Raw genomic sequence first — 57,671 nt, 5'->3', positions numbered from 1 at the left:
AACGTGAAAATTGAGTTGCTGGATATGTCCAAAGAGGATCTGCGGCAGGACTTTGAAGACAGCCCGGAAATTATTCAGAGTGGACTGTATAAACATACCTACATCGATGAGTATGACACTCCCGGCGGAGAACCAATTGCAGCACTGATTTCTGCCTATGAGTTTGATGCATCCGCGCAGGACATCGCATTACTGCGTAATATTTCAAAAGTGTCCGCTGCTGCGCATATGCCGTTTATCGGCTCCGCTGGCCCGAAATTCTTCCTTAAAGACTCGATGGAGGAAGTCGCGGCGATTAAAGATATCGGCAACTACTTTGACCGCGCTGAGTACATCAAATGGAAATCTTTCCGCGATACTGATGACTCACGTTACATCGGACTGGTGATGCCGCGTGTACTGGGACGTCTGCCTTATGGCCCGGATACTGTACCGGTACGTAGCTTCAACTACGTGGAAGAAGTCAAAGGCCCGGATCACAACAAATACCTGTGGACCAACGCCTCCTTTGCTTTTGCCGCCAATATGGTGCGCAGTTTCATCAACAACGGATGGTGCGTACAGATCCGTGGCCCGCAGGCCGGTGGTGCGGTTCAGGATCTGCCAATCCATCTGTACGATCTCGGTACCGGTAATCAGGTGAAAATCCCGAGTGAGGTGATGATTCCGGAAACCCGCGAATTTGAATTCGCCAACCTGGGATTCATTCCTCTCAGCTACTACAAGAACCGCGATTACGCGTGTTTCTTCAGCGCAAACTCGACTCAGAAACCGGCGCTGTACGATACCGCAGATGCGACGGCAAACAGCCGCATCAATGCGCGCCTGCCCTATATCTTCCTGTTGTCACGTATTGCCCACTACCTGAAGTTGATCCAGCGAGAAAATATCGGTACCACCAAGGACCGTCGTCTGCTGGAGCTGGAACTCAACACCTGGGTACGTAGCCTGGTCACTGAGATGACCGATCCGGGTGACGAACTGCAGGCGTCACATCCACTGCGTGATGCCAAAGTTGTGGTTGAGGATATCGAAGATAACCCGGGCTTCTTCCGCGTGAAACTGTACGCCATCCCACACTTCCAGGTGGAAGGTATGGACGTCAACCTGTCACTGGTTTCCCAGATGCCGAAGGCGAAATCGTAACCTAAGGCAGGAAGCCGATGAAAACGGAACAACCGTTATGGGGCAGGGGCCAGATGGTCTCTCCCCAACACTTCCAGCAACAGGCCGCGTATGCGGCCTGGTCAGTGGAATGCATCGCCCGCCTGGGCCTGGCTCATTCCTGGGGAATGATTAATGCCACTTTTGAACCGGATGCGCTGAAGCTGGGTCGCCTGCAGGCACGTCATCTGCACATCCGTTTCCCGGACGGAACGCTTATCGATACAGACAATGCTGACGCCCTGCCTCCGGCGCTGTCGCTTGAGAGCGAATCGCATGACGTGGTGGTGGAGTTGGCACTCCCGCTGCTGCGGGCGAACGGCGGCAATTGCCTGAAACCCGATGAAGTGGCTGAGCGCCCGGTACGTTTTCGCCAGCGCTGGCGGGATATCCGCAACACTTTTGGGGAAGACACACGGCAGATCGCCGTAATGCAACCGGAACTGACGCTGAGGTTTGCTCATCAGAACAACAGCGATTACCTGACCTGTCCGGTCGCTCGTCTGCAGCAGGACTCTCAGGGGACCTGGGAACTTGATGAGACGTTTCTTCCTCCGTTGCTGACCATTCAGGGCAGCCGCTGGCTGGTGACACAACTGGAACAACTGATGATGCAACTGCGTGCTCGTCTGAGCCGCCTGATGGCCATGCGTCGTGAAAGTAACGAGCGGATGGCTGATTTTGCGGTGGCCGATGTGTCCCTGTTCTGGCTGCTCAATGCCCTGAACAGTGCAGAGCCTGTGCTGGGACAGTTTCAGCGCAATCCGCAAAGTCCGCCTGAACGTCTGTATCCGGAACTCGCTCGTCTGGCGGGTAGCTTGCTGACGTTCTCGCTGGAACATCAGGTGAGTGCCATTCCGGTCTGGCAGCATGAACAACTGAATACCGTTTTCCCGCCGCTGTTTGACTTACTGGGCGATCTGCTTGAAGCCAGTCTGCCGTCGCGGGTGGTTTCGCTTGAGCTGGACTATGACGCACGTCTCCACTTCTGGCAGGCCCGTCTGCATGACCCACGTCTGCGCGAAGGGGCTGATTACTACCTCTCCGTGCGCTCACCGATGCCGGTGGCGCAATTGCAGGAGCAGTTCCCGCGCCAGTGCAAAGTGGGCAGTCCAGATCACGTCCGGAGCATTGTTAACTCTTCCCGGGTGGGGGTTCCACTGATGCCGTTGCGCCATGTCCCGGCTGCCATTCCGTTGCGCCTGGAAAACCAGTATTTCAGCCTTGATGTCTCTCATCCTCTGGCCACAGAAATGCTCCAGAGCGGCACCTGTATGTTTTACGTTCCGGGGATGCTCGGCGAGCCTGAACTTGAACTCTTTGCGGTACTGAGAACATGAGTGAGCGTAAACGCGGCACCGCCGCGTCCATTGATATTGATGCCCTGTTACAGGACACCTGGCTGCAGGTGATCAGCCTGCGTCACGGCCCAAAATTCCAGGATGGGGAAGGGCGTAAGCTGTGGGAGCGTTGTATCGCCGATGTCGAGCGAGTGCAGAGTGAGCTAAAAGCGAGCGAACTCGATGAGATCAGTTGCCAGCATATTCTCACCGCGCAGTGTGCGCTGCTTGATGAAGCAGTCAAAGGTCGCGGTGTAGACGACGACGCCTGTGTGCAGTGGTATGACATTCCCCTGCAGGGACATTTTCTGGGCACGATGGATGCCGGTGACACTTTATGTGACCGGATGCGCGATGTGCTGCGCGAAACGGCACCCGAGCATGTCGTTGTGACCTGCTTCCAGCGAATAATGATGCTGGGATTCCTCGGCAGTTTCCGCTCATTAAATGATCCTGAGCGCCAGAAACTCGTCAGCGCACTCAATGAGCATGTCAGGCCCTTCAGCTATCCACAAAACCATCCTGTTCTGGCGGAAAGTCGTTCCGGGTCAGGGATAGGCGACTGGTTGTCGTCGTGGCCTGTGCGTATTGGCCTGAGTGTGATTGTGGTCGCGGCCTTGTGGTGGGGGCTGAGTCACTGGCTCGATCAGATGCTTCTGACGCTGTTGCCGGGAGCCGTGAAATGAGTCCTGCACAACAGCGTGGACTTGCGTTGTGGGCCGCTCTGCTAAGTACGGTGGTCAGCCTGAGCTTTCTGCCCGTTTCCCGGCTGGTTTCTGTTCTCGTTTTGCTGGCTGCTCTGGGGCTTATTGCCGCACTCTGGTACGTCGCGAGCCGTCGTGCTGAACACGATATTACGCTGCGCCTGGATGACCTCCCGGAAGCCACATACCACCAGCCTGTCGTACTGGTCTGTGGCGATCTGCCGCTGACCTGGCCGCATCTTTCACAGGTGCTGACTGTCACGCAGGGCTGCTGGATCCGTGTAGAGGATTTTCAGGATCTGGAGCAGGTTGCCCGCCAGGTACTTTGGCTGCGACCGGACTGGGGCCGACAGTTGTCGGTGATGGTCAGTGTCTGTCCGCAGAAACACGCTGACAGCGAAGCGTTGACCAGTCGTCTGCTGGCTCTGCGTTGGCAAATAAGCCAGTTGCGTAAGGAGACCGGGCATTCTGTGCCACTGGTTCTGAATGGTCAGGTCGGCAGTGCGATGACAAGTGACATGCTCTGGCAAGCGGCGATCCCTGGCGAAGGCGTGAGGGTCTGGCGTGAATCTACCGCGCCCTGTTCGATTGCCGCGTGGGTCACCACTGGCGGAGCACCTGCGATGCAACAGCAAGTGCTGATGAACAGCCTGATGAGCTGGTTTCATCAGCATGTCAAAGCGGTTTTTATGGATGAGAATCCTGATGTTCCAGCCATTGCGCCCACGGCGGTGCTGTGGGGGATGGGACCTATTCTTGCGGGTAGCCTGGCGTCTTCGGCGTGGACCGCGTGGTTGTCCCGTCACACCGCTATGCAGCATGTGGCTGGCTGGCAACCGGTAGGTACTGACAGTACGGTGATAGCGCCGTTTCCGGATTTCGTTCTGCCTTTGTTGCCAGAAGGACGGGGCTTAACCCCGCGGGGGCGAACCTGGCGCTGTGCGCTCGGGATCTTTACCCTGGCCGCCATCGCGGCGCTGCTCAGCAGCGGCTGGAACAATCGTCAATTGCTGCACCGCGTGAGCTTCGATATTGCTCGTTATTACCGTATCCCGATGGATGATTACGGTCTGAAAGCCGACGCCGTCGCGGTTCTGCGTGAGGATGCCGCACAACTGGATGACTGGACTCGTAATGGTGTACCGGCCCGGATGGGGCTGGGGTTGTATCAGGGTGAACGCCTGCGCCTTACGGTGCTGGATGCTATCCGCTCTTACGTTCCGCCGCCGCCGCCCAAACCTCAGCCGAAGCCAAAACCTGCACCGAAAATTGTGCGCCTCGACAGTATGTCGCTGTTCGACTCCGGCAAGTTCGTACTGAAGGCAGGCTCCACCAAAATGCTGATTAACTCCCTGGTGGGCATCAAAGCCAAACCGGGCTGGCTGATCGTCGTCGCCGGACACACTGACAATACCGGCAACCCACAACTGAACCAGACGCTTTCACAGAAACGTGCCGAAGCGGTACGCGACTGGATGCGTGACACCGGTGACGTGCCGGAAAGCTGTTTTGCGGTCCAGGGTTATGGCGCAAGCCGTCCTGTCGCAACTAATGACACGCCGGAAGGGCGCACGCTCAACCGCCGTGTCGAAATCAGTCTGGTCCCGCAGGCCAATGCCTGCCGGATACCAGGCAAACACCCGGCGCCATCGCAGGATGATGGCGCATCACAATTAAATGGAGAGTAATTCCATGGCAATTCCTGTTTATCTTTGGCTGAAGGACGACGGCGGCGCGGACATCAAAGGGTCTGTGGACGTTCAGGATCGTGAAGGCAGCATCGAAGTGGTGGCACAGGAGCATAACCTGTATATCCCGACCGACAACAATACCGGCAAGCTGACTGGCACCCGTATTCACACGCCGTTCTTGTTTACCAAGGAAATCGACTCCTCCAGCCCGTACCTGTACAAAGCGGTGACTACTGGCCAGACCCTGAAATCTGCGGAATTCAAGTGGTACAAGATCAACGACGCGGGCCAGGAAGTGGAGTACTTCAACACCAAACTTGAAAACGTGAAAGTGGTGAAAGTGAATCCGGTGATGCACGACATCAAGGATCCTTCTTACGAGAAGCACAACCACCTCGAAGCCATTGAGTTGCGTTACGAGAAAATCACCTGGACCTACAAAGACGGCAACATCATTCATTCCGATTCATGGAATGAGCGCGCCACCGCGTAAGTTACTCGTCATATTTCGCGCTGTAGCGGCGTTGGCGGTGTTCATGCACCCCGGTCACTTACTTATGTAAGCTCCCGGGGCTGCACTCGCTTGCCGCCTTGCTACGGCACGAACTATTTAGAGTAACAGCCTGACGGGCAGCCCATTCTGCCCGCTTTTTCTTCTTTGCTGAATGTCTGCAACGAGCGGGCTTTCAGCAAAGAAACCCACAATCTGCCTGCCTGACCGTATGCGCTTTGGTCCCCTTAACGGGAAACAGCGAGGGGCGGTAGCGTGTCCAGGAACCGACAAAGAGAGAGAGTCATGGAAAATCCAGCCATCCTGCTGCGACGTCTGAACCCTTACTGTGCCCGTGCGATGGAAGGGGCGGCTTCGCTCTGTCAGATCCGCGCCCATGCAGAAATTCTGCCGGAGCACTGGCTGCTGAAGCTGCTGGAGCAGGGCGAAGGCGACCTCACCGTACTGGCGCGCCGTTACGAATGGGATATGGATGCGCTATGGCAGGATTTGCTCGGCTGGCTGGAGAAACAGCCCCGTTCGGTACGTAGCCGCCCGCAACTCTCGGCAAGTATCCAGACACTGCTGCAGGAAGCCTGGCTGCTGGCATCACTGGCCGGGGAAGAGCACATTCGCAGCATCCATTTGTTGATGGCGCTGGTTGATAAACCCAAACTGGTTCGTTGCGATGGTCTGTGGCCGCTGCTGACGCTGGGGCAAAGCCAGATGGAACGTCTGCGTCCGCTGCTGGATGCACAATCAGACGAACGTCCGGACGTGCAGCTTGAAGCCGAACTGGCGCAGAGTCACGGCGGCGAGGTGGAATTTGCTGGTCGCCCGGTTGGGGCAGATCTGAAAGAAGGTGAACTCAATCCGGCCTTGCAGAACGCGCTGGACAAATTCACCCTCGATGTTACCGCCAAAGCGAAGGAAGGCAAAATCGATCCGGTGTTTGGCCGTGATACGGAAATTCGCCAGATGGTGGATATTCTCTCGCGTCGTCGTAAGAACAACCCGATCCTGGTCGGTGACCCGGGTGTCGGTAAAACCGCGCTGGTGGAAGGCCTGGCGCTGCGCATTGCCGAAGGGAATGTGCCGACATCGCTCAAACCGGTTATCCTGCGGACCCTCGACCTTGGTCTGTTGCAGGCGGGGGCCGGCGTGAAGGGGGAATTTGAACAGCGTCTTAAAAACGTCATCGATGCCGTACAGCAGTCACCGGTGCCTATTCTGCTGTTTATTGACGAAGCGCACACCATCATCGGGGCCGGTAATCAGGCTGGTGGCGCTGATGCAGCCAACCTGCTGAAACCGGCTCTGGCGCGTGGTGAGTTGCGTACTATTGCCGCCACCACCTGGAGCGAATACAAGCAGTACTTTGAGCGTGATGCGGCACTGGAGCGCCGCTTCCAGATGGTGAAAGTCGATGAGCCGGACGACGACACTGCGTGTCTGATGCTGCGTGGCCTGAAATCCCGCTATGCAGAACACCATAACGTACACATTACCGACGACGCGGTCCGAGCCGCCGTCACGCTGTCGCGTCGCTATCTGACGGGACGTCAGTTGCCGGACAAAGCGGTTGACCTGCTGGACACGGCAGCCGCTCGCGTGCGCATGAGCCTTGATACAGTCCCTGAAGCCATTGTGCGCCTGAAAGCCCGTCTGACGGCGCTGGAATTTGAAGAGCAGGCGCTGCTGGAGGATATTGCGGCCGGTTGCAACCGGCATGGCGATCGTCTGAGTGTTATAGAGCAGCAGCGTACGGAACTGGAAAACCGACTTCAGGAGCAGGAAAGCCGCTTCAGCAAAGAACAAACGCTGGCGCAACAGTTATTAGTCAGTCGTCAGGACATCAGCAATCAGGCTGAAATGCTTGCGCTTCAACAGCAACTGGAGCAGGAACAGCAGGGGGATGTGCTGGTGCAGGTGGATGTCGACACCCGCACGGTCGCCAACGTGATTGCGGACTGGACGGGCGTGCCATTGTCTTCCCTGATGAAAGACGAACAGGCTGAACTGTTGACGCTCGAAAATGAAATCGGCAGCCGCGTCGTAGGACAGGATCTTTCCCTCACTGCCATCGCTCAGCGTCTGCGTGCGGCCAAAACCGGCCTGACGTCTGAGAACGGCCCGCAGGGTGTATTCCTGCTGGTCGGCCCGAGCGGCGTCGGCAAAACTGAGACCGCACTGGCGCTCGCAGATGTGCTGTACGGCGGCGAAAAATCCCTTATTACCATCAACCTGTCGGAATACCAGGAGCCGCACACGGTTTCCCAGCTGAAGGGTTCGCCTCCGGGTTACGTCGGCTACGGGCAGGGCGGTATTCTGACCGAAGCGGTGCGTAAGCGCCCGTACAGCGTGGTGTTGCTCGATGAGGTGGAAAAAGCCCACCGCGACGTCATGAACCTGTTCTATCAGGTCTTCGACCGCGGCTTTATGCGCGACGGCGAAGGGCGTGAAATCGACTTCCGTAACACCGTTATCCTGATGACCTCCAACCTCGGCAGTGACCCTCTGATGCAGTTGCTGGATGAGCAACCGGGTGCGACTGAAAGCGATGTACAGGAACTGCTGCGTCCTGTTCTGCGCGACCACTTCCAGCCTGCCTTGTTGGCGCGTTTCCAGACAGTGATTTACCGACCGCTGAGTGAGACTGCGATGCGCACCATTGTCGAGATGAAACTCGGCCAGGTCAGTCAGCGTCTGAAGCGCCACTATGGCTTGAACACGCATATCGACGAGAATTTGTACGATGCGTTGACCGCTGCTTGCCTGTTGCCGGATACTGGGGCTCGTAATGTCGACAGCCTGCTTAACCAGCAGATTTTACCGGTGCTGAGCCAGCAGTTGCTGACCCACATGGCCGCAAAACAAAAACCGCAGTCATTACGCCTTACCTGGAGTGAAGAAGAGGGGATTGGGCTGGAGTTTGACCGCACACAAGGAGTGAGCGCATGAGCAGTAATCTCCCGATAAGATTCAGCCATAACCACCATCTGCTGTCAGTAAAAGGCTGTGAGTCAGAACCCGATGTACTGGCGTTTGAAGGCGATGAAGCCCTGAGCACGCCGTTCCGCTACCGTATTGAATTCACCAGTGCAGACCATGCCATCAGCAAAGAGATGATGCTGATGAAGGCCGGTTCACTGACGCTGCAGGCGCCGGTTGACCAGGGCTACGGTATTAAAATACAGCAGCCGGTGCGCGTCATTCAGGGGGTGGTGAGCGGCTTTGAACGTCTCAGCACCTCTAAAGATGAAACCCATTACGCCCTGACGCTTCAGCCGCGCCTGGCGCTGCTCGAACGTTCTCGCCAGAACGCCATTTACCAGGATATGTCGGTCCCGCAAATTGTGGAAAAAATTCTGCGTGAGCGCCACAACATGCGCGGCCAGGATTTCCTGTTCACACTGACCAGAGAGTACCCGCGCCGGGAACAGGTCATGCAGTACGGTGAGGACGACCTGCACTTTATCACCCGCCTGCTGGGTGAGGTCGGCATCTGGTTCCGCTTCACCACCGACACGCGCCTGAACATCGACGTGGTGGAGTTTTACGACAGCCAGCAGGGGTACGAGAAAGGCCTGACGCTGCCATCGGTCCCGCCGTCAGGCCAGCATTCAGAAGGCGTGGACTCGGTGTGGGGAATGGAGAGCCATCACCACGTGGTGCAAAAACAGGTCAGTACCCGCGACTACAACTACCGCCAGGCCACAGAAGACATGAACACGCAGGTCGATGCGACCCGCGGGGACACCACCACCTACGGTGATGCGTATCACTATGCTGACAACTACCTGACGCCGGGCAGCACATACGACCGCAATCCGTCCCCGGAGACCGGGGCGTTTTATGCCCGCATTCGTCATGAGCGTTACCTGAATGCCCAGACGCAGACCCGGGCTGTCACCAGTTGTCCGACGCTTTCCCCGGGGCAGGTACTGAAAGTCACCGGCGGTTTTGAGGTGGCAGAGGTGTTCAGTCAGGGTGTGGTCGTCACGGCGATGCACAGCCATGCGCGGCGAGACGAGGACTTCGGCGTCAGGTTTGACGGTATCCCGGACAGCTCGGATTTTGGTTTCCGTCCTGAACCTGGCACACGCCCGGTGATGGCCGGGACCTTACCGGCCCGCGTCACCAGTACCACCGAAAATGACACCTACGGGCATATTGATAAAGACGGTCGCTACCGCGTCAACATGCTGTTTGACCGCGACAACTGGGAGACCGGGTTTGAGAGCCTGTGGGTGCGTCAGTCCCGCCCGTATGCCGGAGACACCTACGGTCTGCACCTGCCGCTGCTGGCGGGCACCGAAGTGGCGATTGGCTTTGAGGACGGTAACCCGGACAGGCCGTACATTTCCGGCGTGCTGCACGACTCGGCTCACGGCGACCACGTCACCATCCGCAACTACAAACGTAACGTCCTGCGCACGCCGGCGAACAACAAAATCCGCCTTGATGATGAGCGCGGCAAAGAGCATATCAAAGTCAGCACGGAGTACGGCGGCAAGAGCCAGCTCAATCTTGGTCATTTAGTCGATGCCGAAAAACAACAGCGCGGTGAGGGTGCGGAACTCCGTACTGACGATTGGGTTGCTGTACGTGGTGGCAAAGGCTTATTGCTGACATCACAGGGGCAACCTAAAGCGATGGCTCAGCAACTCAGTATGGATGAGATTAAGCAGCAACTCTCGGATGCGCTGGCGCTGGTGGACTCACTGTCCGAATTGATGCAAACAGCAAAACTGGAACCACTGGACAAAAGCACTCAGCAGGGCTTTTTAAAACAGAGTGTCGACTCTCTACAACAACCCGTTATCGTTGCAGGCGCGCCGGGCGGGATTGCGCTTTCTACCCCACAACAAATTCAGCTTAGCGCTAACCAGAATCAGATATTAACGGCAGGTGGTAATACGGAGATCTCATCTCTCAAGCGTATGGCACTGGCAGCAAAACGTGGCATGACATTATTTGTGCACGAGCTGGGTATGAAGCTGGTGGCAGCAACAGGAAAAGTCGTTATTCAGGCACAAACCGATGCCGCTGAAATTACCGCTAAAAAAGGGATCACCATCACCAGTACGGATGATGAAATACTGATCACCGCGAAAAAGAAAATCACGCTGCAATGCGGTGGCTCATATATCACGCTGGATGCCGGAAAGATAGAAAATGGAACGGGCGGTGATTTCAAGGTAAAGAGCGCCAACTTTGATTATGCAGGGGCGGCAAAACTGAATGCAACCTATCCAGGGTTTACGGCCTGTGAAAATGCTGCAACGGATGCTGCTGTACAGGGCAGCGCAACTGTCCCAATGAGTTGAGAATTTAGCCATGATAACAAGACTTTTTCGGGATGAAGCTTTGACACTAACGGAACATCAATATTTGGTCATTGATCGGATGCGTGTGAGTAATGTCCTTGATACTTTACCGCTCATTGAATTGGTTACTCCGCTGACTACCGCTCAGGCTCATCTGTACCCATGGTTGCTATCACTAAACTCCTTGTCGTCAGCGGAATGGGACTGGGTGGAAAGCCGATTCCGGCAGTCGTATGAGACTGTACAACCTTCATACTTTCTGTTGCTTAAAAGTGATCAACCAGAAGCCGTCGTCAGACATCATCTGATGAATTCATTATTTATCAACGATCAGCAGCGTCAAAAGCATATTCTGCGATATTACGATCCGCGAGTGCTCTTTCATCTTAGCTGGATTATGGATGCATGGAGTTTGTCCAATTTATTAAATGCTCATGACCTCACTGACTGGACATTCTGTATTAACTGGCAATGGCACACGCTTTCTTTTAGTGAAAATACGGTTCCAGAACCAGCGATACAGGACAAGAATCAATGGTTTGCATGTATTCAGAAAATTGGACTGATTAATGATGTACTGGCACGTATTTCCCCTGCTGAAGATATGCTTCAGCGGCAGCAGCAAAGCCGGGATATTTTCCAGTTACTCACGGTCGGTGAAGGCTGGCTTAGCGATCCTACCGATCTGTGTAAATTTGCCTGTGATGGCATTCAGTATGGCAAAGACTTCTATTACTCCAAATTTATCACCGTCCTGTTAGAAGACAGCAGGAATACTCCGGGAATGTATCGGCAGATTACCCGAAGCTGGGATCAGGAAAAGTGGCAGCTTGTTATGGAAGAAACAGCAAAAAAGATCAATAAGGGATAATCATTATGAGCCAGAGCAAGGGTTGTAATTTCTGTCGTCGTAGCGGTCTTGCGCTATTGCCTGTTCGTGCGGGGGTTAAAGGCATCGAAGATAATGTTCCAGATTTTCCATCTTCGTTCACTGCTCCAACAGTGGCTGCTCAGGGGGAAACAGCTTACACAACCCGGCTTCTGCGTGAAGGATTTCTCTATATCTGGAATGAACAAGCAGGAAGCTGGATAAATTATTTCACCACCCAGGAAGGCTATTATTATCCCTTGCCTGAAGAAGGCAGTGTTCCCCCTGCGGTGGCTAGTGGGAAAACAAGGCCCTGCATTACTGAACCTGCTGAACTGGCCGCTGCATCATTGATCACTTTGCCACTTTTACCGCCACCCTATAAAAACGGCGTGTACTGGTTTGCCTGGAGCGAAGTGGAGTGGACGGAGGCTGTTCGCAAAAAGCACGAAGACGCCGGGTATCGAGCTCAGTACATGCAGCGTTTTGATCTGGATAGATGGGTTAACAGTGGCAGTGCGGAAAACGTAACGAATATTACCGGGCTATCGGGGACGGTTGCGGAATATTGCGCCAGCGCGGATCGATGTGACATCAAACAATGGACCCCTCTGTACTGGAAGAAAGCGCATGCGCTTGAGGGAACCAATATGATCATGGCGGCAGAGTCTTTATCACCGGGGAAAGGTGGGATCATTGTACTTGATGATCCGGTCGCGGTAACGCAGGAGATTTCCTCGTTATGCAACTGGCGGCTGGATAAAAATTTCAGTAACAACGCGAAGTATGTACGCGGCCTGGCGCTCTCCTCGGCCCTTTCAGGGCTCCATGATGCCATGTGTACCCAGTTCGAACGCGACCTGCTGGATCAGAATGAAAGAACAGAGAATCAGGTACGCTACGGATGGGAAACAACCGGTGGCATTATGATCCCGTCCCAACCGTCACAGGCAGACAGCCTGCATACACTCAATGATCAGGTATTAGCATCCACGGTGGCGGAGCGCTGGTCTCCTTACGAAAAATACATCGATCGCGCTAAACAGAATGCCTTTCTGGCGGGTTTTAAAAAAGCGCTGGAGGCGTATGATCATAGGGTCGTGTCGCCGATGGTGGTCATGTATCTGGGGTGGCTTAAAAGCCAGTGTTTGCTGGATTACCTGAATCACAATTTCGATCCGCGGGATACTGCAAGCGGCGGCGTGTTTATTCAGGCCGTACAGGACTGCGTGAGCGGCATGCAGGATAAAAAAGGGGCATCTGAGTATCTCTCTGAGCAGTTAGCACAACCGTCGATAACAGCAACCAACATATTGCTGCGTGCTACGGTAATGAATAACACGGCCTGGGCACAGCAAGTCAACAGTGCTCTGTCAGTCAGCCGTTACGACGATCTGCCCTGGGATAAACTTGCGGATGGCTTTAAAGATATTACAGGCCATATGAAGGAAGGGATTCACCTGGTGATGGAAACTTATCTCAGTACCATCAGCAGCGTCCTACTGGCTGTAACGCGTAAATCGGTTGATGGCATTCTGATGCCTGCGCTGATTGCGCTGGCCTCTTCTACTGGACATGCTCTGAAAACAGTGAGCCTGACCGGTGAACGAAAGTATTTTGTCAAAGCCGTTTTGGAACAACTGGCCGGGTTGACGGATCAGGAAGGCCGGGTTGCCAAAGATCGTTTGCGCCACTACGTTGACATCGAGATGCGGCGAATGAAAATTTCAGGGTCGGCGGTAGAAGGGCAGCAGCAAAGCCGTTTTATCGTGATGATCGATGCAGACGAAGCAAAACAGCTGGCCTCATCGCCGCTGGAGGGCCGGGCTCAGGCGGCAGCCAGAACAATTCACTCGGTTGAAGAAATCAATGAGTCGGTTTTTCCAAAATACTGGCGGGATAAGCTTTCCATCGCCAAAGGGATGTCCACCCACAGGCTGGCAAGCGATGCCACCACTTCAATCCCCTTTGCCGGATGCACGCTGTCGATGGCGCTGCAGTGGAATGCAGTTATTGGCAGCGGCTTACCTGAAGGCTTTGAAGGAGGGAGTAAATTTGTCGCCAATATCGTCTCCTCCATTGGTGCTTCGGCGGAAGTGCTGAATAATGTCTGGCGAAATTTCAGGTTGATTCGGTTACGGGGTATTGTCCGGATACAGTTTGGGACTGGGGTGGAACGATTTATTTCAACTGCATTACGTGGAGTGATGCGGATTGGTGCTGCTGCAGGGGTGGTTGCTGTATTATTTGATGCATGGCATGCGGTTGATGAACTATTAATAAAATCGAATGGTAGTTTGGGGATGGGCATTGCTTATCTGGCATCTACGACTGGTGGAACTTTCCTTTGGGTTGCCGCGATGGGATGGTTGACATTGGGTCCGCTGGGAATCATCGTTTGCCTGGCGCTCGTTTTTGGTGCGGCGATTTTTTTTGCATCAAAAGAGAAGGATAAAATACAAAAGTGGTTGGCGTCTATGTGGTGGCGCCAAATCCCGGTTGATGATAAAGACATTCCAGAAATCATGCCGGAGACAGCAGAAATGGATTCCTTTAATAAACTGATGCAACAGGGAGATGCTGCAGCATGATGAATTATACGGGGCTGTACACAGCCCATAAATTGAACCGCCCCTTAACGGATCAAGAAAAAAATGGCCGTTTTTATCAGGGAAAACGACGCAGAGTCAATACCATCAATGACGAAGCCTCTGTTATCAGGATGAACTCAACCAATCTGGAAACCGTCTGTAAATATTATTCTGGAACTGGTGTGTCTAGCTCATTGATATTTGTTTTGTCATTTTCAATTTTTGTTATGGTCGCGTATGGTTTTGGATATGCAACTATTGAAACCGTATATGGCAATAGGAATTTCCCATTGATAGGAGGTTTTATTGCGTTAGCATTCACTGCTGTGATCGAATTTTTTTTAATCCGTTTGTTAATTAAGGAATGGTTCAGAAAAACGCATTACCCGATTCGATTTAACCGAAGAAATCAGATGGTATATGTCTATAAAGTCAGCGGAGAAATACTCAGTGTACCCTGGAAGGGTATTTTCTTTACCCCGGCTAAGTCTCTGGGAAGAACCAGTGAATGGGGTATTGACGGGCATATTCTGGCAGAAGATGGGGAAACGGTGATTGACACCTTTAGCTTGGCGGTTTCTTTAACGGCAGGCAAAAAGTTGCTGGGTGAGTACTGGGAGTTTATCCGTTGCTATATGGAAGAAGATTGCGTACAGGAGCTTTCGGAGCTTGTCACGCTATGCCCTCCGGTAGAAAAAAAGAGGGAAGGGTATATTTTCGGGTTGCAGTATCTGATGAAAATGAACTCCCGTCTGGAATGGATCTTTCTGCCGGTGATGTTTCCACTGGATCTTCTCGCCAGCTTTTCTCGCTATATCGCCATGCGCACCAGTAAAATACCGCAGTGGCCTCAGGAGGTGCTGGATTCCTGCCAGTCTGAGCACGATGACCCCATTGATGTCAGCGCAGCGAACAACCCGAAACACCTGTGGCGCTATGTGCTGGCTAATGAAAAACGGGATGTCTATGAAGCACGCTATGCCCGCCAAAAGATGGCCTATGAGTGTATAAAAGCAAAGCTGGATTTACGCTACAGTAAATAGGATGAAGTTTTCCTGAATAATACAGGTAGGTGTGTGATATGGATTATGATGGATTAATGATAAGTTATATTAAGTATCGTTTTCCTGATATTGAACTCGTAGATGATGAGCGGAAGTATCAACTACTTCAGAATGAAGAAATAGACCTTCAGGGGCGGCGAGTAATGGATGATGTTGCTGTTGTTCATCTAAGTTCTAATTATGCTGAAATTGTCGATAAATATTATTCTGTTAAGAGTTTTCTTACTGTTCCAACCCTGATGTTTTTTTTTGCTTTTTTCCTGGGGGGGGGGGCTATTCTCTGACGATGTTTCAGGATCTTATGACCGGAAGAGCACGTGATACATTCTTTTGGAGCTTTGGGGTAATTATGGTGATTATTTCATTTCTACTTGCATGGGGAATGCTTAAATTGATGCGAGTCGAGTGTTTTCGCTGGACACATTACCCGGTACGTTTTGACCGTAAACATCAGCTAGTGCATGTATTCAGCGTTGATGGTGAGGTTTATAGCGTGCGCTGGAATGAGATTTTTTTACTACAGGATGCTATGTTCAGCGTAAATTTAAACGGAAATATTACGATATCCGGGGCCACGTATTAGCGGAAGACCGTAAAACTGTTCTGAAAACCTTCACCTGGCGGTATCCGCCAGCAGCAGAGAGCAGCTATATCCGCACTGGGAGTTTGTGCGTCGTTATATGGAAGAAGGTCCGCAGGCCGTGGCGGAAGTACTGAAGATAATGCCTCCGGTGGAAGGGCGACGCGAGGGCGTCTCTTTTGGTTACTGGTATCTGATGTTTAGCGCAACCTATGGTGCGCCAGTGTTTCTGGTGCCATTCCTGATGGTGCTGTATCTCGCCGCCTGGCCATTCCGGGTATTTGCCATGTACACCAGTAAAATTCCGCGCTGGACGGCAGAGGTAGAGTCAATGTGCCAGATAGACCCCGACGACCCCTGGGATATCAGCGCTGCACAAAATCCTTGCTCAATATGGCGCTGGATGCTGGGAATGGATAAGGCACACACTATGCTGGATAAGAAGCGGCAGAGTTTATCGATGGGCAAGTAACTCAAAGAGTTATCCTGGTGGGCGAAACACGTTGCCATCTTTTTAATGTAATTGTAGCGACTATTTTTATTATTTATTAGGGAGATGGTGCCATATACAAAATTGTATGCGCCTGATAAAAAATAATAATTTTTAACAGAATAGAGAAAGTGGAGGGTTATGCCAGGGAAAATGATGTAGGGGTTACGGAATCAATTATAAGGTCTCTATTGTTCGGGTTAATTATGTTTGTTTAGGATATGGGTAAATATTATCAAACTCTTGGTTGGCTATTTTAATACTGCTTGTATCGTTGTTAGGTGAAATAAAAATTAAGCACTAGTAATTTCTTTTTCGGGTTGGGTTTGTTGCAAATAATGAGAAAGGGGGAAGTGTGAAAGGTATTATTCGTATCGGAGATAAAACAACTCACGGAGGGCAGGTCTTATCCGGCTCTTCCGTGATGAAGTTTGAAGGAATTGGCATTGCGCGAAAAGGCGATCCTGTTAGCTGTCCGCGTGAGGGGCATAGTCCTTCTTACATCTCTGAAGGGCATCCAACGATGAAAGATAACGGTGTTGCAGTGGCATTTCATGGTTACAAATGCACGTGTGGCTGTACGCTAATTTCTTCTCTTGGCAATGCTACGACGAGTAAATAATGCCGATAGATCTCAATTGCACCCCTGAAAAGGCTATCCGACAGCCCGCACCTTCAGTAAAACGTTGGTTGATTGTTTTACTCGTACTGATCTCCATCAGCGGTCTACTGACTGCCTGGCTATGGCCTTCAGGAGTCTCGAGCCAAACCCCGTTATTCTGGCTTTGTTTTCCTGGTGCAGCGATGATTTCCTGGTTAGTTATTTTTGTCCTGCGCTGGGTTATTTATCTGGCTCCTGTGTTTAATGCTGATGGGTGGGATGATACCCGGCAGCAGGATATTGAGCAGGATATCTGGCGTGGGCAACGTAGTATGGTGATACATGCCCAGGTTGTTCATTTACCTCATGCGATTGCAACGGCATCAATATCAGCTCAATTGCTGATGACAGATGGAATATCTCTGCCGTTACAAGTGAACAATGCAACGCAAGCCATTATTCATCAGGCCAGATTTGATAGCATCACGCATCCGCTGGAACAGCGTTTAGAAAAACAACTTAAAGCGCTTTTGTTAAATGGACCGTTGCAGTCGGCTTTTCATCAATTACCGGCAAACAGTGAGCTGACGATTTTATTGCAGACCAATCTGGATATTGCCACTTTTCCTGAGCGTTTAGCACCGTTACAAAACCTGGTTGAGAAAAACATCGTCGCGCCTTTGCGTCTGGTTTTTGCGCAAGGTGATGGGCTTGGATTCATTGATAACTGGCTTGACAATAATGAAGACGAACAAGTGTTACTGGTGCTTGCGTTAAATCTGTCGACAAAAGAGATTGATGGTACAAGCGATGCTGCTGTAGCACTGCTACTACAAGGGAATGTTCATCAGCCATGGGAAGGTATTGCCTACCTCCATCGACCGGAACAGACCCATCAAGATCTTGGAATGGGCTACGCATTGCAACAGGCATTGTTATGGGGAAAATCCTGTGCGGAAGATATCCGCCAGATCTGGTTTTCTGGGATGGGAACCACGAATAAAGCAGAAAATATTTTTTCTCAGGCGGCAATACAATTCTCCTCAGCCGGTCAACACTGTGATATCGATCTTCGCACGGGAGATACTGAACATGTGTCTTCATGGCTGGCAATTGCTGTGGCGGCTGAAAATGCCCGGAGTTCGGGTAGCCCGCAGCTATTAATGAATGTATCGGAAAAACACCCTTTGCCGTGGTTTATCGTTATTAATCCGATCTTCAAATAATTCTTATCCTGACCAGTTTAATCCACAGTACTTTTCGTTTGTCTGATTTTGTTGTTACCCCGCCTTCCAGGAGTAAGTCGCAGTGAAGCGAATTAAAGAATTATTCAATAGTACCAAATTCCAGTTCTGGCTCATTTGCCTGGTGGTTCTCATGCTGGGATCGGGCATTTATCTGGTGCTAAAATTCCATCCTGATTGGATGTGGATAACACCAGATTCTGCCCATCAGAATATATTGGTGGTCACCGATATACTGATCACAGTGGGGATCCTGACATGGCTCCTGATTGTTCTTTTTTCCAGCCGGATCGCCGGAGGTCGGGAATATCTAAAGGCAAAAGCCCTGATATCGGCAAAAAACAGCGCTGTGTCACGGGGTGTCGAGAAAAAATCAGGCGGTGTTGATAAATACGGGATCCGTCAGTTTTGTTCCCATCTCCGCCGCCGCTACGGCCTTTTCTGGCGCCGCAAAGTTCGTCTCCTCTTAATCACCGGTGACGAAACCGCTATCGATCAACTGCTCCCCGGCCTGCAAAGCCAGCAGTGGCTTGAAGGCAACCGCACTGTTCTGATTTACGGCGGCAGTCTGACTGCTGAGCCCGCTAAGGAAAAATACGCCGCGCTGCGCAAACTGCGTCGTGGCCGCCCGCTGGATGGGATTGTCCGGGTCATTGCGGAAGGGCAGACGCTCACGCCGCAAATCAGCGACAGCGACCTACGGGGGCTGGAGAAAATCAGTGAACTGCTACGCTATTGCGCCCCGGTCTGGCTGTGGAAACTGTGCGACAGCGACTGGTCTCAGACGAAGCGCCCTGAGCAGGCTGTCGGGGCAAGCTTCCCGCTGCGTGCCAAAGAAGAGGATATTACCCGCCAGCTTGAGGGGATGCTGCCGGAGTTGCGGGCGCAGGGTGTCAGTCAGGTCATTGAGAATAACCGTCACGACTTTCTGTTACGTCTGGGTCAGCACCTGAAAGAGGGCGGTATCAGCCGCTGGGCTCAGCAACTGGTGCCATGGTTGTCAGCCTCCCAGCAACGTATTCCGCTGCGTGGCCTGATGTTCAGCCTGACGGGAAGTCCATCGCCTGAAAACGTCGTTGCTTACGCTGATGTTGAGAATAATATCCCTGGATCGCGGCGTCATGCTCTGACCCTGCCGGTGACCTGGGATGGCGTCGTTGATGACTGTACCCGCGTGCGCGGCCGCCGTGTCGGACTGCCCTGGGAGCAGACGCTCGCCTGGACGCTGATGACCATTATCGGTGTCTGGATGGTGGGGCTGATACTCTCCTTTGCCATGAACTATGGACAGATTTCATCTGTTGCGGGAAAAGCCCGCAACCTGGTGGAACATCCTTCCGTTTCTGATTTTCAGCTGACGGCATTACATGAACTGCGAAACGACGCGGGTCGTCTGCAACACCATGTTCAGGAGGGGGCCCCCTGGTATCAGCGCTTTGGTCTTGACCATAATCAGCAGCTACTTAATGCGATGCTCCCGTGGTATGGCGTCGCGAACAATCACCTGATCCGTGATCCGGCGAATATCTCCCTGATGCAGACGCTCACCGTGCTGGCAAATTCCGTCCCCAACAGTGACAGGCGTGCGCAACTGGCGAAACCGGGCTATGACCAGCTTAAGGCCTGGCTGATGATGGCCCGTCCTGATAAAGCCGACGGCGAGTTTTACGCGCAGACCATGAAAACCGTACAGCCGACGCACAGGGGCATTTCAACGGGCCTGTGGCAGAGCCTGTCGCCAGACCTGTGGGCGTTCTACATTTCCGAACTGCCCAATCAGCCACAGTGGAAAATCACACCGGATGCTTCTCTGGTCAGTCAGAGCCGTCAGGTGCTGTTGCAGCAGATTGGCCGACGCAATGCAGAAGGGACGCTGTATGAAAATATGCTCAAATCGGTACGGCGCAACTTTGCGGATGTCTCACTGGAAGACATGACCAATGGTACCGATGCCCGACGTCTGTTTACCACCGATGAGGTGGTTCCAGGGATGTTCACCCGTCAGGCATGGGAAGGCGGTATTGAGCAGGCCATTGAGAATGCGGCCAATACTCGCCGGGATGAAATAGACTGGGTGCTGAGTGACAACCACAAGGCAGTGTCTGCGGAGCTATCCCCGGAAGCGCTGAAAGCGCGTCTGACCCAGCGCTATTTCATTGATTTTGCCGGAAGCTGGCTCAACTTCCTCAACAGCCTGCGACTTAACCCGGCGCACAACATCGCCGATGTGACCGACCAGCTGACGCTGATGAGCGATGTGCGTCAGTCGCCGCTGATTGCCCTGATGAACACCATCGCCTGGCAGGGACAGGCCGGGCAACAGACGGAGGGCCTTTCTGACTCCATTATTAAGTCGGCGAAAGACCTGGTCGCCGGGAAGGATAAACCGGTGATTGACCAGTCGGCCACAGGCCCGCAGGGACCGCTGGATGACACCTTCGGACCTTTACTGACACTGATGGGAAAAAACAAAGCCAGCAATGTGATGTCTGCTGACAACACGCTGAGCCTGCAAACTTATCTGACCCGTATTACACGTGTACGTTTGCGTCTACAGCAGGTGGCGAGTGCATCTGATCCGCAGGAGATGATGCAGACGCTTGCGCAGACGGTTTTCCAGGGCAAGAGTGTGGACCTGACCGACACGCAACAGTACGGCAGCCTGGTGGCGGCAAGCCTCGGGGAAGAGTGGAGTGGTTTTGGCAACACGATGTTTGTTCAGCCGCTGACTCAGGCCTGGGAGACGGTGTTGCAACCGTCAGCCGCCAGTCTGAATGACCGCTGGAACCGCTCGGTGGTGGCGAACTGGCACATGGCCTTTGAGGGGCGTTTCCCGTTTGCGGCGAGCAAGAGTGACGCTTCCCTGCCGATGCTGGCCGAGTTTATCCGTAAAGACAGTGGTCGTATCGACCGGTTCCTGACCACCGAGCTCAATGGCGTACTGCACAAAGAGGGGAGTCAGTGGGTACCGGACACTGCACACAGCCAGGGGCTGATATTTAATCCGGCTTTTCTGCGGGCGGTGAATCAACTGAGTCAACTGTCGGACATTCTGTTTACTGACGGCAGCCAGGGGATAAGTTTTGAGCTACAGGCCCGCCCGGCAGCGCAGGTGGTGGAAACCCAGTTAACGATTGACGGACAGAAGCTGCATTACTTTAACCAGATGGCCGACTGGCAGTCTTTCCGCTGGCCGGGCGAAACCTGGAAGCCGGGAACGATGCTGACCTGGACGTCGACCAGCGCCGGTGCGCGGCTGTTCGGGGATTACGGCGGCACCTGGGGCTTTATTCGCTGGCTGGAGCAGGGTAAACGCCAGCAGCTTGATCGCAGCCAGTGGATGCTGAGCTTTACCGCGCCAGACGGAAGAACGCTGCAGTGGGTGCTGCGCTCACAACTCGGAAACGGACCGCTGGCACTGCTGACGTTGCGTAACTTCAGTCTGCCGGAGCAGATATTCAGTGTGGATGCCTCTGCGACCTCGCAGACTCTGGACAGAGCCGGGAATTTAGCTATGAAGGGAATGGAATAATGGCGACATTACAAAGCGTACTTTATGCCTGCGGTGCTGATGAGCAGACTTTGCTGACAAGTGCGCGGTCACACAGCACTCAGTGGGCGCGCTGGCTGGAGCCGATTAGCGACAATGAGCCAACCGGCGAAGATCCGGGCTATGACGACGATTTTCAGCGCATTCGCGAAGAGGTCAACAAACTTTCCGGTATTGATACGGGACTGATTTGCGAGTTGACGGAAAAGTTGCTGACCGGCACCTGCAAAGATCTGCGCGTTATCACCTTTTATGTCTGGGCGCGCCTGCATCAGGACGGTGAATCCGGTTTTGCACAGGGGATTGAACTTCTGGCGGCAATGCTTGAGCGGTTCGGTTCCAGGCTGCATCCACGTCGTGAAAGGAGCCGTAAAACTGCCCTGGAGTGGCTTGGCAGCAGTCGCGTGACTGACAGCCTGTCTTTATACCCGGAAGTGGACATGTCTGTTATGCAGCGCATTACAGGCGGGCTGCTTCTGGCGGAACAGTCTTTTCAACTGTTTGATGAAGATGCCCGTCCGGAGCTTGGGGGGTTGTATCAGGCTCTGGACAATCGTCTGGTACAGAACGGCGGTGCCAACAGTCTGGTGCCACAGACCAGTCGGGAAGAGGGTGCAATAACGGTGTCAGACTCTTCTGCGCCAGTGATGAATGCTGTCACGTCGGGACGTGATTTACTCGATCAGGCTAAGGTGCTGGCGAAATACCTGCGCTCCCTGCCGGGAGGGTGGCTGGCCGGACATCATCTGCTGAAAAGCGTTCGCTGGGATACGCTAACTGAACTTCCGCCGCTGGATGCCTCCGGGCGCACTCGTCTGGTCCCGCCTAAACCCGATAACAAGGCGCACCTCAAACGTCTGTATCTGCAGAAAAGCTGGTCTGAATTGCTGGAACATACGGACACGTTGCTGGCTCAGGGCGTCAATCACTTGTGGCTGGATGTGCAGTGGTATGCCTGGCAGGCGCTGGTGAAACTGGATAATGACAGCGTGCGTGCCGATATTCTCTGCCGTGACATTAAAGGTTTGCTGGCGCGTCTGCCGGGGCTGGAAGCACTCGCTTTCAGTGACGGCACACCTTTCGCTGATGAAGTCACCATGAACTGGATAAACGAAAGTGTGCTTGATGACATGTCAGGATGGAATGATAAGCCGGTATCAGCCGTATCCGCTGACAGTGATGATGTGCTGACGCTGGAGTCTGAAGTGCTGGCGAAAGCGGACAGTGAAGGTATTGAAGCTGCGCTTAACTGGCTTCTCGTCCAACCGGGATACACCTCTTCCCGGGATCGGTGGCTGATGCGACTGCTGATGGCTCGGGTAAGCGAACAGTACGGTAAAAACGAAATGGCGCTGCATCTGCTGCGCGAACTTGATAGCGATGCAAAGCAACTGACCCTCGAACAGTGGACGCCGGAACTAATGTTTGAAGTCAAAGCCCGCAGACTCAAGCTGCTGCGCGCTAAAGCCGGTCGCAGTGACGTGGATAAAACGCGCCTGCAGGTCGAAATGGATTTGCTGCTTTCCGGATTGGTTGCTTTAGATCCCGCCCGTGCAGTCGTTCTCTGCGCCTGATGATTCAATGAAAGATTATAAAAACTATGGAAGATTTAACCCTGCGTTATTACGACGCTGAAATGCGCTACCTGCTGGAAGCCGGCGAAGAATTTGCCCGTGCTCATCCTGAGCAGGCGGCAATGCTCAATCTTGATAAAGCGGGTGCGCGTGACCCGTACGTGGAACGTCTGTTTGAAGGCTTTGCCTTCCTGATGGGGCGTTTACGTGAAAAGCTCGACGATGACCTGCCGGAACTGACCGAAGGGCTGGTCAGTCTGTTGTGGCCGCACTACCTGCGCACCATTCCGTCTATGTCCGTGGTGGAGTTCAGCCCCGACTGGCGTGAAATGAAAGAGCAGATGCGTATCGTCAAAGGATTCGAAGTCCTTTCCCGGCCAATTGGGGAAAAAGGCACACGTTGCCGGTATACCACCACCAAAGAGATCGGCCTTCAGCCGTTGTCGCTGGAACATGCCCGTCTGTCGACCGATCCTGATGGACGCTCTGTTGTCACTTTGCGCTTTAACTGCAGCGAACTCGCGGACTGGAGCCGTATCGATCTCAGCCATATTCCTTTCTATCTCAATGCTGATGCGCCACTGGCCTGCGCCATGCATGAAGCGTTCACCATGAATGTGGCCAGAATATGGCTGCGCATGCCTGGTGATGTGGACAGAAGACCGCTGGCCGGGCATTTCACTGCACTCGGGTTTGGTGATGACGATACCCTCTGGCCGAAGGGCAACAGCAGTTTCAGCGGTTACCAGTTGCTGCTGGAATATTTTACCTTCCGCGAGAAATTCATGTTCACGGGCCTGCGTGGGCTGGAGACCGTGGCCTTTCCGACGGAGCTTTCCTGGTTTGAAATCGACGTGGTACTGGCGGAACGCTGGGAGCATGACTTCAGCTTTAGCGAAAAGCATCTGCGTCTGAACTGCGTGCCGGTAATTAATCTGTTCCCGCTGGAATCTGACCCGCTGACGCTCAATTCACTGCAGACGGAGTACATGCTGCGCCCGATGCGCGTACAGGATGGCCATACCGAGATTTACGCCGTGGATTCGGTGATGTCATCGAGCCAGCATACTTACGTGCCGTTCTCAAGCTTTCGCCACAAAGGTGGAATGATGCGCCATGAAGCGCCGGAATATTACTACCACACCCGTGTGCGCCGCGGCCCGTCCGGACTGCATAACACCTGGCTCATCCTCGGCGGTGAAGCGTTTGATAATCACACGGTGCCGGAAGATGAAAGCCTGTCGCTGACGCTTACCGGAACCAATGGCCAGCTACCTCGCAGAGCATTGCAAAGTACCGTGCTCGACACTGTGATGAAAACCACGTCGGCCAGTATTGCGGTACGCAACCTTTGTGCGCCAACGCTGCCCTGTTATCCACCCGCGCAGGACCGTTTTCACTGGCGCGTACTCAGCCATCTCGGAAGCGGATTTCTCTCGATGATGGATAACGCCGATGTACTGCGCGGCACGCTGGCGCTGTATGAGTGGACCGACAGCGAGATGAACCGCCGCCGTCTGGAAGCCATTATCGACGTGAAGCACAGCGAAACCGAGCGCTTTGAACAGGGCTACCTGGTACGCGGCGTGCAGATTGAAGTGACGCTGGACAGTCATGGTTTTGCCGGACGCGGCGATATCTGTCTGTTCGGCGAGATGCTGAGCCGCTTCTTTGCACTCTACACAGACATCTACCTGTTTAACCGCCTGATTATCATTCTGCAACCGACCGGAGAACGCCTGGAATGGGAAGAGAAACACAATCGCCGTATTCCCGGTTGACACCACGGCTGGAGGCAGACCTTCACCGCATTAACTTTTACCGCTTATGCCAGTTGCTGGAGAAACTCAATCCCGACAGGCCATTGATGGGCTCAACCAGCCATCCAACCGATGATCCGGTGCGCTTTGCGCCGCATCCGGGGATGGGCTTTCCGGTCAGTGAGCTGAAGGCGGTTGAGTATGATGAAGACGATGACAACAAACCGCCGGTCATCCGTACCACGTTTATGGGGATGTATGGTGTTGATTCCCCGTTGCCGACGGCCTATCTCGATGACATTACCCAGCGCCGGGAAGGGCATGAGGCGCTGCAGGGGTTTCTGGATATCTTCAGCCACCGCATCCTGACCCAGTTTTACCGCATCTGGCGTAAATACTCCTACCCGGCAGCCTTCGAACCCGGAGGTACCGACAGTATCTCACAGTCACTGCTGGGTCTGGTGGGGCTGGGGATCCCCGGCACGGCAAACCAAATTGCCACTCCGGTGTCACGCTTTCTGGCATTACTGGGTGTGTTGCGTCAGCCGGGTAAAACCCAGGAGGGGATGCAGTCGCTGATTAGCCTGCTTGCACCGGATACCACCGTGCAGGTCAGCCCCTACTGTCTTCGGCCGGTGGAAGTGAATCAGCCTCTGGGCTTTTACGGTAATGAGGATTTTCTACTGGACGGTAATACGCCCCTGGGTGACGAAGCGATGGATGCCAACAGCCAGTTGCTGATTGCCCTGTCCACGGATAATAAGCAGGAAGCGCAGGGCTGGAAGCCGGATGGTCTGCTGTATCAGGATTTTCTGGTGATGTTGCGGGTTTATCTGGGCTGGCGATTCAAGGCAAAAATTACCCTGACTACCCGTACCCGCCTGCTGGCTGTACCGCCGTTAGGTGAAGGGCCATTCTGGCTTGGGATGAATGGTGTGCTGGGTGTGGAAGACGATGAATGTCTGGACGATATCCCGCAAACCTTTACGACGGAACTGGGTTATTACACCGGGCTGGAGCCTGCGAAACCACAACAAGGAAACCGACGTGTTACGTATAAATTTAACTAAGACCACGTGCTGTCTACTGCCGCTGCTGGCATTCAGTCTGGCAGGCTGTGGGGTGACGCAGGGCGTCACCGATGGCACTAAATCGGCCTTCAATGCCATTTTTTACAAGAAGATTAAGGTACTACACCTGGATTTTACCGCTCGCGAAGCCCTGAACACCGATGCACGTGAGAACAACACGCTCTCCGAGTCGGTCGTGGTGCGAATTTATCAGCTCAAGGATAATAAAACCTTCGACAAGAGCGTGTACCAGCAACTGCTGAAAGACAGTGAAACGGCTCTCGGGGCTGATCTTTTGGCCACCCGCGATGTGGTGGTTAAACCAGGTGGAGATGTACTGCTCGATATGCCGATGGAAGAGGGGGCGAAATACGTCGCCGTGGTGGGATTGTTCCGCCATCCCGATATGGTGAAAAATACATGGAAGCTGATGATAGACCGTGAAGAACTCGATCCGGACAAGGCGCGGGTGATTGAGGCAGGGAATAACCATCTGACGTTGTTACCGATAAAGGATAAATAATGCCTCAGACTCACAAATCCCCTTCGCTGTATGAGATGCTCGCGGGTAATTTCTCCGGTGGTCTCGACCTTCACCAGGTCAGTGAAGAAAATCAGGTCATCCTGTCCGTACTGGACAACATGCAGCGCGTGCTTAACTGCCGCGCAGGGACGCTGGCACATCTGCCAGACTACGGCCTTCCGGACATGACCAAAATCCTGCAAGGGATGCCCGGTACGGCGCATGAGCTGATGGGGACTCTGTCGGCCGTATTACTCAAATATGAACCGCGCCTGAAAACAATAGCGGTTGTGCTGCTGGAACAGGAAATCCCTGGCGAACTGCGTTATGCCATTGACGCTGAACTCAAAGGTATTGGCCTGGTACGCTATGGCACGGAGTTTAAACCCGAAGGGCGGGTACTATTGAGACACCTCAAACAACAGCAGTACCTCGGCACGACTACCCGTGCGTAATCACTTTTGATCTCTTCGCTGTCGTTCTGCGTGACAAAAATCGGGCAATAAGCATACAGGTTAAATGGATATTTGGTCATGAATGACATTCACTCTCGTAAAGTTAAAACTGGCGGCGATCCGCGCCTGCTGGCGGATTATGCTGCTCTGCGTGATGAGCTTGCCAAACTCTCACACCCGGCGCGGCCTGATGTTGACTGGGGACGTGTTGAGCAACTGAGTCTGGCATTGTTTCGCCAGAACGGCGTCGAACTGCAAACGGCGTGCTGGTATACGCTGGCACGCACACGGATGGCGGGGCTGGTGGGGCTTAATGAAGGGTTGGCTGTTCTGGAAGCCTTGTTGATGCATCAATGGGGAACGCTCTGGCCGCAACCGGTCCATGCCAGGATGGAGATCCTCGCTGGATTCACCCAGCGCCTGCACTCAGTGTTGCGGACGCTGGAGCTGAATTATGTTGACCTGCCACAGGTTTACAGGGCGGAAGAGCACCTTGATGCTTTGTGTAAGCATTTGCAGCGTCTGGAGTTAAAAAACGCCAGTCAGATAGGGGAGCTATGCGCCTTTATGCATAATGCGGTGATACGCCTCGAAAATATTGATGCAGGCAGTGGTGACACGGGAGCTGTGACCATACCCGCGTCATCTGTTGGCTCAGTGAGTCCGGTATCTGCTGTTCCGTCTGAACCTCTGATTTACATTGTCCGTGAAGACCTCGCCACACCACGCATTGTGCCTGAATCTTCTGAGCCGGGAACGGGCTGTTCGTGGAAAAGTTTTGTGGGGGGAGTGCTGACCACGCTGGTGCTGGGTTCAGCAGGGCTGTGGGGCTGGCAGCAAATAAATCCGCCAACCAGCAGCCCGTTACCCATAGTGGCAAATGAGGCCGCCCTGACAGAGCTGGCGCAGCTATCACCACTGTGGCTGCAAAACTACGGCTTTGTGCTTGCTGCTACTGCTCAACCAACTGAAGCTGAAAAATTGAAAGTGCAATGGCAGCGTTACATCAGCAGTAACGCTTTGCCTGCATCATCGCTTTCTGGCTGGCATGAGGGCATGGGTGGTCTGCAGGTATTAACTCAGCGCCTGAATGCACTGGATGAGCGCAAAGGGAAATACCTGACCGGCTCAGAACTGAAATCGATGGTCTTTGCCATCACACAGAATTTTAGTCGGGCGGTGCCAGTTGAAGAACAACTGTACCAACTGAGTCTGATGGATGCTGGAGCACAATCGCCAGAAGCCTTGATGCTGCAAACGGATATGCATCTGCATCAGCTAATTAACCGTTACATGCTGATAAAACAACAGACAGTAAAGCCCTAAAAGAAGGGGTATGAGTGTCCAACGACCGCTGCGCGCGGGAGCTGTTTGTCGCCGGGGGTGCGATTTTTTGCTTTAGTATCAGTAATAATCGCCATCGCGTAGCGCACCATCTGCCGCCAGATAAAAGAGGGAGTTGGACCTCTCTTTGTAAGGGATTCTCTTGCCCGAGTTTTTTATCCGTTACCTGCCATCCAGATCACTCATGATCCAGGTATCCCACGTTGATATACACGTCATCCTTCACGCTTCCTCGGCGTTGACTACGTTCGCTTACCCAAGTCACTTACCAGAGTAAGCTCATCGGGATTAATGAGAGACATCCATGTCTCTCACCGAAGGCCAGCCTGCTGATGGGCAAATTCGTTTCTGCTGCCCCCTCCAAAATAAACATACCCCCTCAATTGTCGCCAAATAAAATAATCTCTATTCCATTTTTGCGCCTTTAATAAATGCAACTTTGAATCAAGTTGCATTTAAATGTGATCTACATCTTATTTTTTAGCCATAAATGCGAAAGTAATAAAGCTTAATAAATATATTTAATATCTGTATAAATTGATTTAATGCCTTCATTTGTTGACAATTAAGATGGTGCTTTTGTAATCTGAGGACGAATTAAAACTGATTAAATCCAAATTTAACCATTCTGCAACACTTATACTGGAGGTTTTTATGTCTACGAAGTTATGGGGTGGGCGTTTTGATATGCCGACAAATAAACTAGTCGAATCATATAACGCGACCATTATGCTGGAGCAGCGTCTTTGCCCTTTTGATATTAAAGGGAGTATTGCGCACGCCACAATGTTGGGCCGTCAGGGAATTATTACTGAGAGTGAAGCAAATACCATCATTGGTGGCCTGAGGCAGGTAGATAAAGAGATTGAAGATGGGCAATTTGTTTTCGATACGGCTGATGAAGATATTCATATGGCTATTGAGAGACGAATGACAGAAATTATTGGTCCTGTTGGTGGGAAGTTGCATACCGGGCGCAGTCGTAACGACCAAACTACCGTTGACTCTAAAATGCATATGAGAGCAACAATTCGGGAAATTCAGCAGGATATTGTCAATCTTCAAAAAATTATCATCGCCAAAGCTGAAAATAATATTAATGCGATAATGCCTGGTTATACCCACTTACAAACAGGTCAGCCTATTCTTCTTTCACACTGGATTATGGCGTATTACTGGATGTTACGCCGTGACTGGACGCGATTCGAAGATCTCTATCAACGCATGGGTGAGTGTCCGTTAGGTGCGGCGGCCCTCGCAGGTACCACTTTCCCAATTGATCGTGAGTTTACCGCTCATGAATTGGGTTTTGATAAGCCAACAGAAAACAGTATTGATTCCGTAAGTGACCGCGATCATATGGTCGAGTTTACCGCAGCCGCAGCTGTATGTTTTATGCATCTCACCCGTCTTTCAGAAGAACTGGTTTTATTCTCCAGCCAGGACTTCAAATTTATTGAGCTTTCTGATGATTTTTGTACGGGCTCCAGCATCATGCCACAGAAGAAAAATCCTGATGTTGCTGAGAAAATGCGGGGCAAAGGTGGCCGTATGTACGGAAATCTGATGGCAATGCTGACCATCATGAAAGGGATCCCTCTCGCCTATAATACTGATATGAGTGAGGATAAAGAGCAGGTCTATGATTCTATGGATACTCTGCAAACCAGCCTGAAAATTATGGCCCCTATGCTCGAGAAAATGACTGTTCTTTCTGAGAATACTCGTGGTGCCGCTGCCAGAGGATTCTCTAATGCGACTGATATGGCAGATTATCTTGTCCGCAAAGGGATCCCATTCAGGGAAGCCCATCATATTGTTGGTAGTGCAGTGAATTACTGTATTAAACATAAAAAGATGCTAGAAGAACTCACATTAGAAGAGTTCCATTCTTTTGATGATAAAATTGAGAACGATATTTACGATAGCATCTCCTTAGAATCCTGTATTAAAGCGAGAATGTCTTATGGCGGAACCGGACCTGATGCAGTTAAAAAACAAATTGAAAATGCCAAGTCTTATTTAAAGTAATCCCTGTCATAATAATCAATGCCTCCCGGGTGCAATATTCGGGAGGTGCTTTAAGGTGAAAAATGGACGCTTTATTCTTTATACAATTATTTATTGTGCTCGCCTGTATTGGTATCGGTGGGCGCTATGGCGGAATGGGGCTCGGTGCGGGTGGTGGGCTTGGTGTAACAATATTAGTTTTAGGTTTTGGATTAAAACCATCCGCACCATCAATTACGGCCATGTTAATTATTATTTGTGTTATTGGGGCAGTGAGTATATTGCAGGCCGCAGGTGGGCTTGATTATCTTGTGCGTGTGGCTGAAAAATTACTGCGTAAAAAACCTCAGGCTATTACGTTTGTTGCGCCAATATTAACTTCCATATTTACACTATTCTGCGGTACCACGTACGTTGCATTCTCATTGTATCCTGTTGTTGCTGAAGTTGCGGCGGAGGCGAAGGTTCGCCCAGAACGAGCGTTATCTGCAACTGTTATTGCTGCCAGTGTTGCGGTCGCAGCCAGTCCGATGAGCGCAGCTACCGCAGGGATGCTTGCTATTTTGCATGAATATGCCGGCATTACTCTTGGACAGATACTGACAATCGCTCTCCCTTCATTTTTTATGGCGGCAATTGTTACCAGTTTTTCAGTCTACAAACGCGGTAAAGAGCTGGAAGATGATCCAGAGTTTCAGCGCCGTGTTGCTGCTGGTGAATATGAGTTCATGCATAATGAGCAGAAGAAAGAGTATGTTGCTACGCCAGGTGCCAAAAAAGGCGTCGCGATATTTGCAGTTGGCGTGATGTTGGTGCTCATCCTGGGATCTTTTACCGGACTTCTGCCTTCATGGGATGGGAAAAGGCTATCAACGCCAATGGTTATTCAGATGATCATGCTGACAGCCGCGCTGTTTATTATGATTGTCAGCAAAGTCCCCAGTAATACGTTCAATACGGGGTCTGTCTTCCGCGCAGGTCTAATGGGGGTGGTAGCAATCCTCGGTGTTTCATGGATGACAGCGACCTTTTTTGATGCCTACCAACCAGAACTGATAAAAGTGTTTGGGGGGATTGTTAGTGGTGCTCCGATGCTCTTTGGCGTGGTTGTTTTCTTGTTCTCCCTGGTTATTATGAGCCCTGCTGCAACGGTTGCTGCTATTATGCCGTTAGGTGTTACGCTAAATATTCCCGCGCCGTTTCTAATCGCAATACTTGCCTGTACATGTGGAGACTTCATTATTCCAGGTGCCAACCAAATTGGTTGTGTTGCGTTTGACAGGACAGGTACGACTAAAATAGGGCGGTTTGTTATCAACCATAGCTACATTCGCCCGGGTTTTGTTATGGTCATTTCTCAGGTTATTTTTGCCTACCTGATTGCGCAGGTTGTCCTTTAAAGTTTGCGTAGTAAATCTAATTACAGGCATCCTCTTCTGTGCTTCATCAGAAGAGGATGCCTTGCAGACTTTCTCCAGTCGCTTCGGCGCTACGCCAGTAAATTAGAAATGAGAAAGCAGAAAATGGTTGAGGCGAGAACGGTAACCAGACCTGGTAACATATAGCTGTGATTCACTACATACTTACCAATACGTGTTGTTCCTGTACGGTCGAAAGCAACACAGCCAATCTGCGCTCCCCCCGGAATAATGAATGATCCGCAGGTTACCGGAAGCAAGGCAATTAATGTTTCTGCCGGATATCCCATTAACACACCCGCAGGCAGTAATGCCACTGCCGTCGCTGCCGGACTGTAAATCACAGCGGAAAGACCGAACACAATAATGCCAAACAGCACCGGATTATGAAAACCGTGGAAAGCGGTGTTAAATAATTCGTGCCATGCCTCAAAGAAGGAGTTCATCATCCATGACAGACCAAATATGGCGACCACTCCCACCAGTCCTGCTTTAAATACAGATCCTGAGTCGAGTTTTGAAGGCGAAATTCGGCACACCATCATAATAATACATGCTGTTGTCAGCATAATTATCTGCAACGTTGTCGGGATGCTCATACGCTCCATCCCGGTACCGTTATTCCACACCGGACGTAATTCAGGAATTGACCCCATAACGACAACCAGGATGATACCGGTAAGGAAAATCAGCAACCCTCTCTTTGCCTCTTTTGTCACCATGCTGGCAGTGCGTTCTTCAGCCTTTATTGACTCAAACTCACCTTCCGCAATCCTGCGCTGAAATTCAGGATCATCTTCGAGTTCATGACCTCGTTTAAAGACAAACAAACAGCCAACAAGACAGCCAAGAAATGTGCCGGGGACTGTGACAGACAGGATATCCAAAGCCGATACATGTAATCCGGCAAGAACGGCGATTGTTCCGGTAACGACTGCACTTACCGGGCTGGCAATGAGACCGAAATTAGCGGCAATAACTGACATCGACATTGCTCGCTCTGGCCGAACCCTGGCATCGGCTGCAATTTCTGCAATCACCGGATAAACGGAAAAAGCGACATATCCTGTCCCGCAAATAGCGGTAAAAAGGTAAGCAACAGCAGGGCCCAGAAAGGTTATTGCACCTGGCCATTTCCTTAGGATCCGCTCCGCCATAGTAACAAATAAATCAAGACCGCCAGCTGCCTGAAGAATAGTGATACACGTGATAACAGCCAGAATGATGGAGATGACTGTTATCGGAGGAGAATCGGGGGGGAGTCCAAATCCAAAAGTCAGGATTGCCAGTCCTAACCCACCCGCAGCACCCAAACCAATCCCGCCAAAACGCCCGCCTATACCAATACATGTAAGAACTATCGCAAACTGAGTTACGAATAACATCATAATTAATTCCTTTTTATTAACAAATAGCTTAATATAATTTGAATAATAAGGGGTTATAATCTTATCATAACAATAAAATAATTAACTCAACTTATTGTATTATTTATACTTACGATTGTTTCGGTACCTTAATCTGAGAGTGTATATGGATAAGAAAAACGAACTATTTGAAAATATTAAAAATTATCTGCTTGATGATGCAAACCGAGATGCTGATGGACGTATCGAAACAGAAACTGAACTTGCAATTCGTTTTAATACATCAAGATATAAAGTTCGCCAGGCGCTCGGGACGCTTGTGCAAATGGGAATGCTTGAGCGCGCTCCCCGACGGGGTAGTGTGTTAAAAAATGTGGGTTCTCATAACATAAATAACCAACTGTTGATGCAGTTTGACCTGTCCGGGTTTGATATCTCAGAGTTTACTGAGGCAAGGATCTTAATCGAGTGCGCTATCATTCCTCTGGCAACGCGAAGAATTTTTCCAGCAATGCTGTCAAAACTTGAAAACGAACTCCGGCTTATTGAGGAAAACGCTGACAATCCGCAGGAAGCTGACCGTCATGACAGGGATTTTCATTTACTCCTGCTACAGGCGAGTGGCAATCGTGTCCTGCAGGTTTTTTCTGACGTTCTGATTACCTACTTTGAAAAAACCAGAGAGTCATTACCCGCCAACGACCGCCAGTATTTTATTGATACAGCGACGAAACAAAGAGAGATCCTGGCGCATATTAAAAAGGGTGATGCACAGGCCGCCTCGGAGTTGATGAGAGCGCATTTACTGGAAAAGCGACTGTAAATATTACGCCCGGGTGTCATTCTGTTCGGATGAGAGAAGCAGGCAAAAGCGGCTGGCGAAGAATATAAGGAGAGAAAGATGATAAAAGTGTTGGGCCTGCTGGCAGTGAGTGTTCTGTCATTGCCAGTGAACGCAGCGACAGTTGAGCCATACAGTCCGGCCCCGGGCGTGCTGTGTGATAAATCGATCTGTGCCAATAAGCACGGTATATCGGTGGCGCTGACCACCAGGTATGTCGGCAAGAAGCAGGGCGAAAAGCTGGCAGCGGCCGGGCAATTTGATACAACCGCTTTTACATTCCGGGGCGGTCTGTTTTGTGACACCAATGAGCGTCTGTGCCGGGACGATCGCTATTTTGGTCCGGACGGTAAGCGTAGCGGAAAAGTGAACCCCCATTATACCGCGTTACTGTTTGGTCACGCTGATAAGCCCTGATATGACATGATGTCACCCCGTGACTGTCGCGCGGGGTGGCGGCGTTTTCCCCGTACGGCAACGCAACAACAATAACTCTCAAAAATGAGAGGCCGATCCTCTCAGCAGGACTTTTGTCCTCAATTCTCTGCATACGTCTGGTTACAATCCCTGCATATCTTCAATATAAATGATTCAGGAATTGTTATGACTGCACATATTAATGCCAAACCGGGTGATTTTGCTTCAACTGTTATTATGCCTGGTGATCCGTTACGCGCTAAGTTTATTGCTGAAAATTACCTGGTAGATTATCGGGAAGTTACCAACGTGCGCAATATGCTGGGTTATACCGGATACTATTTCGGACAACCTGTTTCAGTAATGGGTCACGGTATGGGAATACCGTCGATGACGTTATATGCACATGAGTTGGTACATGATTTTGGTGTCCAGAGAATTATTCGGGTGGGTAGTCTGGGGGCAACACAGCACCATATTAAAATGCGCGATATTATTCTTGCCGTCGCAGCCGGAACGGACTCAGTCACGAATCTGAAACGTAGTTCTGGCTATACAATGGCAACATCGGCACACTTCCCATTATTACAACAAGCATGGATTCTGGCGCAAAAAGCGGGCATTGATATCAAAGTCGGAAATGTTTTCAGTGGCGATCTTTATTACGATCCTGATGATAATTTAATTCCTGCACTGGAGAAGTTTGGTGTTCTGGGAGTCGATATGGAAGTGGCTGGATTGTATGCCTTAGCACATCAGTTTGGGATTGAGGCGCTGGCGATTTTAACCGTGTCCGATCACTGCCTGACGGGAGAAGAAACGACTGCGGAGGAACGGCAATTAACCTTTAATAATATGATTGAGCTGGCACTGAATACAGCAGTTACAGCTTAGCGAAGAAATTTTATTGAACCAATCAGGGATGTCTTTATATGAAGAATAAAATAGCACTTACGCTGATTAGTTTTCTGGCAAATTTTATTATGGCAGGGTTTGCCAGTCAGTTTGGTATGCTGATTGAACCGATTGCAATGCGTTACAATGCCGATGTGAATGCTGTCGCATCTATTTTTTCGTTACTGAACGGAGGGGCATTAGCGGGCACGATCGCCGCTTTTTTCCTGATTGAAAAAGTCGGTGTAAAACGTATGACGTTAATTATCTATTCGATAGTTTTCCTGTGCGCACTGACAATGCATTTAAGTAGTGGTTTATGGCCAGTGATGGTCGCTATGACCCTCGTCGGTTTTTGTGGCGGTATTGGCCTATGCGTGGCAGGTACGATCGTGGTTTCTGTCTGGCAGGATCGTATTCAGAGTACGATGCTGGTGGTGCAGGATGCTACGTTTAACGTTGCGGGGGTGGTTTTCCCGTTGATTACGACCTTCGCGCTAACCCACAATATGTCATGGAGTTACAGCTACCTTAGCGTTGGTATGGTGGCCTTACTGACCCTTGGGATTGTGGCACTAACTCGCTTTGCAGCTTGCGAAACAACACATGTTTCTGGCCAGACAGAAGCGGTGAAGTCAGAGTGGAATCCTGGGATTATCAGCGGTGGGATTGGTCTGTTTTTAGGTATGTTGGCGCTTTATACCTTCCTGACATGGGCACCTCTGTTTGTTAAGAATAAATTTGGTATTCCATTTGAAGAAGCCGGAAATATTATTACTCAGTATTGGGGGGCCGCACTGGTCGGCGCGTTAGTGTCAACCGGGATTGTTGCCCGCGTGAAGATACATTATTTCCTGTTAAGTATTATTTTGCTGGCTTGTATTATCACTACGATCATTGTAACGAAGAAAGATATTTCAGGGTTAGATTATCTGGCCTACAGTTATGGCTTTGTGTGCGCCGCACTGTATAACTCCTTTATTGCTTACGGTGTTTCTTTTGTGAAGCGAGCAAGTAGCCAGAACGTTTCTTACATTTTAATTAGCGGTAGTGCAGGAGCAATGTTTAGCCCGGCAATCAGCGCGGTAATGGAAAAAACGATGGGATTGCAAAAAATTATGTACGCAATACCAGTATTGTATTTGGTTATCTTTATCATGTTGCTGGGAACACTGAAGCTCAAACGTCAATAATTATTGCAAAACACTTACCTTCCTCTAATTAAGAACTATCGCCACACAACTATTCTGTGTGTGGCGCCGTTCAGTCTTTCTCAAAGGAATTGAATATGTTGCGGAAAAATATATCAATGATTAAAAATCTGGTGGTTGGCGCTGTTATGAGTATGGGGTGTGCCCATGCTGTTGCTGCTGATTATACTGATGGCAATATTCGGAAGAATGATTTCAACTGGATGCAGATGAATTTAATGCAAAGCGTTGATGCTAAGGTTCCTTATGGCATTCGCAACGACACGTATCTTGAACTGGAATTTGGTGCTCGCTCTGGTATTGTCGATCTTTATGGTTACGTTGATTTCTTTGATGTTTTTGATAGCAAGCATGACGATCGTCACGGTGGTGATAACTTTTTTGCCAAAATATCACCGCGTTTTTCACTTGATGCCATCTTTAACAGAGATTTATCTGTTGGCCCGTTTAACGAATTCTATATCTCAACCGTGAACAACATTGGTGACCGGGAATTATTCGAACATTATATCGGCCTGGGAACAGATGTTAAGGTACCGTGGTTCGGTATGGTGGGGATGAATCTCTACGCTCACTACGTTCGTGAAAACTATGGTGCAGATAACGAAGGTAAGTGGGATGGCTACATGTTTTCAACAAACTGGTCGACGCCGTTTTATCATTTCGCCAATGGCAGCTATTTAAACTATCAGGGGTACTTTGACTACCAGTTTGCTGCCAATAAGATTGCTGATCAGGCGTTGTACAGCAACAACGCGATTGAATGGTATAACGGCATTTACTGGCATTCAGAGCACTACGCAGTGGGTTACGGATTGAAGTATTTCCGTAATATGGCATTGATGGAAAATCACGGCGGAGCAGGGCGTACAACGGGTATCGGCCATTACTTCAGCCTTACCTATAAGTTCTAATTGTTGTTGACGGACACTCCAACATTCCGGACCCGGTGTTGGTGTGTCAGTCGATGATGTCGTTTCCCAGAAATTGCCGTAGCCCATCCAGATCTTTGATTTCCAGGCCTTGCTTTGTTTGCGTTACCAGGCCTGCATCAGTAAGCGCTTTAACCGCCCGTCGGTAGACCCGGTCGGTAGTGCCGAATCGCTCAGCTTCCTGATATTTTTTACTGAAACCATCCATGGGTTGCTTGTTTTGATGCTGTCGATAAAGATCGTAAGCCACGTTATGCACGATCGGATAGAGCATCCGGTGCAGGAAAATTTCCAGCATATCCTGGTAGTCGACAGCCATTGCGCTGGCGAAGAAGATTGCCAGTCTGGGGTGCTGATTTAACGCTTCTTCCAGCCGATCGCAACTACATACCGCAACGGTGAGCGGCTCTTCGGCCACAATATCAAGCTGGCAGCGATAGCCCGTAAAGAACTCCATCTCACCAAAAAGTTGTTCGTCACACTCCATCGCGCCAAGTTGAAAACGGCGACCATTCTCAGCGCTGTAACGCAGAGAGATTCTTCCTGATTGCACCATAATCAGACGGTCGACAACCTGCCCCTGATGATAGAGATACTCATCCTCATGAATGAGCTGTGTCTCTGATAGCAGTTCCTGGAATGTCTTCTCGATAAAGGCATCATCTTGCTGCCAGATGTTATGAAAACGGCCTTTTGTGAGTGGTTTAAGCTGCATGGCTCAACGTCTTATGCTTTAGGATAATTCTTACCTCAGAATGTATGCTATCTGCCGGTTAATGTCATTAACGCTGGGGTGGGACTGACGGGAGAAAAAAGGGGCAGAGCGATGCTGCCCCCGGTGACTGGCAATAAATGCGTCATGGATGAGAGATAAAGCGGGACAGACGCTGTCTCAGCAAGCGGTTTTCCTGTCGTAAATGTGCGTTCTCTTCCAGTAATGTCAACGCAACGGCTATTCCTGGCCAGTCAAGCTCCAGCTCCTGGCGCAGGCGCAAAGCGCGCTGCACAACGGCCAGGGCATGATCGTCAAACTGCCAGTGGGCAGTCTCGTCTTCACGGGGTTCTATTACCCCTAAACCGACAATCTCATTAAGTTCCTCTGCAGAAACGCCGGTGTGCAGACAAAACTCGGTAATAGTAAAGGTGACGGTAACGTTAGCCATTATGCTTTCCCCCACTCTTTGCGCGGATCAAAGGACTTCTGTGCCTCTGCCAGCTGTTGCCACAGTGCGGCGCTGTTGTCGTCAGGTTTTGGTGGCATCACGATTTTGATCACTGCATACAGGTCGCCGGTATGTTTTTTGCTTACCAACCCCTTGCCCTTAATTCGTAAACGCTGCCCGGCCTGGCTACCAGGTGGGATAGTCAGCAGAATGCTCTCTTTGAGGGTGGGTACGGTAACTTTCGCGCCCAAAGCGGCTTCCCACGGGGCGAGGGGAACGACAATTTCCAGATCCTGATTAACAATGTCAAACAGCGGATGAGGCGCAATATGAATGACCAGCCATAAATCGCCGTTCGGTCCACCGTTCTCACCGGGAGTACCCTGGCCTTTCAAACGAATGCGTTGGCCGTTACCCACGCCGGCCGGAATTTTCACGTTCAGCGTTTTCGGAATTTCGCGCTCTACCAGACCAAAAGCATTGTATACCGGCAGGCTGTAACTGATGGTACGGCTATGCTCAGTAAGCGTTTCTTCGAGAAAAACGGCAACTTCGATTTCGATATCGTGACCCCGACTGGCATGACGCTGCCGTGAATGGTGAGCATGCTTGCCAAAAATAGAGGAGAAAATGTCGTCGAAGTCTTCAGCATTGTAATTCTGTCCATCGCCCTGCTGGAACTGACGGTTGAACTGCGGGTCGTTGCGGTGCTGCCACAACTGATCGTACTCGGCTCTACGTTGTTCATCGCTCAGTACTTCCCATGCTTCAGCAACTTCTTTAAAACGGGCTTCGGCATCGGATTCTTTACTGACATCGGGATGGTATTTGCGGGCGAGTCGACGATAGGCGGTCTTGATTGTCTTGAGATCGTCCGTCGGTTTCACGCCCATGATGGCGTAATAATCCTTTAATTCCATAGCGCTCTCTCGTGTAAATCAACACATAGAAGAAGGATACCTCTGGGGAAAGGCATCTACCAATAAGTTTAGGGTAATCCTCATAAGGGTGAATGCCAACCATGACATGAAAGGAGGAGAAGACGATATGACAAGGAACAGGCATTACACCACCAACAGTCACCAGAGAGGGGCTGGATCCTGTTGTGTGGTGCGTATAACGGTATTAACTCAACATCAGGGGCGGGAAATAAGATACTGGACAGTGTCAGCGTAGCTCTGCACAAAAGAATTTACGTCATCTGAATTTAATCCTTTAGGATTAATCATATATTTACCCTTGATAAAGATTGCGGGTACGCCTTTTAAATCTACAGCTTTAGCCAGCTCTTGTTGTTTGGCTGTCAATGATTTCACGGCAAAACTATTCCATGCTGCGTCATAATCACTGGCACTCACACCGGCGTTGATAAATATATTGCGAATATCGCCCGCTGTTTTAATGGTTTGTTTTTTCTGAACGGCATCAAACAGTAAAGGTTTGACTTTATCTTCCACGTTTAACAACATGGCAACTGACCAGGCATGCGTCATGTCTGGTCCCAGAGGACCTAAAAAGTCGACATGATACTCGGTGAGTTTGACATCAGCGGGCAAGACTTTTTTCACGTTATCAGTCACTTTGAAAACTTCATCATACTGATAGCAGGAGGGACAATAGAAGGAGAAAAACTTCAGTGCTGCTGGTGCTGCAGGTACGGGTTTCTCCAGTGAGATGAACTGCTTGCCATCGGTAAATGATGCGGCTTGAGTGCTAACGGTAAAAAGTAAGCCGATCAGGGGTAATAAATATTTTTTCATTTCCATATACTCTGAATAACATTTAACAAACAAAGCGTTTTTATAATGGACAAGATATTAGTCCGTTTAATTATAATATTGTTTTTATTGAGGAAATGCTCCAGTCCTTACTTTCATTTACGCATCAATACGCGAAAGTACATTTTTAATATTTTCTTATAATGTGTCACGGGGTTTTCTCGGAGATGCCGCGGAAATAATGAATAATACCTGTGGTGATATTTTCATGTTGTTTTATTAGAGGCGTCATTTTTGATTGTGAAATTATTGCTGGCATTGATTATTATTTCGTGGCCGGGTGTGATAATGAACAGCAGTTGTTAATCTCCGGTACCGACATAACTTTACAGCGTAAAGGTTGCCAAAACCTCACCAGTGGCTAAGATAACTCGCGTTAATCAGTGAGGGTATAATGGCGAAACGTCAACGGATGGGATGGTGGTTCCTCTGCCTGGCATGTGTTGTGGTGATAGTTTGCACCGCGCAACGCATGGCGGGTCTGCATGCGTTGCAGATGAATACCGCCGCCACTGCTGTCGTCGCGAGCGCGCAAACGGATACCGATGACGCCTCACCCGTTACCCCTTGTGAATTGAGCGCGAAGTCGTTACTGGCGTCGCCGCCTGTGCTGTTTGAAGGGGCGATTCTGGTGCTATGCCTGCTTCTGTCGCTGTTAGCGCCAGTGCGGGCTTTTCGTCTGCCTTTTTTCCCACCGCGAGCCATCTCGCCGCCCACGCTTAGGGTTCATCTCAGATTCTGTGTCTTCCGTGAATGACCAAACCGTTGTTGCTGACTGTTAGATAATTATTCACGGAGAAAAAATATGATGACTGTTTTCAGGCAGGCGCTGTTCTGTCTGTTATTGCTATGGCTACCCGTATCCTGGGCGGCTGACATCGGCTGGCTGCGTTCACCCGATAACGACCATGCCAGCGTCCGGCTGCGTGCCGATACATCTGCTGAAGGGCAAGCCCGTCTACTGCTGGATGTGAAGCTGGAAGATGGCTGGAAAACCTACTGGCGTTCGCCGGGAGAGGGCGGTGTCGCGCCGTCTGTCACCTGGAAAGGTGAAATGCCCGCAGTGGATTGGTTCTGGCCAACGCCTGCGCGCTTTGAGGTCGCCAATATCACTACCCAGGGGTATCACGATAAGGTGACATTCCCGATGGTGGTACACGGCACGCTGCCAGCCACGATCAATGGCGTATTGACGCTATCAACGTGCAGCAATGTCTGCCTGCTGACGGATTTTCCTTTTTCCGTAACACCTTCTGTTCAGGATCCGACATTTGCGCATGATTATGCCCAGGCAATGGGGCAGATCCCGCTTGCCAGCGGCCTGACAGATACGCTCAGCGCAGGGGCGCGGGCTGGAGAGTTGGTGGTCGAAGCGCACCGCGCGGGAGGCTGGTCTACGCCCGGACTTTATCTGGATACCGTCGATGATGTGGATTTCGGTATGCCGCAAATCCGCATTGATGGAGACACGCTGCTGGCGACAGTACCTGTCCATGACAGTTGGGGAGAAGGCGCACCGGATTTACGCGGCAAGCGGGTCACGCTGGTCCTGGCTGATAATGGCGTTGCGCAGGAAAGTCGACTTGCTATAGGAGATGCTCCGGCTGCGGATACCGCCGCACCTGCGATGTGGCAGGTGGTTGCGATGGCGCTGCTGGGTGGTCTGATCCTGAATCTGATGCCCTGTGTGCTACCGGTTTTGGGCATGAAGCTGGGTTCAATTTTGCTTGTCGAAGAGAAAAGTCGTCGTCAGGTTCGCCGTCAGTTTCTGGCGTCGGTGGCCGGAATTCTGGTCTCATTTATGGCCCTGGCATTGCTGATGACGGTACTGCGTATGACCAATCAGGCACTCGGCTGGGGGATCCAATTCCAGAGCCCGTGGTTTATTGGCGTTATGGTGCTGGTAATGCTGGCGTTTAGCGCCAGTCTGTTCGGATTGTTTGAATTCCGGCTTCCTTCCACAATGACAACAACGCTGGCTACTCGCGGTGGCAACGGTCTGGCAGGGCATTTCTGGCAGGGCGCTTTTGCTACGCTGCTCGCCACGCCGTGCAGTGCACCGTTTCTCGGGACCGCGGTAGCGGTGGCGCTTACGGCTTCACTTCCAACGCTATGGGGACTTTTTCTCGCACTGGGGCTGGGCATGAGCTTGCCATGGCTGTTGGTGGCTCTCCGACCGGGTCTGGCATTGCGGTTACCACGTCCGGGGCGCTGGATGAACATCCTGCGACGTCTTCTGGGGGTGATGATGCTCGGCTCTGCTATCTGGCTGGCAACGTTACTGCTCCCGCATCTGGGTGTTTTCACACAAAGTGCAGTGAAAGAGAGTGTGAACTGGCAACCGCTTAGCGAGCAGGCCATCGACGATGCGCTTGCCCAGCATAAGCGCGTAGTCGTTGATGTAACGGCCGACTGGTGCATTACCTGTAAGGTAAATAAATACAACGTATTGCATAAAGAAGACGTCCAGGCCGCACTGCAACAGCCTGATGTAGTGGCGTTACGCGGCGACTGGACGCTGCCTTCTGAAGCCATCACCGCATTTCTGAAAAAACGTGGCCAGGTTGCTGTGCCGTTTAACCAAATTTATGGCCCCGGTCTGCCGGAAGGTCAGGCGTTGCCAACATTGTTAACCCGCGAGGCGGTGTTAAAAACACTGGCAGATGCCAAAGGAGTCAATCCATGAAGATCCTGATTGTTTTGCTGTTAGCCCTGTTTTCAACCGTCAGCGTAGCGAAAGAGCCTGCACCGTTTACACCGGAACAGGAAAAGCAAATTGAAGCGCTCATTCAGGAAGCGCTGTTTAACGATCCTGACAGCCCGCGTATTGGTACAAAGCAGGCGAAACTGACGCTGATAAACTTCACCGATTACAACTGTCCGTACTGCAAGCAACTGGATCCTATGCTGGAAAAAATAGTGCAAAAGTATCCTGACGTGGCGGTGGTGATTAAACCGCTGCCGTTTAAAGGGGAAAGCTCCGTACTGTCGGCGCGGACTGCGCTGACAACGTGGCGCGAGCATCCGCAGCAGTTTCTGGCGCTGCATGAAAAACTGATGCAGAAGAGGGGCTACCACACGGCTGCCAGTATTAAGCAGGCGCAGGAAAAAGCCGCAGCCACTCCGGTAAATCTGGATGATAAAAGTTCAGAGACACTGAGCACTAACCTGCAACTGGCGCGGCTGGTGGGTGTACGGGGAACGCCGGCTACGATAATTGGTGATGAGCTTATACCAGGCGCTGTGTCGTGGGAAACGCTTGAAGAAGTGGTCAAAGAAAAACTGGCGGCTGCCAATGAGCGGTAAACTGCGTCGTTGGCTGCGCGAAGGGCTGATCTTACTGGCGTTGTTAGCCGGGGCGATGCTGCTGATGGATGTATGGCGCGCGCCTCAACTGCCAGCATCGTTTGACAGTACGCCTTTGCAGACGCTGGATGGCGAAACCGTCACCCTCGCCGCACTCAGTAATGAGGAGCCGGTGCTGATCTATTTCTGGGCAAGCTGGTGTGGTGTGTGTCGCTTCACCACGCCGGAAGTCGCCAGACTGCGATCAGAAGGGGAAAACATTATGACCATCGCGCTACGTTCCGGCAGCGAAGCGGATGTTGCTCACTGGCTGTCGCGCAAAGGTGTGGCATTTCCGGTTATTAACGATGCTGAGGGCACAATATCCCGCAGTTGGGATATTAGCGTCACTCCCACGCTAGTGGTGATGTCGCAAGGTCGTGTGGTATCGACAACCAGTGGCTGGACCAGCTACTGGGGGATGAAGATACGGCTGTGGTGGGCGAAAACGTGGTGATTTTTGTGCCGGGGAAACCCGGCATTTTTTATACGATAAAATGGCAGTAAAAACATGTTGTTCTGATATTAAAGCCCAAAGCTATATCATAATGATTATATAGTTTTCATCGCTTCTGTAGTTGCAAATCTACAAAGGTAATGGCATACCTGAAGGCGTTTTAAATATCTTATTTCTTACAGGGATTATAGAAGAATGCACAAGGGTAAAGTTATTGTTGCATCAATGATGGTGTTTTGTGTCCTTATTTTTATTGCCGCTATTGCCTGGTTTATGGTGTTCCAGGGGGAAGTCACCGAACCGACCAGTGAAGAGAAAAATGCCGCCATTCTGCATGCTGCGGGCTTGCTAAAATCAGATGCACAGGATGAAAAAACTATAAATAATTTATTTCAACGTTATATTTTAGCGCGAAAGGTCAATCTGGATTCCGGGGAGTGGGTAGCTGACGATGCCATAACGCAAGGATGTAAGAAGCTCGCTCCGGAGCATGATCCCGCCAGGATCCACCAGCGCTGCGTAATTGCAGATGTCTATCTGGTGAAAAATAAAAACAATAAAATTCAACAAATTATAATTCCTGTTTTCGGTAAGGGGGCGAAGTCTATGATGCACGCCTTCCTTGCTCTTGACCTTGACGGGCGTACAGTTAAAAACCTGTATTACTACCAGCAGCGGGAAACTCCTTTTTTGGGGGCCAGAGTGGAAGATGAGAACTGGCGTAAACAATGGCCGGGTAAAAAAGTGGTTGATAATAACGGGAAGCCGGCGCTGAGAATAATTCAGGAAAAACCAGAGCATATCGATGAATATACGGTAGATGGTATTTCTGGTGCGACTCTGACATCGACGGGTGTAGAGAAAAGTATTAACTACTGGACAGGCGAACAGGGTTATGGTCGTTTTCTACAACGTATTACTCGTGATCCTGATATAATGATGCCCTGACACTTTTTGTTTTAAATAACGTTTTCCCTCATGCCCGCTGTCGGCTTCATTTGTGTCAGCGAGTATGGGGGAACGCTATTCTGCACGGTGTATAAATACTCCTCAATTAACGGCTTCATTAATAAATCCTGCCAGCCTCAACTTCGTATCCATCACATTTTTATGAAATAAATTTACATAACTTGTCACCCGTTGACATTTTTATGATCCAGGTCATGTACAACGCAGTCAAAAATCGATAATGATAATAATTATCATTTGTATTTTACGGGATGCGTACCGTGCGTAAGTTCTGCTCTTTCCTGCTGTTCACTTTGTGTGGCTTGCTTGTAAGCCTTCACGTATGGGCTGCAACAAACTATGCCCCCTTTATTGAGGATATCGAGCAACGTCTTGATAAAACGGCAGAACTTTACTCTCAACAGCAAACTGATGAAGCGCGTCGCACGGTGCAAATGGCCTACTTTGAGGTATTCGAAAACCTTGAAGGTCCGATTCGTATCAACATTTCCGCCAGCAAGAGTTATGAGATGGAAAGCGCTTTCGGTGAGATCCGTCGCATGATTGGCGAAAAAAAATCTCTCTCTGACGTGCAGGCTAAAATCGACTGGCTGAAGGCATCGCTGCGTGAAGTTGAACCTGTGCTGGATGGCGGGCATCGCCTGGTTGCCGAAGAGCAGCACAATGCGTTTTCCAGAACCGATATCGCCGTACACTGGCAAGAGAGTTTCCGCACTATCGACGATTTGCTGGCCCAGGCAGTAAATAACTATCAGGCCGGGAATCTCAGCGTTGCCAGTCAGCACGTTCAACAGGCGCACTATCAGGGTTTTAAAAACTCAGAGATGGAAATGTCGATCAGACAGAATCGATCGGCAAAAGACGCAGCAGCGATTAATCAGCAATTTTCTGCGCTGATTGCGCTCACCGCGCAGCCGGATCACCTCAATGATGTTTCTTATCAGGTCACAACGTTGTTACAGGATATTGAGGATCTTCTGCCCGGTCTGCCCACTACCCGTGACGAACAGCAGGTTGCAGCGTCGCAAAATACGGGTAACGCTCCAGCGGCAGAGGATGACAAAGCGCGCGCAGACTGGGCTGCGGTGTCGATGGGTATCAATCAAAGTATTCAGGAAGCGATTGCCCGCTATCAAGGGGGCGATGCGAAGAATGCCATTCTGGATGTGCAGGACAGTTACTTTGACCGCTTTGAAGCCAGCGGTATGGAAAACAAAATAGGCTCCCGTGACTCAGCGTTTAAAACCACGCTGGAGGCTTACTTTACGCGTCTGGTTAGCCTGATGAAAGCGGGTCAGCCAGTGGAAAGGCTCAACGCAGAAGCCAGCGCACTGGAGCAGGATCTACAAAAAGCGGTGGCGATGTTGGGAGAAGGCGAAGAGACCCAGTGGAGCCTGCTGCTCTATAGCCTGATGATCATTGTTCGCGAAGGGCTGGAAGCACTGCTTATTGTGGCGGCTATCGTGGCCTATATGGTGAAAAACAATCACCAGGATAAGTTACCGCTTATTCGTCAGTCGGTGATTGTCGCGCTGATCGCCAGCGTCATTACCGCTGTGATATTCCAGCTTCTGTTCACTAATTCTGGCGCCAGTCGTGAATTGCTCGAAGGCATAACGATGCTGATTGCCGTCGTCATGCTGTTCTTCATGAGCTACTGGTTACTGTCTAAGGTCGAAGCACGCCACTGGAAAGCCTGGCTGGAAGGAAAGCTGTCCCACTCACTTTCCCGTGGTTCACTGGTTGGACTGTGGCTGACCAGCTTCCTGGCTGTTTATCGCGAAGGGGCGGAAACCGTGCTGTTTTACTACGCCCTGGTCGGGGATGCGAATGATGTTTCCGGGCATATGGCGATTGCTGCAGGTTTTGTTATCGGCTGTGTTGTTCTGCTGGCCGCCTGGCTGCTCATGCGCTACTCGGTAGTACGCCTGCCGTTGAAGCCGTTCTTTATGTTTACCGGCAGTTTTATGTACCTGATGGCCTTTGTGTTTGCGGGCAAAGGGGTTCTGGAACTGGTGGAAGGCAAACTGTTCCAGCCGACGTTGATTAACGGCTTCCCTGAAATCAGCTGGTTGGGAATTTATCCCTACATGGAAACGTTATTACCGCAGGCCGTATTGCTGCTTGCAGCGCTGGTGGCGCTGTGGGTGATGCGGCGGAAAAGCACAGTCCCTGGGGAAACGATAAAAAATAATCTATAGCTGTTATTTAAGACGAGAGGATATGTCTGATGACCATGAAGAAAACCCTGATTGCCAGTGCAGTGATGGCCAGTATTTTCACTGCTCCGGCTGCGTTTGCCTTTAAGGAGTATCCGGCAGGCGAGCCTGTCACCATGAATGAGATGGAACTGGCTGCTGTCTATCTGCAGCCGATCGATATGGAGCCGCGCGGCATGGGGTTACCGGCAGCAAAAGCCGATATTCACCTTGAGGCGGATATTCACGCAGTGGAAGGCAGTAAAAATGGTTTCGGCGCAGGCGAATGGATCCCTTATCTGACCATCAGTTACACCTTAATTAACAGTGATACAGGTGAAAAACAAGAAGGTACCTTCATGCCGATGGTCGCCAGCGATGGTCCTCATTACGGCGCGAACATCAAAATGATGGGTGTGGGTAACTACAAAGTGACCTATCACATCGAACCACCGTCAAAAGCAGGTATGCACCGTCACACAGACAGTGATACGGGTGTTGGTCGCTGGTGGAAGCCATTTGATGTGAGCTATGAATTTAAATACGTTGGCCTGAACTAAGCGCTTTTCCCATCAGGCTGCTTTATTTGCCATTTTGGACCGGGCAGTGCTCACATCCCTAAGTACGATATGTACCCACGGTTTGTTCTGCGCTGCTCATCTCCCAACTGACCGCAAGCCTGAACGTTTGATGGGCAGGCTCTACATTATCGATGTACCTGGATAGTTACATCATTCAATCCGCCGTACAGAGTCGATGTTATGAGTTATTTTTTTGTCACGACGCTACAGGTTTTTTTCTGCATTGCGCTGCTCTCCGGGGTTCTGTGGAGTCGCAACGATCCTCCTTCTTTACGCCCACTCGTCTGGACCTTATTCACAGGCTTGATCGTTGGCGTGCTGGCGGGACTCACACTCCGTGGCACGCAGCCGGTGCAATTGCTGCTGGTCGGCACCGAAGTGATGATCACGCTGTTGTTTGTGTTGAGCTTCTGGTGGGTATCAAACCGCATTCGCTACCTGTGGCAGGGTATCCTTGTGTTTGGCGCGGCTCGACACTGGGCGCTGGATCCTAATCTTGGCGGATTAACCAGTACCCATGTGCTAAATACCGACCTGCTGCTGAATCTGACGGCAATGCTATTGGCTTTTGCGATCCTCTGCCTGGCGGGAGTGCTTTGCGCCATGCTGTTACGGCGTATTCGCGGGCTCTACTGGCCGTTAACACTGATCCTGATGGTCATGATTTGGCTGCCATTAAGCGGCAATCTACTGCTGTTGTTAATGAAGCTGCAGGTGCTACCGCTGGCAAAATCGCTATTGAGCTTCGTGGCCAAAGTGACAAACAACGCGGCGTTATATAACTGGTTGGGAGCTGCTCTATTGCTTGTTCTGGCGCTGTGCTGGGTACCGGCGCTGCTGCGTGCTATCCGCCTGACGCGTGAAACCGATGAGCCGATTGCTCATCGACTGGCACTGGCGCATCGTCGAAATGCGTTCCGTCTCTGGCTGGTGACGCTGGGATGCGCGGTGGTTGTGATCGCCGGACAACTGTGGTGGGAAAAAGTCGCATCTCAGCCGCCGCAGTTATCAGAAGCAGTTCCGGTACAACTTGCCAGCGATGGCATGGTACATCTGCCGATAGAACAACTCCGTGATGGCAAGTTGCACCGCTTTGTCTGGGTGGCAGACGACGGTAAAGCTGTACGTTTTTTCGTGATTAACCGCTATCCCGACAAATTGCGTTTGGGCGTGGTTTTTGACGCCTGTCTGCTTTGTGGCGATCAGGGCTACGTGATGGAAGGGAATCAGGTTATCTGCGTGGCCTGCGGGGTACACATTTTCATTCCTTCGATTGGTAAACCTGGTGGTTGTAACCCGGTGCCGATTGAAAACTGGCGTAATGATGAGAAAGAGCTGGTGATCCCGGGTAAAGAGCTGGCTGCGGGCGTGAATTACTTCTCGACGGTCATGACCATTAATGTGACCGATCCGGTTGATGGTTCCCGGTTGACGAATACCTCGGCTGACTACAAATACAGCTATGGTGGCAAAACCTGGTTCTTCTCGTCTGAAGCAAACTACGACCGCTTCCGTAACACTCCGGAACAGTTCGTACCTGCCGAACTGAGGGAGGAGTAACAATGCTGTGGCGAATGTTACGACAATCCTGGGGGCGCAATCTCCGACGCAAGGGACTGGCTATTGTGACGGTATTTCTCGCATCCAGCCTGATCTCTGCACTGCTGGCGGTGTCGATTGATATTGGCGATAAAATGTCCAGGGAGCTGAAGTCTTACGGTGCCAATATTTTGATTGAACCCGCCGGGCAGGCGGCGTTGCCTGCGCTTTTCAGTGAAAACAGTAACCCACTATCGGGGCAGGATTTCCTTGATGAAGCGGAACTGCCAAACATTAAGGATATCTTCTGGCGTAACAACATTGTCGGCTTTGCCCCTATGCTCGGTGGTGAAGTCGACATTGATGGCAAAGAGGTACGTATTCTTGGCACCTTCTTCAGCCAGCCGGTGGATATTCCAGATGAAGAAGGGTTTGAGACGGGGCAGAAAACAGTGAGCCCGTTCTGGCAGGTTACTGGCGACTGGCCGCAGGAGCCCGCAGGCGATGCCCCTCAAACTCTGGTGGGACATGCCCTGGCACGACAAACGGGCTGGAAGCCGGGCGATCAACTGGTAATACGTAACGGTAAAACAACATTGACCGTGACAGTCAGCGGAATCCTCTCCAGCGGTGGAGATGAAGATAACCAACTGGTTATGCCATTGAGCACGGTGCAAACGCTTCTCGGTTTACCAGGCAAAGTGCAGGCCATTCGCGTCTCGGCGTTGACGGTGCCGGAAAACGAGCTTTCGCGCCGGGCGCGTGAAAATCTCGACGCATTGAATGCTGAAGAGTACGACCTTTGGTACTGCACGGCCTATGTCTCGTCTATTGCGCATCAACTGGAGGAGGCTATTTCCGGGGCAGAAGTCCGTCCTGTGTGGCAGGTTGCCGCATCTGAAGGTGTCGTTATCGATAAAATTCAGTTGCTGATGGGGGTTGTAACCGTCGCAGCACTGGCAGCTTCGGCAATGGGGATTGCGTCACTGATGACCAGCACCATTATGGAACGCGCTAAAGAGATCGGCCTGATGAAGGCGCTTGGAGCACATCAGTGGCAAATCATGCTGTTGTTCTATCTTGAAGCGGCTTCCAGTGGACTGGCCGGAGGGGCATTGGGATGCGTAGCCGGATGGGGAATGGCGAAAGCGATTGGCTTGATGCTATTTGATGCGCCATTGAATTTTGCCTGGCTTGTAGTGCCCTGTGTATTGGTGATTGCGGTACTAATTGCCCTGATTGGCACCTGGTTCCCGGCTCGGCGCATTGCTCGTCTGTATCCTGTGGAGGTGCTGTATGGCCGCTAAACGCACAATGCTCTGGCTACTGGTATGGCGGGCTCTGCGTCTGCGCTTTCAGCGGGTTAGCGTGGTATTTGCCGCATTGATGGTGGGGGCGACCATCGTGACCGCGCTATCTGCGGTGTGGTTCGATATCAATACCAAAATGAGTGAAGAATTGCGTACCTTTGGCGCGAATTTCTACATCGGGCCAGGCCACGGCTCCAGCATGACACAGCAAGAGTTGCAGACCATTCTGGATCAGGCACCACAAGGTCTGGTTCACGGAGCCAGCCCATGGCTATACGGTATGGCGCGCACTGAACTGGAGAAGGTGGTCATTGTCGGCGTGTGGTTTGAATCCTTGCAAAGGCTGGTGCCGTACTGGCAGGTACAGGGGAGTTGGATTGGTGTCAGCTTTGACGATCGCAATGCGATGATTGGCGTCAAACTGGCGGAACGTCTTAGTGTCCAGCCGGGCGATAGCATCACCCTGGTGGATCACAATCAACGTAAAAACCTACAGATTAAAGGCATTGTTGAAGCCGGTGATGCGACAGATAACATGCTGATTGTGAGTCTTGACGTGGCGCAGGCGTGGCTGCATCAGCCCGGTAAAATCAGCCATGGGCTGATGAGTGTCAGCAACGATGTCGGTCAGGTGGAAAACTATGCTAACCGCTTGCAGGCTCAATACCCGGATCTGGAGATCCGTCCAATACGGAAAGTCTCTGCTTCAGAAGGACAGGTACTGGATAAGATAAAAGGGTTAATGGGGCTGGTATCGGTGGTGATCCTTGCATTGTCCTCTTTGTGTGTGAACACCACTCTGATGGCCATTGTTGGTGAACGCGCCCGTGAGTTTGCTCTGCAAAAAGCGTTGGGTGCCAGCAACGGTGATATTGTCCGGCAAATTCTCCTGGAAACCTGCATTATCGCGCTGGCTGCGGTGGTTTGCGGGTGGATCTTAGGGTATCTGTTGGCCCAATTGCTGGGGCTGACCGTATTCAATGCTGCAATTTCGCTACGCTGGCCAGTGCTGCCTGTCACCCTGACGTTATCTTTACTGGTCGCCATTCTGGCGGCGATTGTTCCGGTCCGGCGCGCGGTCAGTGTCGAACCCGCAAAAGTGTTGAAAGGAGAGTAACGCCATGTCCGTTATGCAGACCCCACCAATGGCGATTGAAACCCGCCATTTATATAAACGGTTCGGCGATGTTACCGCCTTAGATGATATCAACCTGCAAATAGTGCAGGGCGAGTTTGTCGCTATTATGGGCGCGTCTGGTTCAGGTAAAACGACATTGATGAATATTCTTACCTGCCTGGACACCGCGACAGAAGGTCAGGTGTTTTTAGATGGAATTGATGCCGCCGCACTGGATGAAGAGGGGCGGCGCCGTTTTCGTGCTGAAAAAATAGGGCTGGTGTTCCAGCAGTTTCATCTGATCCCGTTTTTAACCGCGCTGGAGAATATCATGCTGGCACAGCACTACCACAGCGTGGTCGATGAAGCGGCGGCCAGAAAGGTTCTGGAACAGGTGGGGCTTGGGCATCGCGTGACGCACCTGCCGAGTCAGCTTTCCGGAGGAGAGCAGCAACGGGTGTGCATTGCCCGGGCGCTGGTCAATGAGCCGCCGGTGATTTTTGCCGATGAGCCCACGGGTAACCTCGATGAGGAGAATGAACAGCGGGTACTGGATCTGCTCACCGACCTGCATCGCCAGGGGCGCACGATTGTGATGGTGACACATAATCCGGCGCTTGGGTTGTTTGCCGATCGTATTATCCGTCTGCAACATGGCAAATATCAGGGCGAGGAGGCTAATCAACATGCGCTGGACTAACGTATTAATTCTCGCCGTTTTGGTTCTGATGAGCGGATGTAAAGAAGAGAAACTGGCGGTTGGGCAGCAAGCCCCGGCGCTGGCAACGTTCGACATGCAGGGAAGAGAATCCGGGCTTGAACACTGGCGTGGGAAGGCTGTTTATCTTAACTTTTGGTCGGCGGGGTGCGGCGGCTGTCTTGCCGAAATGGACGCGCTGGAAGCGCTGAGTAAAAAGTGGGGCGATAAGGTGGTGGTCGTGGCGGTGAATACCGATCCAGCGACGGTGATGATTGATGGCTTACTGGCGAAACATCAGGTTTCTTATCCGGTACTTCGCGATCAGCTTAAGATTTCCCAGGAGCGTTATCAGGTCATCGGTACGCCAACCTCTGTGTTGATTGATCGGGAAGGTCGCGTGCTGGAATTACACCAGGGGATGCGGAAACCGCCTGAGTTAGAGGCTACGTTTGCGCGTCTGGCAGCCCTATAAACGCGATACAGGGAGAAGCGCTAAATGGCATTTAGGTGGAATGAAGAGAGTCTGACCGTCCTGCGTGAAAACGCAGGAGTTCTCACAACGGAGCAGATTGCGCAGATGCTTTGCACCAATATTACGGTTGTGCGTAATATGGCGTATCGACTGAAAATCGGCCTGCGGGTGTCGGCTTACAATCAAAAACGCATTGAACAGGTACAAGCTCTCTATGCGTCTTCTGAACCATTAAATCTGAAAGAGATTGCTGCAAAAACCGGGCTGACGTTCAGTACTGTGCAATACATTGTGTATGTAAAATTAAAAAGTAAACCGTATACCACACGGGAATATGTCTCCTTTGAAACCGATGACGCAGTTCATTATCGGATACAAAAAGAGTTCATTGATACTGAGCGTTCCCTTTTACACAACATTCCAGATAACACGCGCTTTCATCAATTGTACCTTACCGACGGGACCTTATATTGTGTGCGTAATATCCGTCGCGAAGTGATTATTTCCGAATAACCGGATGGCATATTTCGTCGCCCGACGAAGCAAGCATTACTATTAGCGTACAAACTGGCTTATCTTCTATTGCGGGAAAGTGAAGAATGGCCAATGTATATGCGAATGACCCCTCCCTGGTAATAATGATTGCTGCTACGTTTGTGCTGGCGGGCATGGTGAAAGGCGTAACCGGCATGGGGTTGCCCACGGTGGCTATGGGGATCCTCGGCTCGCTCATCTCTCCGGTTGCCGCTGCGGCAATGCTGCTGTTGCCTTCTCTGATAAGCAATGTGTTTCAGTTTGGCGGCGGGGGTAATACAGGCAGGTTGCTGCAACGGCTGTGGCCAATGTTGTTGATGGTCGTCATATCCACTCTGCTTGCCAGTGTCTGGATCACCGCGGGCAACACGACCCGAACTCAGTTTGCGCTTGGCGTGGCGCTGGTTGTCTATGCCGTCTGGACGCTGGCGGGAAAGAAAATCGCCGTGGAACCGCAACGTGAAAAACCGCTTTCCCTCGTCATTGGATTTGTGACCGGTTTATTGACCGGTGGCACTGGTGTCTTTGTTATGCCTGCTGTGCCATGGATCCAGTCTTTGGGGTTTGAAAAAGATGAGCTGGTGCAGGCGCTCGGGATCTCTTTTACCTTTTCGACGCTGGCTCTCGCGTTGGGTTTGTGGTGGCACAATGCATTGCCCATTCAGTCGCTGAGCTTATCGGCGTTTGCCATTATTCCTGCGCTGCTGGGCCAGTGGGTAGGAACCCGTGTGCGGCGGCTGATTTCTCCTGTGGTGTTTAAACGCTGTTTTCTGTTCTGCCTGGTAGGTCTGGGTGTGGAAATGATGCTGCGCGCGGCGTGAGTCCAGCTATGACTTTATGGTGATTTCATGGCATGTTAATTCCAACGATCAGGCTGTGGGGGGAAGTAATGGCATCGGTAATGCTCAATGATGAAGAGGGCGACCTGGAGTCGCGGATGGCGCTTACTGCGGCAGTGATGGCCGATAAATCGCGCTCGCGCATGTTGTGCGCCCTGATGGATGGCCGAGCCTGGACCGCAACCGAACTTAGCGCTGTGGCTGATGTGTCAGCTTCCACCGCCAGTGCGCACCTGGCGCGTCTGTGCGAGCAGCGATTCGTTGTTGCGCTCGCTCAGGGCCGGCATCGTTATTTTCACCTCGCAGGAACGGAGATCGCCGAACTGCTGGAACGTTTGATGGGGGTGGCATGGGCAACATCAACGCCACGAAAAATTACCACGCCGCTGAGTTTGCGGCATGCCCGAACCTGTTATGACCATCTGGCCGGTGAAGTTGCGGTAATGCTTTTTGATACGCTGGTTTCCCGGCAATGGCTAACGTCTGATGGCGAAACGCTGACCAAACTTGGGCAGGAAATGCTGACGGAGATGGGGATTGTCCTGGCTGTGGGTTCATCCCGGCGAAAATTCAGCTGCGGCTGCCTGGACTGGAGTGAGCGACGCTACCATCCAGGCGGTGTGCTCGGCGCAACGCTTCTGCGTTGGTTTTCCGAACAGAAGTGGATTAAAACGCAGTCGGGCAGTCGCCATGTCACGTTCACTCCGCTTGGGATCCGCAAACTCCAGACGGAATTTGGCATCAAAGTTGTGCGGTAGATCTCCTGTTTTGCGAAAGCGTTCCCGGAAAAATGACATATTTCTGTCACACTCTTGAGGAATTGATAACAACAAGAGGTCGTAGGGATGAAAAAGTCGTTAATTGCCGCCGCCGTAGCAGGCGTTGTCTTATTGTCATCCGCCGCACAGGCGCAGACAACGCCGGAAGGCTATCAGCTTCAGCAAGTATTGATGATGAGTCGACATAACTTACGTGCACCTTTAGCCAATAATGGCAGCGTTCTTGAGCAGTCTACGCCAAAGCAATGGCCACAATGGGAGGTTCCGGGTGGCCAACTCACCACTAAAGGCGGCGTGCTGGAAATCTACATGGGTCATTACATGCGTGAATGGCTGGCAGAGCAGGGGATGGTGAAATCCGGTGAATGTCCGGCCCCTGATACGGTGTATACCTATGCTAACAGCTTGCAGCGTACAGTCGCGACCGCACAATTCTTCGTGACCGGTGCTTTCCCTGGGTGTGATGTTCCGGTGCATCATCAGGAAAAAATGGGCACCATGGACCCAACCTTTAATCCGGTTATCACTGATGATTCCGCCGCTTTTAGTCAGCAGGCCGTTCAGGCTATGGAAAAAGAGCGCAGCAAAATGCAGCTTAATGACAGCTACAAGTTGCTTGAGCAAATGACAAACTATAAAGACTCACCGTCCTGTAAAGAAAAACAGCAATGCTCCCTGATCGACGCCAAAGACACGTTCAGCGCGAAGTATCAACAGGAGCCCGGTGTTTCAGGACCGTTGAAGGTGGGTAATTCGCTGGTGGATGCGTTCACTTTGCAATATTACGAAGGCTTCCCGATGGACGATGTGGCCTGGGGTGAGATTAAATCCGACCAACAGTGGAAGGTGCTGTCGAAACTGAAAAACGGCTATCAGGACAGTCTGTTCACCTCGCCGGAAGTTGCACAGAACGTCGCTAAACCGCTGGTGAAATATATCGACAATGCGCTGGTGACTGAACGGACGAAAGCGCCGAAAATTACCGTGCTGGTGGGGCATGATTCAAACATTGCCTCGCTGCTAACGGCGCTGGATTTCAAACCCTACCAGTTACACGACCAGAACGAACGTACGCCGATCGGCGGGAAAATCGTCTTTCAACGCTGGCACGACAGCAATGCTAACCGTGACCTGATGAAAATTGAGTATGTGTATCAGAGTTCGCAACAGTTGCGTAATGCGGAAGTTCTGACGCTAAAATCCCCGGCACAGCGCGTGACGCTGGAACTGAAAGGTTGTCCGGTTGATACCAATGGATTTTGCCCCATCGATAAATTCGATAGCGTGCTGAATGAGGCGGCTAAGTAAAGAAAACTCCCCCGTGGAAGCGGGGGAGTCAGAGCGCTAGACGTTTTTACGTTCGATAGTCTGTTCACCCCAAAAGAGTGAATCTTTGTCAGTTTTCTCAAAGGCTTTGATTAGTACTTCGTCGCTACCTTCTTCCCAAATTTTTTCCGCCAGTTTCTCGTCATAGTGGGCGACTTCAAAAATGGCTTCGGCTATTTCCGGCGATGTATTGCGCAGACTTGCCCATTCGCCGACGCGATGGGCTTTCGCTTCTTGAGTTGGCATTCGAATCCTCCTGTTGAAGATTAGCCGTTGAGTTTTACTGCCAGGCCTGCGACATATTCCCCCTGGTAACGGGCAATAGATAATTCTTCCTGGCTTGGCTGTCGTGAGCCATCCGCTCCGGCAATCGTGGTGGCACCGTACGGAGTTCCGCCGCGTACTTGTGAGACATCAAACAGTTCTTGCGCGGCGTATCCAATAGGAACAATCACCATTCCGTGGTGGGCAAGCGTAGTCCAGGTCGATGTAATGGTTTGTTCCTGACCGCCGCCGGTTCCTGTCGAGCTGAATACGCTGGCAAGTTTGCCGTAAAGCCCGCCAGAAGCCCACAGTCCACCGGTCTGATCCAGGAAGGTACGCATCTGACCGGACATGTTGCCAAAGCGTGTGGGGGTACCGAAAATGATGGCGTCGTAATCAGCCAGTTCCTGCGGGGTTGCGACTGGTGCGTTTTGTGTTTTACCGCCCGCCTTAGCGAAGATTTCCGGCTGCATAGTTTCTGGCACACGCTTAATAATAACTTCTGCGCCATCCACTTTGTTTGCGCCTTCTGCGACTGCATGGGCCATGGTTTCAATGTGTCCATACATGGAATAATAGAGCACCAGAACTTTTGCCATTTTACACTACTCCTCGATTTAACCGTGTCCGTAGCGATTCGCTACCTACCTTTAAAGATATGACGTACTGCCAGGAGTGCAAATTTCACAATCATTTCTTTGATTTATAACAATTTTTATAACACGGGTTTTTGTTGCAAAATGATACATTTTTAAGCTGGTGGATTTTAGCTGTCAT

At 51.3% G+C, this 57,671-nt stretch carries 51 protein-coding genes (1 of these 51 only partly in view); 44 read left to right on the top strand and 7 right to left on the bottom strand.

The window, feature by feature from the left end:
* The 23 genes from tssC to SK36_RS12830 all read left to right on the top strand — a co-directional run.
* Positions 1 to 1,146 carry the 3' portion of a type VI secretion system contractile sheath large subunit gene (gene tssC / locus SK36_RS12945; RefSeq protein WP_045441434.1) on the top strand. Its footprint begins 402 nt before the window's first position, so the window shows 1,146 of its 1,548 coding nt (coding positions 403-1,548); the start codon falls outside the window, past its left edge; its stop codon occupies positions 1,144 to 1,146.
* 17 nt (positions 1,147 to 1,163) lie between these two features.
* Positions 1,164 to 2,504 carry a type VI secretion system baseplate subunit TssK gene (gene tssK, locus SK36_RS12940; protein WP_048221708.1) on the top strand — a complete coding sequence of 447 codons (1,341 nt, stop codon included), beginning with the start codon at positions 1,164 to 1,166 and terminating at the stop codon, positions 2,502 to 2,504.
* The gene (gene tssL, locus SK36_RS12935; protein ID WP_045441437.1) at positions 2,501 to 3,190 is read left to right on the top strand and encodes a type VI secretion system protein TssL, short form; all 690 of its coding nucleotides are present in this window, start codon (positions 2,501 to 2,503) and stop codon (positions 3,188 to 3,190) included. The genes tssK and tssL overlap by 4 nt, the downstream gene beginning before the upstream one ends.
* Positions 3,187 to 4,896 carry an OmpA family protein gene (locus SK36_RS12930; protein ID WP_048221707.1) on the top strand — a complete coding sequence of 570 codons (1,710 nt, stop codon included), beginning with the start codon at positions 3,187 to 3,189 and terminating at the stop codon, positions 4,894 to 4,896. The genes tssL and SK36_RS12930 overlap by 4 nt, the downstream gene beginning before the upstream one ends.
* Before the next feature lie 4 nt (positions 4,897 to 4,900).
* Positions 4,901 to 5,392, top strand: coding sequence for a type VI secretion system effector Hcp (gene hcp, locus SK36_RS12925; RefSeq protein WP_045441440.1), 492 nt, complete (start codon positions 4,901 to 4,903; stop codon positions 5,390 to 5,392).
* A gap of 303 nt (positions 5,393 to 5,695) precedes the next feature.
* Positions 5,696 to 8,350, top strand: a complete 2,655-nt coding sequence (gene tssH / locus SK36_RS12920; protein ID WP_048221706.1) for a type VI secretion system ATPase TssH — start codon at positions 5,696 to 5,698, stop codon at positions 8,348 to 8,350.
* Positions 8,347 to 10,719 (top strand): type VI secretion system Vgr family protein, encoded by a 2,373-nt coding sequence (locus SK36_RS12915; protein WP_048221705.1) that lies wholly within the window; start codon positions 8,347 to 8,349, stop codon positions 10,717 to 10,719. Before tssH ends, SK36_RS12915 begins: the two co-directional genes overlap by 4 nt.
* Before the next feature lie 10 nt (positions 10,720 to 10,729).
* The gene (locus SK36_RS12910; protein ID WP_082138882.1) at positions 10,730 to 11,590 is read left to right on the top strand and encodes a DUF4123 domain-containing protein; all 861 of its coding nucleotides are present in this window, start codon (positions 10,730 to 10,732) and stop codon (positions 11,588 to 11,590) included.
* Positions 11,591 to 11,595: 5 nt separating this feature from the next.
* Complete coding sequence (locus tag SK36_RS12905) at positions 11,596 to 14,178, top strand: T6SS effector BTH_I2691 family protein (protein ID WP_048221703.1); 2,583 nt, start codon at positions 11,596 to 11,598, stop codon at positions 14,176 to 14,178.
* Positions 14,175 to 15,221, top strand: a complete 1,047-nt coding sequence (locus SK36_RS23110; protein ID WP_053069243.1) for a DUF6708 domain-containing protein — start codon at positions 14,175 to 14,177, stop codon at positions 15,219 to 15,221. Before SK36_RS12905 ends, SK36_RS23110 begins: the two co-directional genes overlap by 4 nt.
* Positions 15,222 to 15,259: 38 nt before the next feature.
* On the top strand, positions 15,260 to 15,526 hold the full coding sequence (locus tag SK36_RS12895) for a hypothetical protein (protein ID WP_048221702.1): 267 nt from the start codon (positions 15,260 to 15,262) through the stop codon (positions 15,524 to 15,526).
* Between the two features lie 333 nt (positions 15,527 to 15,859).
* Entirely contained in the window at positions 15,860 to 16,294 is a 435-nt protein-coding gene (locus SK36_RS12885; RefSeq protein WP_331456588.1) for a DUF6708 domain-containing protein, read from the top strand.
* A gap of 373 nt (positions 16,295 to 16,667) precedes the next feature.
* Positions 16,668 to 16,934 carry a PAAR domain-containing protein gene (locus SK36_RS12880; protein ID WP_048221700.1) on the top strand — a complete coding sequence of 89 codons (267 nt, stop codon included), beginning with the start codon at positions 16,668 to 16,670 and terminating at the stop codon, positions 16,932 to 16,934.
* Positions 16,934 to 18,139 carry a hypothetical protein gene (locus SK36_RS12875; RefSeq protein WP_136345602.1) on the top strand — a complete coding sequence of 402 codons (1,206 nt, stop codon included), beginning with the start codon at positions 16,934 to 16,936 and terminating at the stop codon, positions 18,137 to 18,139. The genes SK36_RS12880 and SK36_RS12875 overlap by 1 nt, the downstream gene beginning before the upstream one ends.
* A gap of 82 nt (positions 18,140 to 18,221) precedes the next feature.
* A complete protein-coding gene (locus SK36_RS12870; protein ID WP_048221698.1) occupies positions 18,222 to 21,689 on the top strand; it encodes an ImcF-related family protein in 3,468 nt (1,155 codons plus the stop codon).
* Positions 21,689 to 23,281, top strand: a complete 1,593-nt coding sequence (gene tssA / locus SK36_RS12865) for a type VI secretion system protein TssA (RefSeq protein ID WP_048221697.1) — start codon at positions 21,689 to 21,691, stop codon at positions 23,279 to 23,281. The genes SK36_RS12870 and tssA overlap by 1 nt, the downstream gene beginning before the upstream one ends.
* A 26-nt stretch (positions 23,282 to 23,307) precedes the next feature.
* Positions 23,308 to 25,062 carry a type VI secretion system baseplate subunit TssF gene (tssF, locus tag SK36_RS12860; RefSeq protein WP_048221696.1) on the top strand — a complete coding sequence of 585 codons (1,755 nt, stop codon included), beginning with the start codon at positions 23,308 to 23,310 and terminating at the stop codon, positions 25,060 to 25,062.
* Positions 25,026 to 26,111: a type VI secretion system baseplate subunit TssG gene (tssG, locus tag SK36_RS12855; protein ID WP_048221695.1), complete on the top strand. Its 1,086-nt coding sequence runs from the start codon at positions 25,026 to 25,028 to the stop codon at positions 26,109 to 26,111. The genes tssF and tssG overlap by 37 nt, the downstream gene beginning before the upstream one ends.
* On the top strand, positions 26,089 to 26,634 hold the full coding sequence (gene tssJ / locus SK36_RS12850) for a type VI secretion system lipoprotein TssJ (RefSeq protein WP_045449551.1): 546 nt from the start codon (positions 26,089 to 26,091) through the stop codon (positions 26,632 to 26,634). The genes tssG and tssJ overlap by 23 nt, the downstream gene beginning before the upstream one ends.
* Complete coding sequence (gene tssE, locus SK36_RS12845; protein WP_045441470.1) at positions 26,634 to 27,089, top strand: type VI secretion system baseplate subunit TssE; 456 nt, start codon at positions 26,634 to 26,636, stop codon at positions 27,087 to 27,089. Before tssJ ends, tssE begins: the two co-directional genes overlap by 1 nt.
* A 78-nt stretch (positions 27,090 to 27,167) precedes the next feature.
* Entirely contained in the window at positions 27,168 to 28,415 is a 1,248-nt protein-coding gene (locus tag SK36_RS12840; RefSeq protein WP_048221694.1) for a VasL domain-containing protein, read from the top strand.
* Between the two features lie 672 nt (positions 28,416 to 29,087).
* Positions 29,088 to 30,464, top strand: coding sequence for an argininosuccinate lyase (gene argH / locus SK36_RS12835; RefSeq protein ID WP_045441475.1), 1,377 nt, complete (start codon positions 29,088 to 29,090; stop codon positions 30,462 to 30,464).
* Positions 30,465 to 30,526: 62 nt separating this feature from the next.
* Positions 30,527 to 31,843, top strand: a complete 1,317-nt coding sequence (locus SK36_RS12830) for an anaerobic C4-dicarboxylate transporter family protein (protein ID WP_045441476.1) — start codon at positions 30,527 to 30,529, stop codon at positions 31,841 to 31,843.
* An 89-nt stretch (positions 31,844 to 31,932) separates the two neighbouring features.
* Here the strand turns inward: SK36_RS12830 and SK36_RS12825 are convergent, their stop codons facing one another.
* Entirely contained in the window at positions 31,933 to 33,249 is a 1,317-nt protein-coding gene (locus SK36_RS12825) for an anaerobic C4-dicarboxylate transporter family protein (protein WP_081918197.1), read from the bottom strand.
* A 145-nt stretch (positions 33,250 to 33,394) separates the two neighbouring features.
* On the opposite strand from SK36_RS12825, the gene SK36_RS12820 reads away from it, so the two are divergent.
* The 5 genes from SK36_RS12820 to SK36_RS12800 all read left to right on the top strand — a co-directional run bounded on the left by SK36_RS12820 (position 33,395) and on the right by SK36_RS12800 (position 37,505).
* A complete protein-coding gene (locus SK36_RS12820; RefSeq protein WP_048221693.1) occupies positions 33,395 to 34,051 on the top strand; it encodes a FadR/GntR family transcriptional regulator in 657 nt (218 codons plus the stop codon).
* 78 nt (positions 34,052 to 34,129) lie between these two features.
* Positions 34,130 to 34,486, top strand: a complete 357-nt coding sequence (locus tag SK36_RS12815) for a YcgJ family protein (RefSeq protein ID WP_045441478.1) — start codon at positions 34,130 to 34,132, stop codon at positions 34,484 to 34,486.
* A gap of 186 nt (positions 34,487 to 34,672) precedes the next feature.
* Positions 34,673 to 35,380, top strand: coding sequence for a purine-nucleoside phosphorylase (deoD, locus tag SK36_RS12810; RefSeq protein WP_048221692.1), 708 nt, complete (start codon positions 34,673 to 34,675; stop codon positions 35,378 to 35,380).
* Between the two features lie 38 nt (positions 35,381 to 35,418).
* Entirely contained in the window at positions 35,419 to 36,573 is a 1,155-nt protein-coding gene (tsgA, locus tag SK36_RS12805) for an MFS transporter TsgA (protein ID WP_045441480.1), read from the top strand.
* Between the two features lie 95 nt (positions 36,574 to 36,668).
* A complete protein-coding gene (locus SK36_RS12800; RefSeq protein ID WP_045441481.1) occupies positions 36,669 to 37,505 on the top strand; it encodes a nucleoside-specific channel-forming Tsx family protein in 837 nt (278 codons plus the stop codon).
* A 46-nt stretch (positions 37,506 to 37,551) separates the two neighbouring features.
* Here SK36_RS12800 and SK36_RS12795 read toward each other — a convergent pair whose 3' ends face one another.
* The 4 genes from SK36_RS12795 to dsbA all read right to left on the bottom strand — a co-directional run bounded on the left by SK36_RS12795 (position 37,552) and on the right by dsbA (position 40,446).
* Positions 37,552 to 38,238, bottom strand: a complete 687-nt coding sequence (locus SK36_RS12795; RefSeq protein WP_045441482.1) for a Crp/Fnr family transcriptional regulator — start codon at positions 38,236 to 38,238, stop codon at positions 37,552 to 37,554.
* A 142-nt stretch (positions 38,239 to 38,380) separates the two neighbouring features.
* Entirely contained in the window at positions 38,381 to 38,686 is a 306-nt protein-coding gene (cbpM, locus tag SK36_RS12790; protein ID WP_045441483.1) for a chaperone modulator CbpM, read from the bottom strand.
* On the bottom strand, positions 38,686 to 39,606 hold the full coding sequence (cbpA, locus tag SK36_RS12785) for a curved DNA-binding protein (RefSeq protein WP_048221691.1): 921 nt from the start codon (positions 39,604 to 39,606) through the stop codon (positions 38,686 to 38,688). The genes cbpM and cbpA overlap by 1 nt, the downstream gene beginning before the upstream one ends.
* 216 nt (positions 39,607 to 39,822) lie before the next feature.
* Positions 39,823 to 40,446, bottom strand: coding sequence for a thiol:disulfide interchange protein DsbA (gene dsbA / locus SK36_RS12780; protein ID WP_048221690.1), 624 nt, complete (start codon positions 40,444 to 40,446; stop codon positions 39,823 to 39,825).
* Between the two features lie 412 nt (positions 40,447 to 40,858).
* Here dsbA and SK36_RS12775 point away from each other — a divergent pair, with 412 nt between their 5' ends.
* The 16 genes from SK36_RS12775 to agp all read left to right on the top strand — a co-directional run bounded on the left by SK36_RS12775 (position 40,859) and on the right by agp (position 56,612).
* Positions 40,859 to 41,221, top strand: a complete 363-nt coding sequence (locus SK36_RS12775) for a hypothetical protein (RefSeq protein ID WP_045441486.1) — start codon at positions 40,859 to 40,861, stop codon at positions 41,219 to 41,221.
* Positions 41,222 to 41,269: 48 nt separating this feature from the next.
* The gene (locus tag SK36_RS12770) at positions 41,270 to 43,150 is read left to right on the top strand and encodes a protein-disulfide reductase DsbD family protein (RefSeq protein WP_048221689.1); all 1,881 of its coding nucleotides are present in this window, start codon (positions 41,270 to 41,272) and stop codon (positions 43,148 to 43,150) included.
* On the top strand, positions 43,147 to 43,770 hold the full coding sequence (locus SK36_RS12765) for a DsbA family protein (protein ID WP_048221688.1): 624 nt from the start codon (positions 43,147 to 43,149) through the stop codon (positions 43,768 to 43,770). The genes SK36_RS12770 and SK36_RS12765 overlap by 4 nt, the downstream gene beginning before the upstream one ends.
* Positions 43,760 to 44,266: a protein disulfide oxidoreductase gene (locus SK36_RS12760; protein WP_045441489.1), complete on the top strand. Its 507-nt coding sequence runs from the start codon at positions 43,760 to 43,762 to the stop codon at positions 44,264 to 44,266. The genes SK36_RS12765 and SK36_RS12760 overlap by 11 nt, the downstream gene beginning before the upstream one ends.
* A 195-nt stretch (positions 44,267 to 44,461) precedes the next feature.
* On the top strand, positions 44,462 to 45,214 hold the full coding sequence (nqrC, locus tag SK36_RS12755; protein ID WP_045441490.1) for an NADH:ubiquinone reductase (Na(+)-transporting) subunit C: 753 nt from the start codon (positions 44,462 to 44,464) through the stop codon (positions 45,212 to 45,214).
* 272 nt (positions 45,215 to 45,486) lie between these two features.
* A complete protein-coding gene (locus SK36_RS12750; RefSeq protein ID WP_048221687.1) occupies positions 45,487 to 47,436 on the top strand; it encodes an FTR1 family iron permease in 1,950 nt (649 codons plus the stop codon).
* 29 nt (positions 47,437 to 47,465) lie between these two features.
* Positions 47,466 to 47,993: an iron transporter gene (locus tag SK36_RS12745; protein ID WP_045441492.1), complete on the top strand. Its 528-nt coding sequence runs from the start codon at positions 47,466 to 47,468 to the stop codon at positions 47,991 to 47,993.
* Positions 47,994 to 48,194: 201 nt separating this feature from the next.
* Positions 48,195 to 49,574 carry a Fe-S-containing protein gene (locus SK36_RS12740; RefSeq protein ID WP_048221686.1) on the top strand — a complete coding sequence of 460 codons (1,380 nt, stop codon included), beginning with the start codon at positions 48,195 to 48,197 and terminating at the stop codon, positions 49,572 to 49,574.
* A 2-nt stretch (positions 49,575 to 49,576) separates the two neighbouring features.
* Positions 49,577 to 50,860, top strand: coding sequence for an ABC transporter permease (locus SK36_RS12735; protein WP_048221685.1), 1,284 nt, complete (start codon positions 49,577 to 49,579; stop codon positions 50,858 to 50,860).
* A complete protein-coding gene (locus SK36_RS12730; RefSeq protein ID WP_045441495.1) occupies positions 50,850 to 51,980 on the top strand; it encodes an ABC transporter permease in 1,131 nt (376 codons plus the stop codon). Before SK36_RS12735 ends, SK36_RS12730 begins: the two co-directional genes overlap by 11 nt.
* A 4-nt stretch (positions 51,981 to 51,984) precedes the next feature.
* Positions 51,985 to 52,680, top strand: a complete 696-nt coding sequence (locus SK36_RS12725; RefSeq protein ID WP_045441496.1) for an ABC transporter ATP-binding protein — start codon at positions 51,985 to 51,987, stop codon at positions 52,678 to 52,680.
* On the top strand, positions 52,667 to 53,152 hold the full coding sequence (locus tag SK36_RS12720) for a TlpA family protein disulfide reductase (protein WP_048221684.1): 486 nt from the start codon (positions 52,667 to 52,669) through the stop codon (positions 53,150 to 53,152). Before SK36_RS12725 ends, SK36_RS12720 begins: the two co-directional genes overlap by 14 nt.
* 24 nt (positions 53,153 to 53,176) lie before the next feature.
* Positions 53,177 to 53,665 (top strand): hypothetical protein, encoded by a 489-nt coding sequence (locus SK36_RS12715; RefSeq protein ID WP_045441500.1) that lies wholly within the window; start codon positions 53,177 to 53,179, stop codon positions 53,663 to 53,665.
* Between the two features lie 86 nt (positions 53,666 to 53,751).
* The gene (locus SK36_RS12710; RefSeq protein WP_048221683.1) at positions 53,752 to 54,507 is read left to right on the top strand and encodes a sulfite exporter TauE/SafE family protein; all 756 of its coding nucleotides are present in this window, start codon (positions 53,752 to 53,754) and stop codon (positions 54,505 to 54,507) included.
* Between the two features lie 68 nt (positions 54,508 to 54,575).
* Complete coding sequence (locus SK36_RS12705; protein WP_048221682.1) at positions 54,576 to 55,283, top strand: ArsR/SmtB family transcription factor; 708 nt, start codon at positions 54,576 to 54,578, stop codon at positions 55,281 to 55,283.
* Between the two features lie 87 nt (positions 55,284 to 55,370).
* Entirely contained in the window at positions 55,371 to 56,612 is a 1,242-nt protein-coding gene (gene agp, locus SK36_RS12700) for a bifunctional glucose-1-phosphatase/inositol phosphatase (RefSeq protein WP_045441506.1), read from the top strand.
* Between the two features lie 36 nt (positions 56,613 to 56,648).
* On the opposite strand, the gene SK36_RS12695 is transcribed toward agp, so the two are convergent.
* Both SK36_RS12695 and wrbA read right to left on the bottom strand, forming a co-directional pair.
* Complete coding sequence (locus SK36_RS12695; protein ID WP_003036015.1) at positions 56,649 to 56,876, bottom strand: YccJ family protein; 228 nt, start codon at positions 56,874 to 56,876, stop codon at positions 56,649 to 56,651.
* Between the two features lie 20 nt (positions 56,877 to 56,896).
* A complete protein-coding gene (gene wrbA / locus SK36_RS12690) occupies positions 56,897 to 57,493 on the bottom strand; it encodes an NAD(P)H:quinone oxidoreductase (RefSeq protein WP_045441508.1) in 597 nt (198 codons plus the stop codon).
* Positions 57,494 to 57,671: the final 178 nt, after the last annotated feature.

Origin of the sequence: Citrobacter sp. MGH106 (genome assembly GCF_001037495.1) — a bacterium.
Taxonomy (GTDB): domain Bacteria; phylum Pseudomonadota; class Gammaproteobacteria; order Enterobacterales; family Enterobacteriaceae; genus Citrobacter; species Citrobacter murliniae.
This window is presented reverse-complemented; position numbering and strand designations above follow the sequence as displayed.

Bases quoted from the DNA above. Each gene is read 5' to 3' on its own strand.
- SK36_RS12795 (WP_045441482.1), bottom strand. From the start codon at position 38,238: ATGCAGCTTAAACCACTCACAAAAGGCCGTTTTCATAACATCTGGCAG.
- nqrC (WP_045441490.1), top strand. From the start codon at position 44,462: ATGCACAAGGGTAAAGTTATTGTTGCATCAATGATGGTGTTTTGTGTC.
- SK36_RS12765 (WP_048221688.1), top strand. From the start codon at position 43,147: ATGAAGATCCTGATTGTTTTGCTGTTAGCCCTGTTTTCAACCGTCAGC.
- tssE (WP_045441470.1), top strand. From the start codon at position 26,634: ATGCCTCAGACTCACAAATCCCCTTCGCTGTATGAGATGCTCGCGGGT.
- tssF (WP_048221696.1), top strand. From the start codon at position 23,308: ATGGAAGATTTAACCCTGCGTTATTACGACGCTGAAATGCGCTACCTG.
- SK36_RS12895 (WP_048221702.1), top strand. From the start codon at position 15,260: ATGGATTATGATGGATTAATGATAAGTTATATTAAGTATCGTTTTCCT.
- wrbA (WP_045441508.1), bottom strand. From the start codon at position 57,493: ATGGCAAAAGTTCTGGTGCTCTATTATTCCATGTATGGACACATTGAA.
- agp (WP_045441506.1), top strand. From the start codon at position 55,371: ATGAAAAAGTCGTTAATTGCCGCCGCCGTAGCAGGCGTTGTCTTATTG.
- SK36_RS12695 (WP_003036015.1), bottom strand. From the start codon at position 56,876: ATGCCAACTCAAGAAGCGAAAGCCCATCGCGTCGGCGAATGGGCAAGT.
- SK36_RS12820 (WP_048221693.1), top strand. From the start codon at position 33,395: ATGGATAAGAAAAACGAACTATTTGAAAATATTAAAAATTATCTGCTT.
- SK36_RS12775 (WP_045441486.1), top strand. From the start codon at position 40,859: ATGGCGAAACGTCAACGGATGGGATGGTGGTTCCTCTGCCTGGCATGT.
- SK36_RS12915 (WP_048221705.1), top strand. From the start codon at position 8,347: ATGAGCAGTAATCTCCCGATAAGATTCAGCCATAACCACCATCTGCTG.
- SK36_RS12875 (WP_136345602.1), top strand. From the start codon at position 16,934: ATGCCGATAGATCTCAATTGCACCCCTGAAAAGGCTATCCGACAGCCC.
- tssG (WP_048221695.1), top strand. From the start codon at position 25,026: ATGGGAAGAGAAACACAATCGCCGTATTCCCGGTTGACACCACGGCTG.
- SK36_RS12705 (WP_048221682.1), top strand. From the start codon at position 54,576: ATGGCATCGGTAATGCTCAATGATGAAGAGGGCGACCTGGAGTCGCGG.
- SK36_RS12730 (WP_045441495.1), top strand. From the start codon at position 50,850: ATGGCCGCTAAACGCACAATGCTCTGGCTACTGGTATGGCGGGCTCTG.
- SK36_RS12715 (WP_045441500.1), top strand. From the start codon at position 53,177: ATGGCATTTAGGTGGAATGAAGAGAGTCTGACCGTCCTGCGTGAAAAC.
- SK36_RS12910 (WP_082138882.1), top strand. From the start codon at position 10,730: ATGATAACAAGACTTTTTCGGGATGAAGCTTTGACACTAACGGAACAT.
- tssA (WP_048221697.1), top strand. From the start codon at position 21,689: ATGGCGACATTACAAAGCGTACTTTATGCCTGCGGTGCTGATGAGCAG.
- SK36_RS12735 (WP_048221685.1), top strand. From the start codon at position 49,577: ATGCTGTGGCGAATGTTACGACAATCCTGGGGGCGCAATCTCCGACGC.
- SK36_RS12740 (WP_048221686.1), top strand. From the start codon at position 48,195: ATGAGTTATTTTTTTGTCACGACGCTACAGGTTTTTTTCTGCATTGCG.
- cbpA (WP_048221691.1), bottom strand. From the start codon at position 39,606: ATGGAATTAAAGGATTATTACGCCATCATGGGCGTGAAACCGACGGAC.
- hcp (WP_045441440.1), top strand. From the start codon at position 4,901: ATGGCAATTCCTGTTTATCTTTGGCTGAAGGACGACGGCGGCGCGGAC.
- tsgA (WP_045441480.1), top strand. From the start codon at position 35,419: ATGAAGAATAAAATAGCACTTACGCTGATTAGTTTTCTGGCAAATTTT.
- SK36_RS12710 (WP_048221683.1), top strand. From the start codon at position 53,752: ATGGCCAATGTATATGCGAATGACCCCTCCCTGGTAATAATGATTGCT.
- SK36_RS12725 (WP_045441496.1), top strand. From the start codon at position 51,985: ATGTCCGTTATGCAGACCCCACCAATGGCGATTGAAACCCGCCATTTA.
- cbpM (WP_045441483.1), bottom strand. From the start codon at position 38,686: ATGGCTAACGTTACCGTCACCTTTACTATTACCGAGTTTTGTCTGCAC.
- tssL (WP_045441437.1), top strand. From the start codon at position 2,501: ATGAGTGAGCGTAAACGCGGCACCGCCGCGTCCATTGATATTGATGCC.
- SK36_RS12905 (WP_048221703.1), top strand. From the start codon at position 11,596: ATGAGCCAGAGCAAGGGTTGTAATTTCTGTCGTCGTAGCGGTCTTGCG.
- argH (WP_045441475.1), top strand. From the start codon at position 29,088: ATGTCTACGAAGTTATGGGGTGGGCGTTTTGATATGCCGACAAATAAA.
- dsbA (WP_048221690.1), bottom strand. From the start codon at position 40,446: ATGAAAAAATATTTATTACCCCTGATCGGCTTACTTTTTACCGTTAGC.
- SK36_RS12750 (WP_048221687.1), top strand. From the start codon at position 45,487: ATGCGTACCGTGCGTAAGTTCTGCTCTTTCCTGCTGTTCACTTTGTGT.
- SK36_RS12815 (WP_045441478.1), top strand. From the start codon at position 34,130: ATGATAAAAGTGTTGGGCCTGCTGGCAGTGAGTGTTCTGTCATTGCCA.
- SK36_RS12930 (WP_048221707.1), top strand. From the start codon at position 3,187: ATGAGTCCTGCACAACAGCGTGGACTTGCGTTGTGGGCCGCTCTGCTA.
- SK36_RS23110 (WP_053069243.1), top strand. From the start codon at position 14,175: ATGATGAATTATACGGGGCTGTACACAGCCCATAAATTGAACCGCCCC.
- tssK (WP_048221708.1), top strand. From the start codon at position 1,164: ATGAAAACGGAACAACCGTTATGGGGCAGGGGCCAGATGGTCTCTCCC.
- SK36_RS12770 (WP_048221689.1), top strand. From the start codon at position 41,270: ATGATGACTGTTTTCAGGCAGGCGCTGTTCTGTCTGTTATTGCTATGG.
- tssH (WP_048221706.1), top strand. From the start codon at position 5,696: ATGGAAAATCCAGCCATCCTGCTGCGACGTCTGAACCCTTACTGTGCC.
- SK36_RS12825 (WP_081918197.1), bottom strand. From the start codon at position 33,249: ATGATGTTATTCGTAACTCAGTTTGCGATAGTTCTTACATGTATTGGT.
- SK36_RS12840 (WP_048221694.1), top strand. From the start codon at position 27,168: ATGAATGACATTCACTCTCGTAAAGTTAAAACTGGCGGCGATCCGCGC.
- deoD (WP_048221692.1), top strand. From the start codon at position 34,673: ATGACTGCACATATTAATGCCAAACCGGGTGATTTTGCTTCAACTGTT.
- SK36_RS12800 (WP_045441481.1), top strand. From the start codon at position 36,669: ATGTTGCGGAAAAATATATCAATGATTAAAAATCTGGTGGTTGGCGCT.
- SK36_RS12745 (WP_045441492.1), top strand. From the start codon at position 47,466: ATGACCATGAAGAAAACCCTGATTGCCAGTGCAGTGATGGCCAGTATT.
- SK36_RS12760 (WP_045441489.1), top strand. From the start codon at position 43,760: ATGAGCGGTAAACTGCGTCGTTGGCTGCGCGAAGGGCTGATCTTACTG.
- SK36_RS12830 (WP_045441476.1), top strand. From the start codon at position 30,527: ATGGACGCTTTATTCTTTATACAATTATTTATTGTGCTCGCCTGTATT.
- SK36_RS12720 (WP_048221684.1), top strand. From the start codon at position 52,667: ATGCGCTGGACTAACGTATTAATTCTCGCCGTTTTGGTTCTGATGAGC.